Origin of the sequence: Streptomyces sp. NPDC050535 (assembly GCF_044457665.1) — a bacterium.
GTDB lineage: Bacteria > Actinomycetota > Actinomycetes > Streptomycetales > Streptomycetaceae > Streptomyces.
The window spans coordinates 66,141-122,339 of sequence record NZ_JBITHE010000013.1 but is presented as its reverse complement, the minus strand read 5'-3'; the positions used below and the strand labels follow the sequence as shown (position 1 = coordinate 122,339).

General features: G+C 70.2%; 50 protein-coding genes, 3 pseudogenes and 1 riboswitch (1 of these 54 cut by a window edge). Of the genes and pseudogenes, 26 read left to right on the top strand and 27 right to left on the bottom strand.

Annotation, left to right across the window (positions count from 1 at the left end; all coding sequences use genetic code 11):
* Positions 1–491 carry the 3' end of an NACHT domain-containing protein gene (locus ACIBLC_RS27085; protein WP_399213804.1) on the top strand. Its footprint begins 1,540 nt before the window's first position, so 491 of the gene's 2,031 nt are visible here — the last part of the coding sequence; its start codon lies off the left edge, out of view; it ends in the stop codon at positions 489–491.
* Between the two features lie 57 nt (positions 492–548).
* On the opposite strand, the gene ACIBLC_RS27080 is transcribed toward ACIBLC_RS27085, so the two are convergent.
* Positions 549–1,445 (bottom strand): GNAT family N-acetyltransferase, encoded by an 897-nt coding sequence (locus tag ACIBLC_RS27080; protein WP_399213803.1) that lies wholly within the window; start codon positions 1,443–1,445, stop codon positions 549–551.
* Positions 1,446–1,457: 12 nt separating this feature from the next.
* Complete coding sequence (locus ACIBLC_RS27075; RefSeq protein WP_399213919.1) at positions 1,458–2,360, bottom strand: hypothetical protein; 903 nt, start codon at positions 2,358–2,360, stop codon at positions 1,458–1,460.
* Between the two features lie 349 nt (positions 2,361–2,709).
* A riboswitch (ZMP/ZTP riboswitch) is annotated at positions 2,710–2,796 on the top strand.
* 41 nt (positions 2,797–2,837) lie between these two features.
* On the opposite strand from ACIBLC_RS27075, the gene ACIBLC_RS27070 reads away from it, so the two are divergent.
* Positions 2,838–4,286: a glycine hydroxymethyltransferase gene (locus ACIBLC_RS27070; protein ID WP_399213802.1), complete on the top strand. Its 1,449-nt coding sequence runs from the start codon at positions 2,838–2,840 to the stop codon at positions 4,284–4,286.
* Positions 4,287–4,439: 153 nt separating this feature from the next.
* Here ACIBLC_RS27070 and ACIBLC_RS27065 read toward each other — a convergent pair whose 3' ends face one another.
* From ACIBLC_RS27065 to ACIBLC_RS27055, 3 genes and pseudogenes are all read right to left on the bottom strand, one after another.
* Positions 4,440–5,180: a hypothetical protein gene (locus ACIBLC_RS27065; RefSeq protein WP_399213801.1), complete on the bottom strand. Its 741-nt coding sequence runs from the start codon at positions 5,178–5,180 to the stop codon at positions 4,440–4,442.
* 190 nt (positions 5,181–5,370) lie between these two features.
* A complete protein-coding gene (locus tag ACIBLC_RS27060; RefSeq protein WP_399213800.1) occupies positions 5,371–6,279 on the bottom strand; it encodes a hypothetical protein in 909 nt (302 codons plus the stop codon).
* Between the two features lie 196 nt (positions 6,280–6,475).
* Positions 6,476–7,075 (bottom strand): annotated as a pseudogene (locus tag ACIBLC_RS27055) (RNA polymerase sigma factor); the annotation flags it as partial.
* Between the two features lie 77 nt (positions 7,076–7,152).
* Here ACIBLC_RS27055 and trpS point away from each other — a divergent pair.
* Complete coding sequence (gene trpS, locus ACIBLC_RS27050; protein WP_399213799.1) at positions 7,153–8,166, top strand: tryptophan--tRNA ligase; 1,014 nt, start codon at positions 7,153–7,155, stop codon at positions 8,164–8,166.
* A 270-nt stretch (positions 8,167–8,436) separates the two neighbouring features.
* Positions 8,437–9,021: a 2'-5' RNA ligase family protein gene (locus ACIBLC_RS27045; RefSeq protein WP_399213798.1), complete on the top strand. Its 585-nt coding sequence runs from the start codon at positions 8,437–8,439 to the stop codon at positions 9,019–9,021.
* Positions 9,022–9,100: 79 nt separating this feature from the next.
* On the opposite strand, the gene ACIBLC_RS27040 is transcribed toward ACIBLC_RS27045, so the two are convergent.
* Positions 9,101–9,856 carry a decaprenylphospho-beta-D-erythro-pentofuranosid-2-ulose 2-reductase gene (locus ACIBLC_RS27040; RefSeq protein ID WP_399213797.1) on the bottom strand — a complete coding sequence of 252 codons (756 nt, stop codon included), beginning with the start codon at positions 9,854–9,856 and terminating at the stop codon, positions 9,101–9,103.
* A gap of 259 nt (positions 9,857–10,115) precedes the next feature.
* Between ACIBLC_RS27040 and ACIBLC_RS27035 the strand changes: the two genes are divergently transcribed.
* Complete coding sequence (locus ACIBLC_RS27035) at positions 10,116–11,072, top strand: YihY/virulence factor BrkB family protein (RefSeq protein WP_399213796.1); 957 nt, start codon at positions 10,116–10,118, stop codon at positions 11,070–11,072.
* Here ACIBLC_RS27035 and ACIBLC_RS27030 read toward each other — a convergent pair.
* The gene (locus ACIBLC_RS27030; RefSeq protein WP_399213795.1) at positions 11,026–12,411 is read right to left on the bottom strand and encodes a D-alanyl-D-alanine carboxypeptidase family protein; all 1,386 of its coding nucleotides are present in this window, start codon (positions 12,409–12,411) and stop codon (positions 11,026–11,028) included. The two genes, ACIBLC_RS27035 and ACIBLC_RS27030, sit on opposite strands and share 47 nt — an antisense overlap.
* On the opposite strand from ACIBLC_RS27030, the gene ACIBLC_RS27025 reads away from it, so the two are divergent.
* The 3 genes from ACIBLC_RS27025 to ACIBLC_RS27015 all read left to right on the top strand — a co-directional run bounded on the left by ACIBLC_RS27025 (position 12,410) and on the right by ACIBLC_RS27015 (position 15,074).
* Entirely contained in the window at positions 12,410–12,685 is a 276-nt protein-coding gene (locus ACIBLC_RS27025) for an SCO4848 family membrane protein (RefSeq protein WP_399213794.1), read from the top strand. The genes ACIBLC_RS27030 and ACIBLC_RS27025 overlap by 2 nt on opposite strands.
* Before the next feature lie 15 nt (positions 12,686–12,700).
* Positions 12,701–14,083, top strand: coding sequence for a metallophosphoesterase (locus tag ACIBLC_RS27020; protein ID WP_399213793.1), 1,383 nt, complete (start codon positions 12,701–12,703; stop codon positions 14,081–14,083).
* A 232-nt stretch (positions 14,084–14,315) separates the two neighbouring features.
* Entirely contained in the window at positions 14,316–15,074 is a 759-nt protein-coding gene (locus ACIBLC_RS27015; RefSeq protein WP_399213792.1) for a CDP-alcohol phosphatidyltransferase family protein, read from the top strand.
* 115 nt (positions 15,075–15,189) lie between these two features.
* On the opposite strand, the gene ACIBLC_RS27010 is transcribed toward ACIBLC_RS27015, so the two are convergent.
* The 4 genes from ACIBLC_RS27010 to ACIBLC_RS26995 form a co-directional block, all read right to left on the bottom strand.
* Complete coding sequence (locus ACIBLC_RS27010) at positions 15,190–15,966, bottom strand: FkbM family methyltransferase (RefSeq protein WP_399213791.1); 777 nt, start codon at positions 15,964–15,966, stop codon at positions 15,190–15,192.
* Positions 15,967–16,239: 273 nt separating this feature from the next.
* Entirely contained in the window at positions 16,240–18,348 is a 2,109-nt protein-coding gene (locus tag ACIBLC_RS27005) for a hypothetical protein (RefSeq protein WP_399213790.1), read from the bottom strand.
* Between the two features lie 193 nt (positions 18,349–18,541).
* On the bottom strand, positions 18,542–20,023 hold the full coding sequence (locus ACIBLC_RS27000; protein WP_399213789.1) for an ATP-binding protein: 1,482 nt from the start codon (positions 20,021–20,023) through the stop codon (positions 18,542–18,544).
* The gene (locus ACIBLC_RS26995) at positions 20,020–20,709 is read right to left on the bottom strand and encodes a response regulator transcription factor (protein ID WP_399213788.1); all 690 of its coding nucleotides are present in this window, start codon (positions 20,707–20,709) and stop codon (positions 20,020–20,022) included. Before ACIBLC_RS26995 ends, ACIBLC_RS27000 begins: the two co-directional genes overlap by 4 nt.
* Before the next feature lie 158 nt (positions 20,710–20,867).
* On the opposite strand from ACIBLC_RS26995, the gene ACIBLC_RS26990 reads away from it, so the two are divergent.
* Positions 20,868–23,273, top strand: a complete 2,406-nt coding sequence (locus tag ACIBLC_RS26990; protein ID WP_399213918.1) for an MMPL family transporter — start codon at positions 20,868–20,870, stop codon at positions 23,271–23,273.
* 66 nt (positions 23,274–23,339) lie between these two features.
* On the opposite strand, the gene ACIBLC_RS26985 is transcribed toward ACIBLC_RS26990, so the two are convergent.
* From ACIBLC_RS26985 to ACIBLC_RS26970, 4 genes are all read right to left on the bottom strand, one after another.
* Positions 23,340–24,089, bottom strand: coding sequence for a TetR family transcriptional regulator (locus ACIBLC_RS26985; RefSeq protein ID WP_399213787.1), 750 nt, complete (start codon positions 24,087–24,089; stop codon positions 23,340–23,342).
* Positions 24,090–24,098: 9 nt separating this feature from the next.
* Positions 24,099–24,614, bottom strand: a complete 516-nt coding sequence (locus ACIBLC_RS26980) for a thiol-disulfide oxidoreductase DCC family protein (RefSeq protein WP_399213786.1) — start codon at positions 24,612–24,614, stop codon at positions 24,099–24,101.
* Positions 24,611–25,018 carry a hypothetical protein gene (locus ACIBLC_RS26975; protein ID WP_399213785.1) on the bottom strand — a complete coding sequence of 136 codons (408 nt, stop codon included), beginning with the start codon at positions 25,016–25,018 and terminating at the stop codon, positions 24,611–24,613. Before ACIBLC_RS26975 ends, ACIBLC_RS26980 begins: the two co-directional genes overlap by 4 nt.
* Before the next feature lie 116 nt (positions 25,019–25,134).
* On the bottom strand, positions 25,135–25,545 hold the full coding sequence (locus tag ACIBLC_RS26970; protein ID WP_399213783.1) for a VOC family protein: 411 nt from the start codon (positions 25,543–25,545) through the stop codon (positions 25,135–25,137).
* A gap of 134 nt (positions 25,546–25,679) precedes the next feature.
* Between ACIBLC_RS26970 and ACIBLC_RS26965 the strand changes: the two are divergent.
* The 4 genes and pseudogenes from ACIBLC_RS26965 to ACIBLC_RS26950 form a co-directional block, all read left to right on the top strand.
* Positions 25,680–25,883, top strand: a pseudogene (locus ACIBLC_RS26965) (Uma2 family endonuclease); the annotation flags it as partial.
* Positions 25,884–26,443: 560 nt separating this feature from the next.
* Entirely contained in the window at positions 26,444–26,965 is a 522-nt protein-coding gene (locus tag ACIBLC_RS26960) for a TM2 domain-containing protein (RefSeq protein ID WP_399213781.1), read from the top strand.
* On the top strand, positions 26,958–27,377 hold the full coding sequence (locus ACIBLC_RS26955; protein WP_399213779.1) for a DUF2752 domain-containing protein: 420 nt from the start codon (positions 26,958–26,960) through the stop codon (positions 27,375–27,377). Before ACIBLC_RS26960 ends, ACIBLC_RS26955 begins: the two co-directional genes overlap by 8 nt.
* Positions 27,378–27,702: 325 nt before the next feature.
* Positions 27,703–27,966, top strand: a complete 264-nt coding sequence (locus ACIBLC_RS26950; protein ID WP_399213778.1) for a TM2 domain-containing protein — start codon at positions 27,703–27,705, stop codon at positions 27,964–27,966.
* A gap of 424 nt (positions 27,967–28,390) precedes the next feature.
* Here ACIBLC_RS26950 and ACIBLC_RS26945 read toward each other — a convergent pair whose 3' ends face one another.
* The 5 genes from ACIBLC_RS26945 to ACIBLC_RS26925 all read right to left on the bottom strand — a co-directional run bounded on the left by ACIBLC_RS26945 (position 28,391) and on the right by ACIBLC_RS26925 (position 32,637).
* On the bottom strand, positions 28,391–29,170 hold the full coding sequence (locus ACIBLC_RS26945) for a succinate dehydrogenase iron-sulfur subunit (protein ID WP_399213777.1): 780 nt from the start codon (positions 29,168–29,170) through the stop codon (positions 28,391–28,393).
* Positions 29,170–30,924, bottom strand: coding sequence for a succinate dehydrogenase flavoprotein subunit (gene sdhA, locus ACIBLC_RS26940; RefSeq protein ID WP_399213776.1), 1,755 nt, complete (start codon positions 30,922–30,924; stop codon positions 29,170–29,172). The genes ACIBLC_RS26945 and sdhA overlap by 1 nt, the downstream gene beginning before the upstream one ends.
* A gap of 23 nt (positions 30,925–30,947) precedes the next feature.
* Complete coding sequence (locus ACIBLC_RS26935; RefSeq protein WP_399213775.1) at positions 30,948–31,451, bottom strand: succinate dehydrogenase hydrophobic membrane anchor subunit; 504 nt, start codon at positions 31,449–31,451, stop codon at positions 30,948–30,950.
* 8 nt (positions 31,452–31,459) lie between these two features.
* Entirely contained in the window at positions 31,460–31,840 is a 381-nt protein-coding gene (gene sdhC, locus ACIBLC_RS26930) for a succinate dehydrogenase, cytochrome b556 subunit (protein ID WP_384379766.1), read from the bottom strand.
* Between the two features lie 188 nt (positions 31,841–32,028).
* A complete protein-coding gene (locus ACIBLC_RS26925; protein ID WP_399213917.1) occupies positions 32,029–32,637 on the bottom strand; it encodes a 2-oxo-4-hydroxy-4-carboxy-5-ureidoimidazoline decarboxylase in 609 nt (202 codons plus the stop codon).
* 416 nt (positions 32,638–33,053) lie between these two features.
* Here ACIBLC_RS26925 and ACIBLC_RS26920 point away from each other — a divergent pair, with 416 nt between their 5' ends.
* The 7 genes from ACIBLC_RS26920 to ACIBLC_RS26890 all read left to right on the top strand — a co-directional run bounded on the left by ACIBLC_RS26920 (position 33,054) and on the right by ACIBLC_RS26890 (position 39,887).
* Positions 33,054–34,676 (top strand): glycoside hydrolase family 20 protein, encoded by a 1,623-nt coding sequence (locus ACIBLC_RS26920; RefSeq protein WP_399213774.1) that lies wholly within the window; start codon positions 33,054–33,056, stop codon positions 34,674–34,676.
* Positions 34,677–34,952: 276 nt separating this feature from the next.
* A complete protein-coding gene (locus tag ACIBLC_RS26915; protein WP_399213773.1) occupies positions 34,953–35,633 on the top strand; it encodes a DUF4328 domain-containing protein in 681 nt (226 codons plus the stop codon).
* A gap of 91 nt (positions 35,634–35,724) precedes the next feature.
* Positions 35,725–36,228, top strand: a complete 504-nt coding sequence (locus ACIBLC_RS26910; RefSeq protein WP_399213771.1) for a hypothetical protein — start codon at positions 35,725–35,727, stop codon at positions 36,226–36,228.
* A 114-nt stretch (positions 36,229–36,342) separates the two neighbouring features.
* Positions 36,343–37,008: a hypothetical protein gene (locus ACIBLC_RS26905; RefSeq protein WP_399213770.1), complete on the top strand. Its 666-nt coding sequence runs from the start codon at positions 36,343–36,345 to the stop codon at positions 37,006–37,008.
* A gap of 188 nt (positions 37,009–37,196) precedes the next feature.
* Positions 37,197–37,577 carry a hypothetical protein gene (locus ACIBLC_RS26900; protein WP_399213769.1) on the top strand — a complete coding sequence of 127 codons (381 nt, stop codon included), beginning with the start codon at positions 37,197–37,199 and terminating at the stop codon, positions 37,575–37,577.
* Between the two features lie 397 nt (positions 37,578–37,974).
* Positions 37,975–38,637: an RNA polymerase sigma factor gene (locus ACIBLC_RS26895; RefSeq protein WP_399213768.1), complete on the top strand. Its 663-nt coding sequence runs from the start codon at positions 37,975–37,977 to the stop codon at positions 38,635–38,637.
* Positions 38,637–39,887 carry a hypothetical protein gene (locus tag ACIBLC_RS26890; RefSeq protein ID WP_399213767.1) on the top strand — a complete coding sequence of 417 codons (1,251 nt, stop codon included), beginning with the start codon at positions 38,637–38,639 and terminating at the stop codon, positions 39,885–39,887. Before ACIBLC_RS26895 ends, ACIBLC_RS26890 begins: the two co-directional genes overlap by 1 nt.
* Positions 39,888–40,108: 221 nt before the next feature.
* On the opposite strand, the gene ACIBLC_RS26885 is transcribed toward ACIBLC_RS26890, so the two are convergent.
* Complete coding sequence (locus ACIBLC_RS26885; RefSeq protein WP_399213766.1) at positions 40,109–40,969, bottom strand: L,D-transpeptidase family protein; 861 nt, start codon at positions 40,967–40,969, stop codon at positions 40,109–40,111.
* Between the two features lie 129 nt (positions 40,970–41,098).
* Here ACIBLC_RS26885 and ACIBLC_RS26880 point away from each other — a divergent pair.
* Together ACIBLC_RS26880 and leuE are read left to right on the top strand one after the other, a co-directional pair.
* Positions 41,099–41,299, top strand: a pseudogene (locus tag ACIBLC_RS26880) (methylmalonyl-CoA mutase family protein); the annotation flags it as partial.
* 52 nt (positions 41,300–41,351) lie between these two features.
* Positions 41,352–42,002 (top strand): leucine efflux protein LeuE, encoded by a 651-nt coding sequence (gene leuE / locus ACIBLC_RS26875; protein WP_399213765.1) that lies wholly within the window; start codon positions 41,352–41,354, stop codon positions 42,000–42,002.
* A 60-nt stretch (positions 42,003–42,062) separates the two neighbouring features.
* Here leuE and ACIBLC_RS26870 read toward each other — a convergent pair whose 3' ends face one another.
* Positions 42,063–43,478, bottom strand: coding sequence for an FAD-dependent oxidoreductase (locus ACIBLC_RS26870; RefSeq protein ID WP_399213764.1), 1,416 nt, complete (start codon positions 43,476–43,478; stop codon positions 42,063–42,065).
* 68 nt (positions 43,479–43,546) lie between these two features.
* Between ACIBLC_RS26870 and ACIBLC_RS26865 the strand changes: the two genes are divergently transcribed.
* Complete coding sequence (locus tag ACIBLC_RS26865) at positions 43,547–44,197, top strand: TetR/AcrR family transcriptional regulator C-terminal domain-containing protein (RefSeq protein WP_399213762.1); 651 nt, start codon at positions 43,547–43,549, stop codon at positions 44,195–44,197.
* 683 nt (positions 44,198–44,880) lie between these two features.
* On the opposite strand, the gene ACIBLC_RS26860 is transcribed toward ACIBLC_RS26865, so the two are convergent.
* Positions 44,881–45,825, bottom strand: a complete 945-nt coding sequence (locus ACIBLC_RS26860; protein ID WP_399213761.1) for a class I SAM-dependent methyltransferase — start codon at positions 45,823–45,825, stop codon at positions 44,881–44,883.
* Between the two features lie 177 nt (positions 45,826–46,002).
* A complete protein-coding gene (locus tag ACIBLC_RS26855) occupies positions 46,003–47,115 on the bottom strand; it encodes an acyltransferase family protein (RefSeq protein ID WP_399213916.1) in 1,113 nt (370 codons plus the stop codon).
* Between the two features lie 255 nt (positions 47,116–47,370).
* Between ACIBLC_RS26855 and ACIBLC_RS26850 the strand changes: the two genes are divergently transcribed.
* Genes ACIBLC_RS26850 through ACIBLC_RS26840 form a run of 3 tightly spaced genes read left to right on the top strand, consistent with a single transcriptional unit; the run spans position 47,371 to position 52,949 of the window.
* On the top strand, positions 47,371–48,849 hold the full coding sequence (locus tag ACIBLC_RS26850; protein WP_399213760.1) for a glycosyltransferase family 29 protein: 1,479 nt from the start codon (positions 47,371–47,373) through the stop codon (positions 48,847–48,849).
* Positions 48,846–51,176, top strand: coding sequence for a glycosyltransferase (locus ACIBLC_RS26845; RefSeq protein WP_399213758.1), 2,331 nt, complete (start codon positions 48,846–48,848; stop codon positions 51,174–51,176). Before ACIBLC_RS26850 ends, ACIBLC_RS26845 begins: the two co-directional genes overlap by 4 nt.
* A 3-nt stretch (positions 51,177–51,179) precedes the next feature.
* Positions 51,180–52,949 (top strand): hypothetical protein, encoded by a 1,770-nt coding sequence (locus tag ACIBLC_RS26840; protein WP_399213757.1) that lies wholly within the window; start codon positions 51,180–51,182, stop codon positions 52,947–52,949.
* Positions 52,950–53,031: 82 nt separating this feature from the next.
* Here ACIBLC_RS26840 and ACIBLC_RS26835 read toward each other — a convergent pair whose 3' ends face one another.
* Genes ACIBLC_RS26835 through ACIBLC_RS26825 form a run of 3 tightly spaced genes read right to left on the bottom strand, consistent with a single transcriptional unit; the run spans position 53,032 to position 55,911 of the window.
* Positions 53,032–54,300 carry an NAD(P)/FAD-dependent oxidoreductase gene (locus tag ACIBLC_RS26835; RefSeq protein ID WP_399213756.1) on the bottom strand — a complete coding sequence of 423 codons (1,269 nt, stop codon included), beginning with the start codon at positions 54,298–54,300 and terminating at the stop codon, positions 53,032–53,034.
* Positions 54,297–54,773, bottom strand: coding sequence for a GtrA family protein (locus tag ACIBLC_RS26830; protein ID WP_399213755.1), 477 nt, complete (start codon positions 54,771–54,773; stop codon positions 54,297–54,299). Before ACIBLC_RS26830 ends, ACIBLC_RS26835 begins: the two co-directional genes overlap by 4 nt.
* Positions 54,763–55,911, bottom strand: a complete 1,149-nt coding sequence (locus tag ACIBLC_RS26825) for a glycosyltransferase family 2 protein (protein WP_399213754.1) — start codon at positions 55,909–55,911, stop codon at positions 54,763–54,765. Before ACIBLC_RS26825 ends, ACIBLC_RS26830 begins: the two co-directional genes overlap by 11 nt.
* Positions 55,912–56,199 lie beyond the last annotated feature (288 nt).

The window sequence follows — 56,199 nt, the reverse complement described above, 5'->3', positions numbered from 1 at the left end:
GGGACGCCCTCGCCGGCGTCATGGCGGGGCTGACGGCCGGTTGTCTGGCGGCGGTCGTCGTCGCCCTCGCCCATCAGATCGAGGCGAGGGCCGCCGTCGTGACCACCCCGCGGCAGGCACTGCGCGCGGGCGCCGGGGCGGGCCTGTCGTGCGCGGTTCCGTCGCTGTTGCTGGCCGGCACCCCCTTGATCGCGGCCTGGCGCGGGCCCCGGATCGCCGCCTCGCCGGTGGCGGACGCGCTTCCGCTGCTCATCCCGCTCTCCTGCCTGGTCGCGGGGGTCGCGGGTCCCGCGTTCTGGGTCATCTTCGGGGCTTCTCCGCGCCGGTATCTCGCGTTCACCCTGTGCGCGGGGTCCCACCGGCTGCTGCCGCTGCGGCTGCTTCCGTTCCTGGAGTACGCCCATCGGGTGGGCCTGCTCCGCCTGTCGGGCAGCGCCTACCAGTTCCGCCACCGCGAGTTGCAGCTCTGGCTGGCGCGCAGCCCGCGGTGAGAACCGGCGAGTGCGGGCACGGGGCCCGAGGAGACCGCGCACGCCAGGGCAGGCGACTCAGGGACCTCGACGGACGAGCCGCTTCTCGAACCAGTGGGCCGCGTACACGTTCTCGTCGTAGCGCGGGATCTCCTGGTACCCGCACGCCCGGTACATCGCCTGCGCCTCCGTGAGCACCGCGTGCGTGTCGAGTCGTACGACGTCGTAGCCGCGCCCGACGGCCTGCCGTTCGAGGCCGGCGAGGATCCGCCGCGCGAGGCCCAGCCGCCGGGCCGCGGGGCGCACCCACACGTGCCGGATCTCGCCCACCCCGGGTTCGAGCCCGCGCAGCGCCCCGCACCCCACCGGCTGCCCTTCCTCGTACGCGACCAGGAAGGCACCCGACTCCCCCGACACCTCATGAGGCCGTACGAGGGCCCCGGGATCGAAGCCTTCCGGGAACCGTTCGTCGATGTCGGCCGCGTACCCGGCCAGGCAGTCGCGGGCGTCGCGCGAGGCACCGTCGACGACCTCGACAGTGATCCCGGCCAGCCGAAGCAGCCGTTCGGTGACGGCGACGGCGGCGGTGAGGTCGCCGCGTTGCCGTTCGTCGAGACCGCCGAGCAGTCCCTCGGCGAGCTGGTCCGCCCGCCGGTTCTGCTCCCGCACCTCGGTGCGTCCGGCCGGCGTGAGCTCCGCGAGCCGCAGCCTGGTGTCGCCCGCGTGCACACTCACCCGCACGAGCCCCTGCGCCTCCAGGGCCCGCACCAACCGGCTCAAGTACCCGGCGTCCAGACCGAGTCGGCTCCTCAGCTCCCGCAGCGAGGCGCCGTTCCCGATCTCGAACAGCAGCCGCGCCTCACCGAGCGGCCGGTCCTGCCCGAGGTAGTGATCGTCGAGCACTCCGATGCGCCGGGTGAAGTAGCGATTGAAACGCCGCAGCGCGCGCACGTCGTCCGGTGACACTGGCTCCATAGTTCTTTGACTTTAGTCAAAGGAGTCTCGGAGGTCCATGGGGTCACCCTTGGGCCGTCTCCCGGTACCCGCCCCCTCCGGCGCCTCACCGAACCGCGCCAGCGCCAACGCCCCCGCGACAGCCACCGCGAACCCGAGCACCGCCAGCCAGCCCAGCCCCTCCCGCGTACGGTCCCCCAGCCACACCACCCCCACCACCGCGGGCCCGATGGTCTCCCCGAGGACCATCCCGGCGGTGGCCACGGTCACCGACCCCCGCTGCAAGGCGGACGTGAGCAGCAGAAACGCCGCACCTCCACCGATGAGCAGCGCGTACGTCGCCGGGTTGCGCAGCAGATGGCCGACCGCGAGATCGTCGACGAGCCGCACCGCCACCTCAACCACCCCGAACCCGAACCCGGCCCCCAACCCCAGGACCAGCGCCCGCCCCCGCCCGGGCAACCGCCCGCCCACCACCCCCAGCAGCAGCACAGCCACCGAGGTCCCCAACATCGCGAACTCCAGCGCGGTGGACCCCGATCGGTCGCCCTCGGCCCCCGACGCCAGCCCCAGCATCGCGAGGCCCGCGCAGACCACCCCCACCGCGCCCCACTCGACCCGGCTCAGCCGCACCCGCAGCAGCCGCGCCGCGACCACCGCCGTCACCGCGAGGCTCGCGGCGAGCGCCGCCCCCACCGTGTAGATGGGCAGGGACCGCAGCGCCACGATCTGGAGGAGGAACCCGGCCCCGTCGAGCGCGAGCCCCACGAGATACCGCCACTGCCGCAACGCCCGCAGCAGCAGCGCGGCATCCACCCCTGACCCGCTGCCGGCACCCCCGCTGCCCACTGCGGTGCCGGACGCCGCCCGCGCCGCCATCGCCTGCAACACCGTCGCCGTACCGAAGCAGACCGAGGCGCCGAGGGCGCAGATCATTCCGAAGAGCACGAGGTGACTGTAAGTGTCCGCGAAGCACTACTGGGCCCCAGCACCGCGCGGAGCCGGGCGAGCCCTCAGTCCAGGTCCTCCTTGCTGATGGCCAGGGGCGGGGCGCCGACGGGAGCATCGCGATCACCTCGAGCGCCACCGCACAGGCCAGCGGATTCCCCCCGAACGTCGACCCGTGCTCGCAGGCGATGTACGCCCGTGTGGTCTCCGAAGTACTCACGGGGTCCTCCGTTTCCTACCGCACAGGGGAGGCGAATGGGCCGTCTCCTCCCTCTTCCTGTCGTCGCTCGCATGGTGGACCGATGGGCCCCGCGATCAGGCGCGCCCGGTAGGGTGACCGACGAGCCGTGACTGGCGCGCTGGGATGGGACCGACCATCGGGGAGCGGCTCGCACACCGAGTGCCGTGCGCCTGGGCCGAACCGTGAATCGTGAGTTCTGTACGCCACGCCGTCCGGAGGCCGACATGTCACAGCAGCCCCTTTCCCACGAGTCCACCGCCTTCCGCAGCGCCCTCGACGTGATCCGGGCCGTGGAGCCCCGCGTCGCCGACGCCATCGGCCAGGAAGTCGCCGACCAGCGCGACATGCTCAAGCTGATCGCCTCCGAGAACTACGCCTCCCCGGCCACCCTCCTGGCCATGGGCAACTGGTTCAGCGACAAGTACGCCGAAGGCACCGTCGGCCGCCGCTTCTACGCCGGCTGTCGCAACGTCGACACCGTCGAGGCCCTCGCCGCCGAGCACGCCCGCGAACTCTTCGGCGCCGAGCACGCCTACGCCCAGCCGCACTCCGGCATCGACGCCAACCTCGTCGCCTTCTGGGCCGTCCTCGCCCAGCGTGTCGAGGCCCCGGCGCTCGCCAAGGCCGGCGTCCGCAACGTCAACGACCTCACCGAGGCCGACTGGGCCCAGCTCCGCCGCGACCTCGGCAACCAGCGCATGCTCGGCATGTCCCTCGACGCCGGCGGCCACCTCACCCACGGCTTCCGCCCCAACATCTCCGGCAAGATGTTCGACCAGCGCTCCTACGGCACCGACCCCACCACCGGCCTCATCGACTACGAGGCCCTGCGCACCTCCGCCCGTGAGTTCAAGCCCCTGATCATCGTCGCCGGCTACTCCGCCTACCCCCGCCTGGTGAACTTCCGCATCATGCGGGAGATCGCGGACGAGGTCGGCGCCACACTGATGGTCGACATGGCCCACTTCGCCGGCCTCGTCGCCGGCAAGGTCCTCACCGGCGACTTCGACCCCGTCCCGCACGCCCAGATCGTCACCACCACCACGCACAAGTCGCTGCGCGGCCCGCGCGGCGGCATGGTGCTGTGCGACGAGACCCTCGCCGAGCAGGTCGACCGCGGCTGCCCGATGGTCCTCGGCGGCCCCCTTCCGCATGTCATGGCCGCCAAGGCCGTCGCCCTCGCCGAGGCCCGCCGCCCCGAGTTCCGCGACTACGCCCAGGCCGTCGTCGACAACGCCCGCGCTCTCGCCGAGGGCCTGATGCGCCGCGGCGCCACCCTGGTCACCGGCGGCACCGACAACCACCTCAACCTGATCGACGTCGCCTCCTCCTACGGCCTCACCGGCCGTCAGGCCGAGACCGCTCTGCTCGACTCGGGCATCGTCACCAACCGCAACGCCATCCCCGCCGACCCCAACGGCGCTTGGTACACCTCCGGTATCCGGATCGGTACGCCCGCGCTGACCACGCGTGGGCTGGGTGCGGTGGAAATGGACGAGATCGCGGGTCTGATCGACCGCGTCCTCACCTCCGCCGAGCCCGGCACCACCGCCAAGGGCAGCCCCTCCAAGGCCCAGCACGTCCTGGACCCGAAGATCTCCGACGAGATCTCCCGCCGTGCCACCGACCTCCTCACCGGTTTCCCCCTGTACCCCGAGATCGACCTCGGCTGATCTCGGACGGCCTCGGCTGGTCTCGGCCGACTTCGGCCGTCCTCCGTCCTCGACTGGTTTCGGCCGACTTCGCGGCCGGAGCCGGGGCAGGGCCCGTTCTCACAGGTCTCGCGATGTTCACGAGGGTCACGACCTTCGTGAACGCCGCGGGACTCACGAGTCGATCAGCTCCTGTCGCGGGCCCGGCTCCCGCGCCGCCCGCCGTCCGGCCGGTGACAGCCGGCGAAGTGCCCCGGGGACCAGGGGCCGCAGCACCAGTGCCAGCGCGGCTCCGGCCGCGGCTCCCGGTATCGCCCACCACCAGTCGGTGCCGTCGCCCGGCGTCCCGGCGGCGGCCGTCGCAACGGACTGGTCGGTGGGCGTGGGCGTGGGCGCAGGGGCGGGTGCCGCTGCGTCCGCCGTCTGCCAAGGCGCCGGATAGATGGCCCCGGGGCCCGCACCCGACGACTCGCCGAGCACGCCGAGTGTCTTGAACAGCGCCCGCACCTTGTCCGGTTGCTCGGCCTTGTGCCAGTAGCCGTTCGTGGACTCCGGCACGTCGTTGGCCGTGTGTATCCAGACCGCTCCGCCCCCTTCCGTGTCCGGGTACACGCGGTCGACCCGCCACGGCGACACGTCGTGGATCAGCCAGGTGACATTGATCTGACGGCCGCTGCCCACCCCCAGCCCGGGCGGCTCCTCGAGCGAACCGCTGGTCGCCTCGCCGAGCAGGCGTTGCAACTCGCCGTATTCCTTGTCCGAGTAGTACAAGGCCGCGGTCTCCTCGCTCTCCGGCGAGACCACCAGCACACTCGTCGGGCCGCCCGCCGTCGCGGCCGACGCACTCAGCAGCACCACAACGACGGCCAGCGCCAACGCCCCCAGCGCCGCGACCAGTTCACGAATCCTGCGCATCCGAACCCCCCGATCAACCGATCAGCCAGTCGATTCACGTGCGGCGCCCGGACGGGCACCGCGTGTCACTTCTGGTACACCGCTCGACGTGTCGGGGTTCCCATTCCGCCGGGACCGGCTTTTTCGGGGCTGGGTTTCCGACTGCTCGGCGGACGGGGCGGCGGACCGGTCGGCGGACCGGTCGAGGGGTTTAGCCAGCGGGCCGGTCGAGGGACTTGGCGATCTCCACCGCCCGCGACCTGGACGTCACGCCCTCCAGCCGGAGGGTCACCTCGCCTCCGCGCATCACGTCGCCTCCGTGCATCCAGAGCAGGGTCGGCCCCGCGGTCCGCCGGGAGCGGGTGAAGCGGTCGCCGTTCCCGTCCACCAGCCAGAGGTCCAGGAGATGGGGTCCGGGGAACCACAGCGCCTGATCCGTGTAGTCGGTGCTCGCGCCCAACGGCACCCATTCCGGCTGCTCCCGGGCCGTCTTGGTGAACATCGGGTCCAGGCGCGCCGCGAACTCGTCCAGCCGGATCGTGTGCCCCCGCTCCCGCCAGCACAGCGTGACCAGGAACCGCCCCTTCGGCTCCCGCGTCACCATCACCGCTCCCGGCGCACCCAGGGCAGCGGGCACGAGTGGTGCGAAGCCCGCCTGGCGACCGGCCTCGGAGAGTGTCAGCGACGTGCCGGCGCAACCGGGCACCACGGCTCCGGACGAGGGCACCGCCGACGGGTCGTACCGCACCTCGACCCCGCCGAAGCCGAACCAGTCCACCACCGCGGCGCGCACCGGCGGCGTGAGCACGAGGACCGTGAGCAGACCGCACAGCGCCGCGGTCAGGGCACGCCAGCGCACCCGCGCCCAGCGGCGCACCCCTCGGAGCCGCTCGCCGCGCCCCGGAGGCTCCGCGGCCGGGACCGGCAGCCGCTCGGCGAGTATCTGCTCCAGCACCCTCTCGACCATCGACTCGCTTCCGGCCGCCCCCGGCCGGTCCAGCGAACGCCCCAGCGCCCGCAACTCCTCGGGCAGCCGCGAGACACCCTCACGCCCGCGCTCACGCCCGTCCCGGTCACCGGAGGACGATCCGGCGCCCCCAGGCTCGTACGGCTCACTCATGCACATCACCTCCTTCCCGAGACTCCTGGTGATCCCAAGACTCCTGGTGATCCCGAGCCACCTCATGCTTCCGAGACCCCTCGCCTGCCCGAGACCCCTCACCGACCGGGGATCCCTGAGCGGCGCGAGACTCCCCGCCTGCCGGGGACCGCTCACCGTCCCGAGCCTCCCCACCTTCCCGAGCCGCTCCGCCACCCCGAGCCGCCCCGCCGTCCCCAGGATCGAAGTCCGGCAGCAGTCGGCCCAGCTTTCGCAGGGCTCGGTTGAGGCGTGACTTCACCGTGCCGCGGGGCCAGCCCAGGGCCTGGGCCGTCTCCGGCTCGTCCATCTCCAGCAGATAGCGGTAGGTGACGACGAGCCGGTGGTCCTCGGACAACTGGTCCAGGGCGCTCAGCAGTGCCGCGCGGCGCTCTATCTCCAGCGCCACGAACGCCGGGTCCGCCGATTCCGGTATCAGCGGCTCCGCCTCGACGAGCGCGGCCTCGCGGCCGGCCAGCGTCCGCTGGCGCACCGCCGTCCGCACTGTGTTCCTCGTCTCATTGGCGACGATCGACAGCAGCCACGGCTTGAACGCCGCGCCGTCCCGAAAACGCCCCAACGAGCAGTACGCCTTGATGAACGCCTGCTGCACCACGTCCTCCGCGTCCGCACCCGCCCCCAGCGCCTTGGCCGCCCTGATCGCGATGCCCGTATGGGCGCGCACCAGCTCCGCGTACGCCTCCGGCTCACCGGCGCGCACCCGTGCGATCACCACGGCCTCGTCGACGACGATGCGGCCCCCCTCCCGCGTCCTCACATTCTTGTTACACCGCTCGGGCCCAATCGGTTCCCACCTGTTCCCGAGCAATGAGAGACACCTGAGAGAATGGCCTCATGGCCTCTGATCGTCCGCGCGTGCTCTCCGGAATCCAGCCCACCGCAGGCTCGTTCCACCTCGGCAACTACCTCGGCGCGGTCCGCCAGTGGGTGGCTCTCCAGGAGTCCCACGACGCGTTCTACATGGTCGTCGACCTGCACGCGATCACCCTCCCGCAGGACCCCGCGGACCTGCGCGCCAACACCCGGCTCGCCGCCGCGCAGCTCCTCGCCGCGGGACTCGACCCGGACCGCTGCACGCTCTTCGTCCAGAGCCATGTCCCCGAGCACGCCCAGCTCGCCTGGATCATGAACTGCCTGACCGGTTTCGGCGAGGCGAGCCGCATGACCCAGTTCAAGGACAAGTCCGCGAAGCAGGGCGCCGACCGCGCCTCCGTCGGCCTCTTCACGTACCCGATCCTCCAGGTCGCGGACATCCTGCTGTACCAGGCCAACGAGGTCCCGGTCGGTGAGGACCAGCGGCAGCACATCGAGCTCACCCGGGACCTCGCCGAGCGCTTCAACGGCCGCTTCGGGGAGACGTTCATCGTGCCGAAGCCGTACATCCTCAAGGAGACGGCGAAGATCTTCGATCTCCAGGACCCGTCGATCAAGATGAGCAAGTCGGCGTCCACTCCGAAGGGCCTCATCAACCTGCTCGACGACCCGAAGACGACGGCCAAGAAGGTCAAGAGCGCGGTCACCGACACGGACACCGTCATCAGGTACGACACCCAGCAGAAGCCGGGTGTCAGCAACCTGCTGACCATCTACTCGACCCTCACAGGAACCGGTATCGCCGAACTGGAGGAGAAGTACACCGGCAAGGGCTACGGTGCGCTGAAGACGGACCTCGCCGAGGTCATGGTCGACTTCGTGACGCCGTTCCGGGAGCGCACCCAGCAGTATCTGGACGACCCGGAGACGCTCGACTCGATCCTGGCCAAGGGTGCCGAGAAGGCGCGTGCCGTCGCCGCGGAGTCGCTCTCCCAGGCGTACGACAGGGTCGGCTTCCTGCCTGCCAAGCACTGACAACCCGCCACGGCGGCGAGTACCGCGGCCGTGGCGGGTACGGCGGTCAGGACGACAGCGCGTCCGAAAAGGACGACAGTAACGTCCGAGAAGGACGACAGTAACGTCCGAGAAGGACGAAAGCGCGTCCGAAAAGCCAGTACGAGACGAGCACAACACCCGCACGACAGCCGGGATCGGGCGGTACCGCCGTACAGTCGATAGCCGTACCAGCCGAGCGGTCTGCCCTGCCCGCGAGGACCGAGAACCGATACGACGACAGGAGACGACGTGGGGACCGTAACGATCGGTGTGTCGATCGCGGTCCCGGAGCCCCATGGCAGCCTGCTCCAGGAGCGGCGCACGGGCTTCGGTGACCTCGCGGCTTCCGGCATCCCCACGCACGTCACGCTGCTCCCGCCGACGGAGGTCGCCGACTCGGCGCTGCCCGCCATCGAGGCGCACCTGCTCGAGGTCGCCGCCGCCGGGCGACCCTTCCCGATGCGGCTCTCCGGGACCGGCACCTTCCGCCCGCTGTCGCCCGTCGTGTTCGTGCGGGTCGTCGAGGGCGCCGAGTCCTGCACCTGGCTCCAGAAGCAGGTCAGGGACGCCTCCGGGCCGGTGGCGCGCGAACTGCAGTTCCCGTACCACCCGCACGTCACCGTGGCGCACGGTATCGACGACGAGGCGATGGACCGGGCCTTCGAGGAGCTCGCCGGGTACGGGGCCGCGTGGCCGTGCACCGGGTTCGCTCTCTACGAGCAGGGGCCGGACGCGGTCTGGCGGCAGTTGCGGGAGTTCGTCTTCGGCGGTGCGGTGGTGCCTCCGCAGGCCGGGGCGCCCGCCGAGCGTGACACCACGCTGCCGGCGCACTGACGTCCCGTGCACTGACGTCCCGTGCACTGACGTCCCGTGCACTGGCGTCCCGCGCACTGGCGGTGCCCGGTGCGCGGTGTCAGACCGTCAGTCGGCGGAACAGGGGTCGTGGTGCGTGCCGTAGCGCCGACATCGCGTACCGGAGGGCGCCCGGTACCCACACCGTCTCCGAACGCCGTCGCAGGCCCGTCTCCACGGCCGTCGCGACCGCCTCCGGAGTGGTCGCCAGCGCCGTCCGCGGCAGACCGGCCGTCATCCTGGTGACGACGAACCCGGGGCGTACGACCATCACGTGTACGCCGGTGCCGTACAGCGCGTCGCCCAGGCCCTGCGTGAAGACGTCCAGGCCCGCCTTGCTGGACCCGTAGATGAAGTCGGAGCGGCGGGCGCGTTCGCCCGCGACGGCGGAGAGCACCACCAGGGAGCCGTGTCCCTGGGCCTGGAGCGCCCGCGCGCACACCAGTCCGGCCGAGACCGCGCCCGTGTAGTTGGTCTGCGCGACCCGCACCGCCGATACCGGATCCTGCTCGTCCCGCGCCTGGTCGCCGAGTACGCCGAACGCCAGCAGCACCATGTCGATGTCGCCCTCGGCGAAGACCTTGCCGAGCAGGGACTCGTGGGACTCCGGGTCGAGCGCGTCGAAGGCGACGGTACGGGCGTCCGCGCCCAGTCCGCGCAGGTGTTCGGCGGCCTGCTCCAGGGCGGGCGAGGGCCGTCCCGCGAGCCACACTGTGCGGGTGCGCCGGGCGATCAGGCGGCGCGCGGTGGCGAGGGCGATCTCCGACGTACCGCCGAGGATCAGCAGGGACTGGGGGAGCCCGAAAGCGTCCTTCATGACATCTCCTGGAGGTTGAGGCGACGGGGGCGGGGGCGCTGACGTGGGGATGGCCTTGACCGTAGTGGCGAAAAGGCGCCTGACCGCCTTGTCCCGTCGGACCTCGCGGCTCCTCACTGAAACGAGTGATTTTCGGGTGATTAGTGGGATTTCGTCATAGATTGACGTAGTTCTGGGTTCAGAGTCCGCGCGCTCGCCGGCCGCCTGCGATTTCGGGGTACTCACACATTGGTCTCCGAGGCGAGGGCAGAGTCGGATCATGGACTGGCTGAAAAAGCTTCCCGGCGTGGGACCGATGGTCGCCCGCCTGATGGCCACGCACGCGTGGCGGTCGTACGAGCGGCTCGACCGGGTGAAGTGGACGCGGCTCGCCGCGGCGATGACCTTCGTCAGCTTCGTCGCGCTCTTCCCGCTGCTCACCGTGGCCGCCGCGATCGGCGCCGCCACCCTCAGCAGCGAGCAGCAGCAGGACCTTCAGGACAAACTCGCCGAGCAGGTGCCGGGCATCTCCGACCAGCTCGACATCAACTCGCTGGTCGAGAACGCCGGCACGGTCGGTGTCATCGCAGGCGCCCTCCTGCTGTTCACCGGCATCGGCTGGGTCGGTCAGATGCGGGAGTGCCTGCGGGCGGTGTGGGAGCTGCCGGACCCGGAGGTGAACCCCGTCCTCGGCAAGCTCAAGGACGCGGGCGTGCTCGTCGGGCTCGGCGGCGCCGTACTCGTCACCATCGCCGCCTCCACCGTCGCCTCCATGATGGTCGGCTGGACGGCCCGCCAGCTCGGGATCGACGAGAACGGCTGGGGCGGCCTGCTGCTCCAGGTCATCGCGTTCGCCGTCGCCGTACTCGCCGACTTCCTGCTCCTGCTGTACGTCCTGACACTGCTGCCGGGAGTGCAGCCGTCGCGCCGACGGCTCCTGGTCGGCGCGCTGATCGGCGCCCTCGGCTTCGAACTGCTCAAGCTGCTGCTCAGCAGTTATATGAGCGGCGTCGCGTCGAAGAGCATGTACGGCGCCTTCGGCGTGCCCATCGCGCTGCTGCTGTGGATCAACTTCACCTCGAAGCTGCTGTTGTTCTGCGCCGCCTGGACGGCGACGCCGAGCAAGGAGGACGAAGCCCCGGCCGACGAGGCTGAAGCGGATGCCGCCGCGGCCGAGGGACAGGACGGGGTCAGCGACGCCGGCGCATCAGGTCCGGCAGCGGCCAGCGGCGGTTGACCAGGAAGCCACCGGCCGCGATCAGCACGAGGATGCCGCCCGTGACCGCCAGCGCGATCCCCACGCCGCTCGAACCCCCGTCGGTTTCGGCAGCGGCGGCCACCGGCTTCGTGGACGCGTCGCCCGGAGCCGGAGTCGACGCGTTCGCGCCCGGCTGCGCGCTCGACTCGACGCCCCGCGGCGCCACCAGCTCGCCCACCGGCTCGACCTTGCCCGCCGCCTTGAAGCCCCAGTCGAGGAGAGCGGCCGCCTCCTTGTAGACCTCGTTGTGCTCGTCCTTCTCCGGCTTCATCACCGTGACGAGCAGCACCTTGCCGTCGCGCTCGGCGACACCGGTGAAGGTGGCCCCCGCGTTCGTGGTGTTGCCGTTCTTCACACCCGCGATGCCCTGGTACTGCGAGATGTCACTGTCGCCGGTGAGCAGCCGGTTGGTGTTCTGGATCTCGAAGGTCCCGCGGGTCGTCTTGCCCTTCTTGTTCTTCGTCGTCTCGCCCGGGAACTTCGCCGACACCGTCGAGGCGTACTCGCGGAAGTCCTTCTTCTGCAGTCCGGAGCGGGCGAACAGCGTCAGGTCGTACGCCGACGACACCTGGCCCTTCGCGTCGTAGCCGTCCGGACTCACCACATGCGTGTCGAGGGCCTGGAGCTCCTCCGCGTGCGCCTGCATGTCCTTGACCGTCTCGTCGACGCCCTTGTTCATCGCCGACAGGACGTGCACGGCGTCGTTGCCCGAGCGAAGGAAGACGCCGAGCCACAGATCGTGGACCGAGTACGTCTCGTCCTCCTTTATCCCCACCATGCTGGAGCCCGAGCCGATGCCCGCGAGGTCGGAGGGCATGACCTTGTGTTCCGTCGTCTTCGGGAACTTCGGCAGCAGTGTGTCGGCGAACAGCATCTTCAGGGTGCTCGCCGGGGGCAGCCGCCAGTGTGCGTTGTGGGCGGCCAGGACCTCGCCGGACTCGGCGTCGGAGACGATCCAGGAGCGGGCGCTGATGGCCTTCGGCAGCACGGGGGCGCCGGCGCCGAGGTTCACCTGGGTTCCGGCCATGCCCAGTTGTTCGCCGCCCACCGTCGACATGTTCGCCGGGGGAGTGGCCGATTTCGACGGGGTCGGGGACGGGCTCGCGTCCGCGTCCGCGAACGCGGGCGCGGTGAGCGAAAGGGACAGCAGGGAGGCGGATGCGACCAGCATGAACCGCGGGGCGGTCTTGGCGGCGGCGGACGCGGACGAGTTGGTGGCGGGCACGGTCGAGAAAGTACATGGCTCCGGTCGGGAAGTCCCATCGCCCTCCCCACCCCGGCGCCGGCGCCGGGCCGGTGACGGCGATACTGAACCCATGAAGCTCACCCGCCCCGTCTCCTGGTTCCTGCTCGCCTTCGGGGTGTGGAGCTGGGTCATCTGGATCACTTTCATCAAGAATCTGTTCAAGGACGGCAGCGGGCTCGCGTTCGACGACGCGGGCGATCCGACGGCGTACTTCTGGGTGCACCTGACGCTCGCCGTCGTCTCCTTTGTCTTGGGGACGGTTGTCGGGGGCATCGGGTTCCGGGGTGTCCGCGCGCTGCGCGACGCGTCGTCCCAGCAGACGTCGTCGCACCAGACGTCGTCGTAACGGGGGTACAGAGCCGTGGTCGTTGTCTTCGTGCTCATCCTGCTGGCCGTGCTGGCCGCGATCGGGGCACTGCACTGGTACGAGTGGCGCCGTCTGGTGCGCGACACGACCCCGGGGCCGGGGCTCGCCCGACGTCTGGGCACCGGTGTCTTCATCGCCGGGCCGGTGCTGATGGTGGCGGCACTGGGCGCCGAGCGTGGCGGCGCGCCGTTCTGGCTTCAGCGGACGCTGGCGTGGCCCGGGTTCCTGTGGATGGCGGTGTTCCTCTATCTCGGACTGGCGCTGGTGGTGGGGGAGGTCGTACGGCCGCTGCTGCGGCGGGTTCTGGAGCGGCGGGGGGCGGCTGCCCCGCCCGTTGTGGCCGTGCCGCCCGCGGTTGTCGTCGGGTCGGGGCCGCACCGGAGCATCCGTCCTCGGTCTGGCGCGGAATCGGTTTCTCTGGAAGGTGACGGTGTTGACGCGCCAGCCGCTGCGGGCGGACGTTCCGGTACGTCCCCTGCTGCCGGTTCGGCGGCGGGGACCGGGGCCGTGGCTGGGGACGGGGGCGGGGCGGTGGCTGGGGCGGGTGTGGGGCCCTCCCGTCGGCTCTTCGTCTCGCGGGTCGTGGGAGGTGCCGCTGCCGCGGCCGCCGCGGGCACCGTGGGGTACGGGACCTACGGCGTCCTGCGTGGGCCCTCCGTCAAGCGGGTGACCGTGCCGTTGGCCAAACTGCCGCGGTCCGCGCACGGGTTTCGGATCGCCGTGGTCAGCGACATACACCTCGGGCCGGTCCTTGGGCGCGGGTTCGCGCAGCGTGTCGTCGACACCATCAACGCCACTCAGCCCGATCTCATCGCTGTTGTGGGCGATCTGGTCGACGGCACCGTGAAGGACCTCGGGCCCGCGGCGGCTCCGCTCGCCCAGCTCAAGGCCCGGCAGGGGGCCTTCTTCGTCACGGGCAACCATGAGTACTTCTCCGGTGCCGAGCAGTGGGTCGAGGAGGTACGGCGGCTCGGTCTGCGTCCGCTGGAGAACGCGCGCGTGGAGCTGCCCGCGTTCGACCTCGCCGGGGTGAACGACGTGTCGGGCGAGAGTGAGGGCCAGGGCCCGGACTTCGCCAAGGCGCTGGGCGACCGGGACACCTCACGGGCCAGCGTTCTGCTGGCCCACCAGCCGGTCCAGATCCACGACGCCGTCGAACACGGCGTCGACCTCCAGCTCTCCGGCCACACCCACGGAGGCCAGCTCTGGCCGGGCAACTTCGTGGCGGACCTCGCGAACCCGACCCTCGCGGGACTGGAGCGGTACGGGGACACGCAGTTGTACGTGAGTCGGGGTGCGGGTGCTTGGGGGCCGCCCACGCGGGTGGGAGCGCCGTCCGACATCACCGTCGTGGAGCTCGCGTCGCTGCGGGCCTGAGGCGCCGTGGTAGCCATTGTCCGCCCAGCGATCCGACGTTCCTAGCGTCGATGCCACTGAGGCCACGGGGGTGTTCGGGGTCGGTTGAGTCGCTGTCTGCCGGCCGCGGGGCTTCCGATGCATGAGGCGAGCAAATACCTGTGCGCGGGCTGAACTGGCCGACGTCGGCGTGCGTATTGCTCAGGGAGCGGCGCCGACACCGGGCCGTTTCGGCAGGTGGGCTCAAGGAGGAATGGTGACGGATCTCGCACAGCGAGAAGTAGCTCTGCGGATCTACCCCCCAACTCTGGGCGTCGTGGCCCAAGTGACCGTTCTGGTTCTGCTGGGGGAGACAGTGGGGCTCGGTGTGGCCGGTTGGCTCACGGGGCTGGGGTTTACCGCAGTTACGTGGATTCTGCTCTCTCGCGCCCTGCAACAACCTGACGTTCACCGGTGGGGACCTGCTGACAGCGTCACCTTTGGCCGTTTGATCCTGACCGGCGGTGTGGCCGCTCTTGTCGCCAACTCTGTTGGCGGAGACGCTCATCAGCCAGTACTCATCGGGTTGGCCGCGGCCTCCTTGATTCTCGATGCCGGAGACGGTCAGGTCGCTCGCCGCACCGGAACCGCGTCGCGATTCGGCGCACGGTTCGACATGGAAGCGGACTCCGTCCTGGCAATTGTCCTGAGCGTCTTCATCGCGACGTCTCTCGGTTGGTGGGCCGTCTCGATCGGGCTTTTCCGCTACGCCTTCGTACTGGCATCCTGGGCGATGCCTTGGCTGAGCGCTCCGCTGCTCCCCCGAATGTCACGAAAGGTCGTAGCCGCTTCACAAGGAGCTGTATTGGTTGTCGCCAGTGCAGGTTTTCTTCCCCTGCCGATTGCTCAAGCTTGCGTTGCGCTCTCGATTGGCACACTGGTCTGGTCGTTCGCCCTTGATATCGGGTATTTGTGGAGTCAGTCGGCGCTTAAGCGGCTGAGGCTGAGGGAATTGAGCTACAGCAGTGTTTGAATCCGCAGCTTGAATCCGGCGTTTGAATCCGGAGCTTGATCGTTGTAACCCGTCGTACTTGTCGTGGCCCCTTGTGGCCGAAGCGCGCGAGGGGCCCAGCTGCTGGTGACGGCGCCTAACGGGGGCTCAGGCAGTAGATATCGCCTGCGTTTGCCTCATGTGGAAGAGCCATGATGTGAGCGGCCATTTCTTTCGACGAAACCCACTCGTCGAAATTCAGGTTCATGCTCTCGCCCATGGAGACGTTGAAGAGCTCGAACCCCAGTTCCGTCACGCGGTCGAGGCAACGCTGGGCCACCGCACGTTCGATCGTCGTGAACTCGAACGACAGTGCAGGCAACGCCTGGCTGAGGCCGGCCAGTACTGAGGCCTCGAAACCTTCGACGTCGATCTTGGCGAATGCGGGCGTACCGTAAGTTCTGATGAGATGGTCGAGGGTCACGACCGGCACGTCCATCTCCTCGTCCCATACCTGGTCCTGCCAGCCACGTGCCCCGTCGGCGGCCTTGATGAATTCCGCCGATGCTGTGGATACGGTGGGGTTCGCCGAGTTGACGTAGAACTTCGCCGCTCCCTCGTTCGCCCCGCACACGGCTTCGACCGCCACCACTTCTTCGTCGCCGGCGTAGATTTCCCGGATGGCGCGGATGCACAGCGGTTGTGGCTCCACGGCCGTTACGCGTGCCCCGATCCGACGAAAACTGCCGATGCGGTCACCGACGTGGGCCCCGATGTCGAAAACGAGGTCGCCGGGCCGTACGAACTGTGCGTAGAAAGCGTCCATCGCCGCGTCCTGGCCGGCGTTTCCGTAATAGAAATCGAGTGACCGGAGGATAGGAGAAGCGGTCGGATCGGCCTTGAGGGATTCTATTGCATCGCTGTTTACGTTCATATGGGATGGTACCCCGGCGGAGACGTCGTGCAACGTGTGGATGTGAAGTCGATCGGAACGGAACTCGAATGATTGTTTCAGGGTTCGGGCTCTCGCTGCCCTGGGTGGGCGGTTCGAGCTTCCTGTAATTAATTCCTTGTCTGGAATTTCCGAAGGCGTTCCGTGGCGTTCCGTGGCGGTCCGGCGGCCTGGATGCCGCCGCGCCGGCCACGGGGCCATCGGGTCGACCGGGGCACCACAACCGGTTGTCGTCGGTTGGGGTGCAACCGGTCATCAAGGGGACGGCGTTGAACCGTACGCGGTCAGGAACCGGTCGCGGAAGTCGCTCATCTTCCACACCGGGGTCTGCTGATTGGGCTGCAGCCCGTCCGTCCAGCCCCAATCGGCGATCTTGTCGAGGACCTTCGGATCCTTGGCGACGATCGAGACCGGCACGTCACGGCTGGCGTTGTTGCCGCTGACCCGGGCGATGGGCTGATGGTCGCCGAGGAAGATGAGCACGGTGTTGTCGTTGCCGTACCTCACCAGGTAGTCGATGAGGCTGGTCACCGAGTACTGGATGGACTTGCCGTACTCCTCCTTCGACCTGGTGGAGTTGGTGAGGAGTTCCGACGGGTCCGTGCCCTCTTTCTCGATGGCGTCGTAGATCGAGCCGTCGCCGACCTGGTCCTGGGGGACCGTCTTGGGGATGGGCCCCCAGGGCTGGTGGCTGGAGGTCAGGATGATCTCCGACATCAGGGGCTTGTCCTGCTTCTTGCCGTGCTCCAGCCGTTCGAACGCGGTCAGGGCGTACTGGTCGGGCATCGTCGACCAGCTGAACTTCGGTCCCTTGTAACCCAGTTCGTGGGCGTCGTACACGTTGTCGAGGCCGAAGAACTTCGCTTCCGGCCAGGTCTTCTGGACGCCCGGCATGATGCCGACCGTGCGCCAGGCGCCTGTCTTCTGGAAGGCGCTGGTGAGGGTCATGTGGTCGCCCGTGGAGACGGTGCGGTAGCGCTGCTGGTTGTTGATCCACAGGCCCGACAGGAAGGTGGAGTGGCCCAGCCAGCTGCTTCCGCCGTACGTCGCCGAGGTGAGCCAGCCGCTCTCTGCCGCGAACCCCGCCTTGCGCAGCTTCTCGTTCTCGGCTGTGAGCGTCGCGTTCACCCCCGGCGCGATGATCGGGTCCTCGATCGCGCTGCGGCCGTAGCTCTCGATGAAGGTGATCATCATGTCCTTGCCGCGCAGGTCGGTCAGCAGCTGGGCCGGCGGGGTGTTGGCGAAGGCGTCCTTCTTGGCCACCTTGGCGAACTCCGCCTCGTCCCGCAGGGTCGACTGCACCGCCTGTACCCGGATACGGACGAGGTTGGCCGAACGGTCGGCGGCGACCGGCATGTCGGCGGTGAACTGCACGCCGAGCGCGGCGCAGGTGACCCAGACGGTGCCGAACACCAGCGTCGTGCGGGTCGCGATGACGCTGTGCCGGGCCATGATGTTGCCCAGCCGGACGACCGCCAGCGTCATGGCGACGAGCACGACGACGACGAGAGCCAGAATCGCGACGACGGCCGCGAGCGTGCCCGTCTCGCCGATCGTGTCCTTGAGGTACGTATGCGCGTCGCCGAACAGGGTCCAGTCGAGGACCGGGTTGAAGTCCCGCCCGAGGTATTCCTTGAAGCCCATGTCGAGGAAGTTCAGGACCATTTGCACGCCGAGGGCCAGTCCCGCGAGCGCCGCGACCACGACGCGCGGCCTGCGCGGAAGGGCGATCAGAATCGCGGCGCCGAAGATCGCCTCCACCGGGATGCGCACGAAGGCGAGCAGCATCACGCCGGCGGCGTTGTTCGACATGAGCAGGGTGAACAGCACGAGCGCGGTGGCGAGACCGGTGGTGGTCCACGCCGCCACCTTCGCGGCAACGGGGTACCTGTCACGCCAGCCGTGCCAGACGCGCCGGCCACGCCGCCCGCGACCCGAGGCCGTTTCGGGCGTGGCTTCGGGGGCGGGTGCCGCGGTGGGCTCCGCCGTGGCTTCGGCGGCCGGTTCCGCGACGGCTTCCGGCGTGGGTTCGGAAGGGGCCTTGGCAACGGCTTCCGGCTTGGGCTCGGAAGGGGCCTTGGCAACGGCTTCCGGCTTGGGCTCGGGAGGGACCTCGGCGACGGCTTCCGGTTTGGGTTCGGAAGGGGCCTTGGCTGTGGGCTCCGGCGTGGGGTCGGCGGCGGCGGCCTCGGTGGCGGGTTCCGGCTTCGGCTCGGCGGCGGCCTCGGAAGGGACCTCGGCAGTGGGCTCCGGCGTGGGCTCGGCGGCGGCCTCCGGCGTCAGCCCCTCCTCCTGAGGCGCCTGCGTCTCATCCGTCGTCTCGCTCGATATCGGCGGCTGGCGAGAGCTCGTGTTGAACGACAACCCTGCGGTCCTTCCCTGCGAAGCGCTGTGCTGGTGCTGCGGATCAGCCCGGACAAGTCGGGCCGCTACCGCCTGTATCTGTGTACGGCGGCGCAACGGTCCCTGTTCAATCACCCAGGTCCGCTTCCGGTCAAGCGGATCACCGTTTCCCGTCAAGCCGACTCACACAGGCTCGCCAGGGGCCGGGAAAGACTCAGGCCCGTCCCCGCGCGGGCAGCGACACCGTCACCGCCAGGCCCTCGCCCGGCGACGTCCGCACCGACACCTCGCCCCCGTGTGCCGTCACCACGCCCTGCACTATCGCCATGCCGAGCCCGCTGCCCGCACCGCCGCCCGCCCGGAAGAAGCGGTCGAAGATGCGTGCCGCGTCGTCCTCCGGGAGCCCGGGACCCTCGTCCGCGACACACAGTCGTACGACACCGTCCGCGCGCTCCAGACCCAGCCGCACCGGTACCTCCGCGGACGTGTGGGTGCGTACGTTCCCCACGAGGTTGCCCAGTACCTGGCGCAGGCCGGACTCGTCGGCGTGCACGAGGAGAGTGCCCTCGGCGCCCACGGTCACCGGGCGGCCGGGCTGCTGGGCGCGCAGGTCCTCCGCCGCGTCCCGCACCAGACGGCTCAGGTCGACGTTCTTGAAGCGGAGTTCGGGACGCTGGTCGAGCCTGGCGAGGGTGAGCAGTTCGTCCACCAGGCGGCCCATGCGGTCGGCCTCCGCGTGCATCCGGTCCCAGGCCCGTCTGCGCTCGGCCGGATCGGGCAGCATGCCTTTCTCGATGAGCTGGAGATAGCCGCGTATCGCCGACAACGGGGTACGCAGCTCGTGCGAGGCGTCCCCGACGAACCGGCGCAGCTGGGCCGCGCTGTTCTCCCGCGTCCGGTGTGCCGATTCGACCTGGTGGAGCATGGAGTTGAGGGCGATCCGCAGCTGTTCGACCTCCTGGGTCGGATGGCGGTTGGAGGGCACCCTCCGGGTGAGATCCCCCTCGGCGATCGCGGAGGACGTCTCCACCATGTCCTCCAGCGGCCGCATCCGGCGGCGCACGCTGAACATCGTCAGGCAGCCGAGCAGGGCCAACAGCAGGGCGCCCATCGCCACATCGAGCTTGAGTGCCTTCGCGATGCCGTTGTGCAGCCCGTCGGTGGAGTTGGCGAGCAGGATGTAGGTGCCGTCGGCCAGCCGCGTCCCCGTCACCCGGTACTCGGCGTCCTTCACGGTGACGTCGTGCGGTTCGGGGTCGGTGGCGAGTGCGCGCGGGTCGTCCACGGCGGCGGCCAGCGCGAGTTGGGAATCGGTCAGCTTGAGGCCGCCGATGGAGACGGCGCTCCCGGCCCCGTCGACGGCCGTGAAGATCGAGTTCGATGTCGGCGAGGACGCGGTGTCCGACTCCGGTTCGAGCCGGTCGCGTATGAAGGCCAGCGCGCTCAGCGAGTCGATCTGCCGCATGGTGAGCTCCGAACTGCCCAGACCGTCACGCGTCTTGGTCAGGTTCGCGTCGATCTGGTCGAGCAGGTAGTGCCGCATGCCCATCAGGCTCACCGCGGTCGCCACGATGATGCCCAGAGCCAGCAGGGCCACGTTCGCGAGCGTGAGGCCGCCGCGCAGCGAGTGGATCCCGTGGTGGTGGCGGGACCGGGTCTTCTTCACGGACGGGATCACCGCGCGCCAGATACTCATGCGAGCCCGTATCCGACGCCCCGCCGGGTCTGTATTACTGGCGGGCCCAGCGGTTCGAGCTTGCGCCGCAGATAGCTGATGTACGTCTCGACCACGGTCGACTCGGCGGAGTGCTCGTACTGCCATACGTGGCGCAGGAGTTGCTCCTTGGAGACGATCCGGCCGCCGTTGCGGACGAGGAAGCGCAGCAGGGCGTACTCGGTGGGGGTGAGCTCCACCGTGTGGTCGCCGCGGTGCACGCGGTACGTCGTCTCGTCCAGCTCCAGGTCGCCGTACCGCAGGGGCGGGCGCTCCGGCAGGACGTCCGCCGGGCGCGTGCGGCGCAGTACGGCCGTGACCCGGGCGACCACCTCGTCGATGTTGAACGGCTTGGTGATGTAGTCGTCACCGAAGCCGAGCGCGCCCACGATCTCGGCCGGCGCGTCCCGTGCGGTGAGGAACACGACCGCCAGATCCGGCTGGCGTACGCGCAGTTCGCGGCCCAGCGCCCGGCCGTCGCCGTCCGGCAGCATCACGTCGAGCAGTGCCGCGTCGGGGCGGGTGCGCTCGGCCAGCGTGAGCGCCTGGCGCACGGTGCTCGCCGCCATCACCTCGAAGCGGTGGTAGCGCAGGGCGATGGTGAGCACGTCGGCGATGCTCGGCTCGTCCTCTACGACGAGGACCGTGGCTCCCTCGTGAACGGTCATGCCCCCAGTATCGGCGGCGCCACCGACAGCGGGCCCGTTCCGCTCCTTGGAGTTCCTTGAGAGTCATGCCCAAGTGCTGCCGCGCACCAGGGAGTTCTCGACATCCTGAGGGCTCAGGACCCGGGGGACATGACAAAGGAGCGTTGAGCGTGGCGACATTGGCGCGGTGGTGCTATCGGCACCGGCTGGTGGTCCTGTTGCTGTGGGTGGGGGCGCTGTTCGGACTCGGCTTCGCGGGTACGGCCGCGGGCACGAACTACGCGGACACCTTCTCTCTTCCCAACACGGACTCCAAGCGGGCGTACGACCTGATGGAGAAGGCCTTCCCCGAGCGGGCGGGTGACACCGACACGGTGGTGTGGAAGGTCGACAGCGGATCGGTGCGGGACGAGTCGGTACGGTCCCGGATCGAGCCCGCGCTCGTCGAGATCGGGAAGATGAAGGGCGTCGGCGCGGTCACCGACCCGTACGCGGACGGGGGCGCCGCGCAGATCAGCAAGGACGGGCGGATCGCGTACGCCCAGGTCACCTTCGCCGAGCAGGCGAACTCGGTACCCAAGGAGCTCGTCCAGGACGTCGTCGACACCGCGCAGGACGCCGAACGCGACGGCCTCGACGTGGAGTTGGGCGGCCAGGCGATCCAGCGCGTCCAGGAACCGCCGACCGGCCTCGCCGAACTCGTGGGTGTCGGAGCGGCCGCGGTCGTCCTGTACCTGGCCTTCGGCTCGTTCTTCGCGATGCTCCTGCCGCTCGCCATCGCCGTCTTCGGCGTGGGCACCGGCATGTTCTCCACCCAGCTCCTCAGCCATGTCACCAACGTGCCCGAACTCGCCTCGCTGCTGGCCACCCTGATCGGCCTCGGTGTCGGGATCGACTACGCGCTGTTCATCGTCACCCGGCACCGGCGCGGCATCATGCGCGGCGAGAAGCCTGAGGACGCGGCGGTCACCGCTCTCAACACCTCGGGCCGCGCGGTGCTGTTCGCGGGCGGCACGGTGGTGATCGCGCTCGCCGGCATGCTCGTGATGAACCTGCGCTTCCTGGACGGCGTCGTCATCGGCACGGCCGTCACCGTCGTCCTGAGCGTCCTCGCCGCGGTCACCCTGCTGCCCGCGCTGCTCGGCCTGCTCGGCACCCGGGTGCTCAGCCGCCGCCAGCGGCGAAAGCTCGCGGCCGAAGGACCGCAGCCGGACCGTACGAGCGGCCTGGCCGTGCGCTGGTCCGCGACCGTCGAGCGGAACCCGCGGAAGGTCGCCGCGCTGGCCCTCGTCGTCATGGCGGTCCTCGCGCTGCCGTTGCTGTCGCTCCGGCTCGGTACGACCGACCAGGGCAACGACGACGCCACGACGACCACCCGGCAGGCGTACGACCTGCTGGCCGAGGGCTTCGGCCCCGGCTTCAACGGCCCCCTCCAGGTGGTCACGGAGAACCCCGACACCGACGCTCTGGTCACCGGCATCCGCGACACCGAGGGAGTCGCCCAGGTCGCCGCCCTGCCGCCCGGCCAGGGCGTCACGGTGATCCAGGTCGTGCCGACCACCTCACCGCAGTCCGTCGAGACCGACGAGCTCATCGACACCCTGCGCGACCAGGTGATCCCGGACGCGGGCGTCAGTGCCCACGTCGGCGGCGTGACAGCCGTCTCCAAGGACTTCAGTTCCGTGACCGCGGACCGGCTGCCCTACTTCATCCTGGCGATCATCGGCCTGGGCTTCCTGCTCCTCATGGTCGCCTTCCGCTCGATCGTCGTACCGCTCACCGCGGCGGTGATGAACCTGATCGCGGCCGCCGCGTCCTTCGGCGTACTCGTCGCGGTCTTCCAGTACGGCTGGGGCCTGGACCTGCTGGGTCTGGGCAAGGAAGGCCCCATCAACTCCTTCCTCCCCGTCATCATGCTCTCGCTCCTCTTCGGCCTCTCGATGGACTACCAGGTGTTCCTGGTGAGCCGGATGCACGAGGAATGGGTGCACACGAAGGACAACGCGCGAGCGGTCCGCGTCGGCCTGGCGGAGACCAGCCGGGTCATCAACTCCGCCGCCCTGATCATGGTCTGCGTCTTCCTGGCCTTCGTGCTGAGCGGCGACACCGGCGCCGCGATGGCGGGCGTCGGCCTGGCGGCCGCGGTCGCCCTCGACGCCTTCATCCTGCGTACGGCCCTGGTGCCGGCCGCGATGCACCTGCTCGGCAACTCCAACTGGTGGCTGCCCGCCGGACTGGAGAAGCGGCTGCCGCACCTGGCGGTCGAGCCGAAGGAGGACGCCGAGCCCGCATCTGTCACGGCCTCGACCGGCGCCACCGTGGTGCACGGCTTCGTCCGCGACGGCGAGGGCACGCCGCTCGACGGCGCGGTCGTCATCCTGCTCTCCAAGGGCGGGCGTCAACTGGACCGGGTGGATTCCCTGGCCGACGGCTCGTACATCGTCTCGGCCCCGGCCCCGGGCACCTATCTGCTGGCGGCGACGGCCCCCTCGTACGCGTCCCGCGCCCGGCACGTGGTCGTGACCGATGAACCCCTGGTGCACGACGTGGAGTTGGCCGACGAGGAGGTCGACGCGGTCAACTGAGGCGCGTTGCCCGAGATTCGTGGGGGCGTGCTCCGGGAGGGTTGGTGTACTCCGGGAGCATGCCCCTCAGCGCTTCTTCGCGGGGTCCGGCAGCGCCTTCGTCATTCCCGGCAGGAAGTCCGTGAACAGCTCGTGCACCTCGTGGACGAGGGGCCGCAGGATGCGGAAGCGCGCCAGGGAGACGCCGCGCGAGGTGAGGCGGGCGCCGCGTTCGGCCAGCCGGTAGCTGCGTTCACGTCCCTCGGTCCGGTCGAAGACCCAGTACAGGACCAGCCCCATCTGGGAGAGCCACATCAACTCCGGGAGTATGTCGCGGAGTTCCTCCGGCACCTTCGTCTTCGCCCCGGAGAGCACCTCGCGGTGGACGCTGATGGCCTCCGCGCGCGCGTGCGCCGATTCGGGGGAGAAGGGGCTGAGCGGGCTGTCCGGGTCGGCGGCGTTCTTGAAGAACTGCACCGCGAACTCGTGGTACGGCGTGGCGATGTCCAGCCACGCCTTGAGCACCCCGCCGAGCCGGGCCTCCAGATCGGTCTCACGGTCCAGGACCTCACGGGCCGCCGCCTGGTGCTCGGTGGCGATCCGGTCGTAGAAGCCCTGGATCAGGTGTTCCTTGCCGGCGAAGTAGTAGTACGCGTTGCCGACGGAGACCCCGGCCTCCTGTGCGATGGCCCGCATGGTCGTCTTGTCGTAGCCGCGTTCCTGGAACAGCCGCATCGCCGTTTCCAGGATCAGAGCGCGGGTCTGCTCGCTCTTCGCGGGCCCTTTCTCGGGTACTGGCGCTTTGTCGGGGCCGGGGCTGTCTGTCGGTGCTGGCACGGTAGGAGCCTAACGAGTGGAGCAGGTGCCGCTCGCGCAGCCGGGAGCGTTGTAGGTCCAGCCCGACCGGGGGTGGTACACCCATCCGTCGGCGCCGTAGTAGGCGCTCCCGGCACCGGCCTTCTGGTTCGCGCGCCACTTGGCGGCGGCGAGCATCGCACCCCTCGCGAGACGCGCGCCCGACGGGGTGCTCAGCCGGTGGGCGAGAGGCCGGTGTTCGCGCAGCGCCCAGAGACAGACCACCCACGCGGCGGACCCCCGGTAGACCTGCCCGCCGTCCCCCACGACGGTGATCTCCTCAAGGGTGACCGAGTGGTCCAGCTCCGGGAACCGCCCCCTGGCCTCGTCGGACCCGGCCGCGACGAACCGCAGCGGCACGAGTTGTGGCTGCTTGCCCAGCCAGTCGCGCAGGAAGGAACAGAGCGAGCACTGGGCGTCGTACAGGACGGTGAGCCCGAGGACCGGGACGCCGCGTGCGCCCCGGCCCTCCGTGGCCGCCGAGTCCGGCCGGGTCACCGTGCTCACGCCCCGGCCGACGGAGCGATCCAGTCCGTCGGCGTGACGGGCGGCAGCTGCTCCCGCTCCATGAGCCCCCGGCGCCGGATCTTGTTGAGCACGTACACGTTGCCGAGGTGCATGACCCCGAGCACCAGCAGCACCACGCCGAGCTTGGTCGACAGGGCCTCGAAGATCCCGCGGGCGTCCACGATCTCGTCGTCCCCGTTCAGATAGAGCGCGACGAAGCCCAGGTTGACCAGGTAGAAGCCCACCACCAGCAGATGGTTGACGGCTTCGGCGAGCTTCTCGTTCCCGTGCAGTACGTCGGCCAGGAAGATCCGCCCGTTGCGGCTCAGCGTGCGCGCCACCCAGACCGTCAGCGCGATGCTGACCAGCAGATAGATGACGTACGAGACGACCGTGAGGTCCATGTCCCCACCCCTCCATGCTTTCTTGAACGCGTTCAAAACGCTGTCGAGAAAGAATGTAGACCTGCTTTTGAACATGTTCAAGTCGGGGGGTGGGGATTAGGGGTGGGGGCGGGGGGTCAGGCCTGGCGGCTGAGCTCCGGCCGCTTGCTGTAGTCCGTGAGACCGATGACGTTCCCCCAGGGGTCGGCGAACTCGACGGTCCAGCCGGTGGCGCCGCGGAAGGGCGCGTCGAGGGTCATGACACCGGCCGTGGTCAGCTCTTCCGCCGTGCCCCGCGCGTCCCGCACCTCCAGCCACACCCGCGGCGACGCCCACACCGGCGCCCGCCGGCTCAGCTCCTGGTCCAGGCGCAGCAACAGGCCAGGCGTCTCCTTGCCCACCTTCAGCAGGGCGATCCCGGCCTCGTCCAGCCGGAACGACACGGGGAAACCGGCCTGCTCGTAGAAGCTCACCGCCTCGTCGAGGTTCCCGACAGGCAGCAGTACGTTGTCGAACCCGAGCAGCTCGTACGACTCATCATCTGACATGTCGTCAGATTAGGTGGACGCGCTCCGGGAGCCCCGGGGGCTGACCGTGGGGGTCACCCGTTGGGGGGAGGCGGGTGACATTCCCCCTGGTTAGGCTGAATCGACAGGCGAGCCTCCGTCGCATGGGAGCAACCATGAGCGCCGCATCCGGGAACGGGCTCGACGACGAACCGTCGTACCGCTGGCCGATCCCGCCTCCCGAGGGCTGGACCGCGGACGACCTCGACCGGATTCCGGGCCTCCCGCCGCACACGGAGTTGATCGACGGGAGTCTCGTCTTCATGAGTCCGCGGACCCGATTCCATAGCGGCACGCTAGGGCTGCCGCCGTCGGAGATGAGGAGTTCGGCGTCGCCGACCGCGTAGTCGCGGTAACCGTCGCCGTTGAAGTCGTCCGCGTACTTGGCGGGGGTGGCGGCGGTCGCGGTGCCCGTCGTGGCTGTGAGCAGTCCGCCGGTCGGCGAGGCGGCCGCGGCCGTCACGAGGGTCAGGCGACGGGTCTTGCTCGTGGCGGTTCCTGTCAACTGCGTGCGTTTCTGCGGTGCGCGGGGCGCCTTCCGGCTGCCCGCCGTGATCGGGGAGGTCCCCGCCGACCGGTCCAACAGGGCTGGCACGGGAGTACACAGAAGACGTGTGGTCAGACGGGAGGGTTGTGCTGGATCAGGCGCCACTTGGACCGGGTGCACGGGTTCGGGTGTCACCCCGAGGCGCCGCGATCAGCATCCATATAGGGCTGTGAGGCGGCGGCAAGGCCCGGGTGTCCGCCCGCCCCACCCACGTATCCGGGGAGCCGACTTCTCTCCCGGCCCTCCGCTCCTGCAAGATGACCGACAGCCCTGTCGGCCATTTGGCCCGCATGCCCGTCCAGCGGCCCTCGCGTGGAGACCAGGAGAGACCCCTTGACCGACCAGCCCCAGCCGCCCCATCAGCCGCCCCATCAGCCCTCGGACCAGCCGCCCGGCTACGGCTATCCGAGCCCCGGTTCCGTCCCGCCCCCCGGGGGTCCGGGACCTTACGGCGCCGGTCCGGCGGGCGCCTACCCGCCGCCAGGTGACTACCCGCCGCCCGGCGACTACCAGCAGCCGGGCGCGTACCAGCAGCCCGGCCAGTACGGCTACCCGCAACAGGGTTACCCGATGGGCGCCGTGGCGCCCGGCATGTACACCGGCGACCCCAACGCCCCGTACGGCTACGACCCTTACGGCCGCCCGTACTCCGACAAGTCGAAGATCGTCGCGGGGATCCTCCAGCTCACGCTCGGAAGCCTCGGCATCGGGCGCTTCTACATCGGCAGCGTCGGTATCGGCATCGCCCAGCTCTTCACCTGCGGAGGCCTGGGCATCTGGGCGCTGATCGACGGAATCCTGCTGCTGACCGGCAACACCACCACGGACTCCCAGGGGCGGATCCTGCGTGGCTGAGCCCGGCTCCGGGCGAGGTGCCGGGCCGGGGACCGTCCTGCGGCACCCGGCGACGGCGCCCCTCGCGGTGTTCGTCGCCGGGGTCGCGGGCGCCGGCTACCTCTACGGCACCGATCCGCACGAGCCGGGGCATCTGCTGCCCCAGTGCCCCTTCCGCTACGTCACCGGGCTGCTCTGCCCGGCCTGCGGCGGCACCCGCATGGTGTACGACCTGATGCACGGCCAGTTCGCGGCGGCCTGGCACGACAACCGGGTGCTCCTGCTGGCCTCCCCGTTCGCGTTGATCCTGCTGGGGCGCTGGTTCCTGGAGGGGGTGCGGGGGCGTCGCTGGCGACCGACGCTGAGCTCCCGGGGCCAACTGCTGGTACTGGTGGTGGCCGTGGCGTGGACTGTGGCCCGTAACGTCGTATGAGGCCCTGAGAGCCGCCGAGTTGAGGCCGGAGTCCTGCGGCCGGGCTCGCCGCGTCAAGGCAGCAGCCCTGCGGCCGAGTTGACCGTGGGTCACGGAAACGCCGTGAATTTAGTCAGAATTTGATCACGGATCTGGAACAATCCATCTCGATCTGACGTTCTACCCCCACCCTCCCCCGCAGCCTCTCTATGCTTCCGACGTCACAGGGGGGATGACGCGACACGTCGTACGTCATCGCAGGTGGCGTATTTCGCCATGAATTCCCTCCTGGATCCCCGGAGCACTCCGCTTCGGTCTCTCATCGGTCATTCCAGGAGCAACTCTCATGTCTGTCCCCACCCCTGACGCCCCGTACGGCGTCGACCACCAGGGCCGCCCGCTGTCGGACAAGTCCAAGATCACCGCGGGCCTCCTCCAGCTCTTCCTGGGTGGCTTCGGTATCGGCCGTTTCTACGTCGGTTCCACCGGCGTTGCCATCGCCCAGCTCTTCACCTGCGGTGGCCTCGGCGTATGGGCCCTGATCGACGCGATCCTGTTCTTCACGAGCAACGACCGCACGGACAAGCAGGGTCGCGTCCTGCGCGGCTGACGCCGCCACACGACGACGAGGGCCCGCAGCCGGTACAGCGCCAGACGCTGACGGCCGAGCCGGGGCCCCCGGCCGACGCCGGTTCCCGAGGACCACAACCAGGTCCTGGGAACCGGCGTTTCGTCGTTCACCGACAGCCGTTGTCAGTGGTGCGTACCAGCGTCCGGGGAATGGATCCCGTGACGTCGCCGTGGGAAGACGAATCCAGGGAGGAGTACGTCCAAGAGCCGGCCGACAAGGGCGACTTGGACAGGCCGGCACCCGGAGCTGGAGCGGCTCGCCGACCGCGTCACGCACAAGGTGACTTTGAAGCAGATACGGGCGGCGTTGGCCGCGTGAGCGTCCCGCAAGCGCGAAGCCCCGCCCCCGGTACGCGACCGGGAACGGGGCCGTGAGCGACGTACGACCGCGAAGGCGGAAACCGTCAGAACCGACGCGTGATCAGCGCCCGCTTGACCTCCTGGATCGCCTTTGTGACCTCGATGCCGCGCGGGCAGGCGTCCGTGCAGTTGAACGTGGTGCGGCAGCGCCACACGCCGTCCTTGTCGTTGAGGATCTCGAGGCGCTGCTCGCCCGCTTCGTCGCGCGAGTCGAAGATGAAGCGGTGGGCGTTGACGATGGCGGCCGGGCCGAAGTACTGGCCGTCGTTCCAGAACACCGGGCACGAGGACGTGCAGGCGGCGCAGAGGATGCACTTCGTCGTGTCGTCGAAGCGCTCACGGTCCTCGGCGGTCTGGAGGCGCTCGCGGGTCGGCTCGTTGGTGTCCTTCGTGATGAGGAAGGGCATCACGTCGCGGTACGCCTGGAAGAACGGGTCCATGTCGACGATCAGGTCCTTGAGGACCGTCAGCCCCTTGATGGGCTCGACAGTGATCGGCTTCTCGGGGTTGATGTCCTTGATCAGCGTCTTGCAGGCAAGTCGGTTCTTGCCGTTGATCCGCATGGCGTCCGAGCCGCAGATGCCGTGCGCGCAGGAGCGACGGAAGGTGAGGGTTCCGTCCTGGTCCCACTTGATCTTGTGGAGGGCGTCGAGGACACGCTCCTTCGGGTCGATCTCCAGCTGGAAGTCTTCCCAGACCGCCTCGGCCGAGACCTCGGAGTTGAAGCGGCGGATGCGGAACGTGGCGGTGATGTACGGGGTGTCGGCGAAGCCGGCCTCCGGCGCACCGGCGCTGTCCGCCTTGTCCAGGGTGGGGGTAGCCATCAGTACTTACGCTCCATCGGCTGGTAGCGGGTCTGGACGACCGGCTTGTAGTCGAGACGGATCGACTCGGTGCCGTCGTCGCCGACCTCGCGGTACGCCATGGTGTGGCGCATGAAGTTGACGTCGTCGCGGTTCGGGTAGTCCTCGCGGTAGTGACCGCCGCGGGACTCCTTGCGCGCCAGGGCGGAGACCGCCATCACCTCGGCCAGGTCGAGCAGGTTGCCCAGCTCGATGGCCTCCAGGAGGTCCGTGTTGAAGCGGCGGCCCTTGTCCTGGATCGAGACGTTCAGGTAGCGCTCGCGCAGCTCCGCGATCTTCTCGACCGCCGTCTTGATCGTCTGCTCGGTGCGGAACACCATCACGTTGGCGTCCATGCACTCCTGCAGCTCGTTGCGCAGGACCGCGACCCGCTCGGTGCCCGTGGAGGCGCGCAGGTGCTCGACCTGCGAGACGACCTGCGAGGCCGGGTTCTCGGGCAGCTCGACGTAGTCGGCCTTCGCCGAGTACTCCGCCGCGGCGATGCCCGCGCGCTTCCCGAACACGTTGATGTCCAGGAGCGAGTTGGTGCCGAGGCGGTTGGCGCCGTGGACGGACACGCACGCGACCTCGCCGGCCGCGTACAGGCCGGGAACCACGGTCGTGTTGTCGCGCAGCACCTCACCCTGGACGTTCGTCGGGATGCCGCCCATCGCGTAGTGCGCGGTGGGCTGGATCGGGATCGGGTCCGTGTACGGCTCGATGCCCAGGTAGGTGCGCGCGAACTCGGTGATGTCCGGGAGCTTGGCGTCCAGCTGCTCCGGGGGAAGGTGCGTCAGGTCCAGATAGACGTGGTCGCCCTCGGGACCGCAGCCGCGGCCTTCGCGGATCTCCGTGTAGATGGACCGGGACACGACGTCGCGCGACGCCAGGTCCTTCATGACCGGCGCGTACTTCTCCATGAAGCGCTCGCCGTCCTTGTTGCGGAGGATGCCGCCCTCACCGCGGGCGCCCTCCGTCAGCAGGATGCCCATGCGCCAGATGCCGGTCGGATGGAACTGGAAGAACTCCATGTCCTCCAGCGGCAGCCCACGGCGGTAGACCGCGGCCTGGCCGTCACCGGTCAGCGTGTGCGCGTTCGACGTCACCTTGAAGAACTTGCCGGTGCCGCCGGACGCGTAGATCACGGACTTCGCCTGGAAGACGTGGATCTCGCCGGTCGCGAGCTCGTACGCGACGACGCCCGCGGACCGCTTCACACCGTCGACCTCGGTGATCAGCTGGTCGAGGACGTAGAACTCGTTGAAGAACTCCACGCCCTCCTTGACGCAGTTCTGGTACAGCGTCTGGAGGATCATGTGGCCGGTGCGGTCCGCGGCGTAGCAGGACCGGCGGACCGGGGCCTCGCCGTGGTTGCGGGAGTGCCCGCCGAAGCGGCGCTGGTCGATCGTCCCGTCGGGCGTCCGGTTGAAGGGCAGGCCCATCTTCTCCAGGTCGAGGACCGAGTCGATGGCCTCCTTCGCCAGGATCTCGGCGGCGTCCTGGTCGACCAGGTAGTCGCCGCCCTTGACGGTGTCGAAGGTGTGCCACTCCCAGTTGTCCTCCTCCACGTTGGCGAGCGCGGCGGCCATGCCGCCCTGCGCGGCGCCCGTGTGGGAGCGGGTGGGGTAGAGCTTCGTCAGCACGGCGGTGCGGCTGCGCTTCGTCGCCTCGATGGCGGCGCGCATACCGGCGCCGCCGGCGCCGACGATGACGGTGTCGTACTTGTGGATCTTCATGAGTGGTTGCCTCAGCCCCGTGCCTAGCGGATGTTCGGGTCGAAGGTGAAGATCACCAGCGTGCCCAGCAGAATCGTGAACACCGTGGCGGTGTAGAGCAGGCCCTTCAGCCACAGGCGCGTGTTGGCGCGCTCCGCGTAGTCGTTGATGACCGTACGCAGGCCGTTGGAGCCGTGCAGCATCGCGAGCCACAGCATCGCGAGGTCCCAGGTCTGCCACCACGGGGACGCCCAGCGGCCGGCCACGAAGGCGAAGCCGATCTTGGAGACGCCGCCGTCGAGGACGAGCTGGATGAGCAGGTGGCCGAGGACCAGGACGACCAGGACGATGCCGGACAGGCGCATGAAGAGCCAGCCGTACATCTCGAAGTTGCCACGGGTCGACTTCGGGGTCTTCTTGGTCCGCTGGCGCGGGGCCTCGATGAGCGGCGCCGGGTTGTCGACGCTGTACGCCGAGAACTCGTCCGCGCCTTCGACGGGGCCGATGCCGGATGCGCCGGTTTCGGCGGAGACTGTGTTGTTCGCCATGGGCTGTGTCAGCTCCCGAAGACTTCGCGGAATGCGTGACCGAGGACGGGGTAAAGGGCCCCCGCCATCAGCACGACCCAGATACCGACGACGGACCAGAGCATCTGCTTCTGGTAGCGCGGGCCCTTCGACCAGAAGTCGACGGCGATGACCCGCAGGCCGTTGAGCGCGTGGAAGAGGATGGCGGCGACGAGGCCGTACTCCAGCAGCGCGACGAGCGGCGTCTTGTACGTGGCTACGACCTTGTCGTAGTCCTCGGGGGATACACGGACGAGAGCGGTGTCCAGCACGTGTACGAACAGGAAGAAGAAGATGAGGACGCCGGTGACTCGATGAGCCACCCAGGACCACATTCCTTCCCGGCCGCGGTACAGCGTTCCAGCCGGCACGGAAAAACCCTCCGAAAGCGGGGATTGGGGCCGCGCCGCCATCTTCTACTAAGTAAGTACAGCGGTGTCGGACGGGCCCGGCCGGGTACGGTCCACCGGCCCCGGCCATCGTAGCGACGACTTGTCGGAACGCTTACAGCGGCCCCGCTGGTGTGATCAAACAGGCAATCAAACAAGCACCGTACGGGCTATCGGGACGCCCGGAATCCTGGCATTTCGACGATTCTGGGTTCTTCGTCCGCGGCCTTCCCGCTGCCTTCTCCGCCGCTCTCCCCGTCCGTTTCGAACGTGTATGCAAGGCGGGCCAGCCGGCCCCGGGCGAGCCGTCGGAGCTCCTCGGCCACGAGGACGCGCTCCTCCTCGGGGTCGTTGGCGAGGCGGGAGCGGATTCCGGTGAGGACCTGGTCGAGGCACTCCTCCGGGGCGAAGTCGTCGAGGCAGATGACGAACACATGCCCGAACCGGCTCTCGTACGCGGCGTGCGCGGCGCTCAGCGCGGTGTGGGCGGCGGAGTAAGCGCTGTCCGGGAGCGGTGTGAGCGACTCGCCGGCCAGCGCCTCGGCGAGGTCGGCGGGGGTGAGGTCGTACGCCGCCTCGTCGGCCGCGGCGAGTAGCGCGTCCAGGTCGGGGTAGGGGCGGTGCTCTGTGACGCGGCGGGTCCAGCGCAGGCTGCGGCAGCAGAAGAGGAGGGCGCGCTCGGCGATGTCGGCGGGCGCGGAGTTGAACCCCTCGAGGCGGGCCGGGGACGGCGCCGCGCTCTTCTGCTCGGGAAGGCGTGGGGGACGGTGCGGCGGCAGCGTGGGTCCTCGGCGGTGGTTTTCGCGTGACGCCCGATGGAGGTCACGTGTGATTCGGCAGGGGAACAAGTGGGAGTTGTGACGCTCACGCTATCGAGGAGTGTCAGGGGCTGTCCGTCGGATGCCCGAATTTCACCCGGACGGGAGTGTTTCGGAACGTGTGATGGACGGTTGGGGTGGGGATGGGGGCCTAGGTTCACTGAAGGGATGTACTACCCGGCTCCGTATGACTGTACGAGCCGGCTCGGTACGGACCGGCCATGCGACCTCGGTGACGAAGTGAGCGGCGTGATGCGGATCGTGATGCGGGACCTGGCAGGGACGGGGAAGGACTCGGGCTCCGGCCGGGGGTCCGGGGCGCGGGCACAGGGCGTGGTCCGGTGAGCGGCGGCAGGCGGCGCGCGCCCTCCCGCGGGATGCCCTCCCCCCGGACGCGGTCGGCGGTGGTCGCGGGCGGCGTCGTCGTGGCCGGGGCCGCCGCGCTCACCGTCGCGTTCTGGCCCTCCGGGGACAACGGCGAACCGACGGGAGCACAGGTGCCGTCCGGCGGTACGTCGGTGTCCGCGTCCGGCGCCTCTCCCACGGCGACCACAGCCTCTCCCTCGCCGGCCCGGACGTACCCCCTGTCCAAGACCCCGCGCACCATCCCCGCCGTACGCGAACACACTCCCGCCAGGGGACCCGGCTGGCGCCCGGCCACCGGCGGCCGTGTGGTCGTTTCCGACAGTGACCTCGCCGACGAGGGGCGGCTGCTCGCCGGCGAGCTGAAGCTGTCGTACGCGGGGGAGACGGAACCCCGCTCGGGCGACGTCGAGTTGGGTCTCGACGACGGAACCGCGGGCGCGGAGTCGTACACCCTGACGGTCAAGGGCGGCCGGGTCACCATCACCGCTCCCGCCGACGCGGGCGTCTTCTACGGCACGCGCACGCTCAAGCAGGAGGTGCACGGCGGCGGCACGGCGCCCGAGGGTGTCGTACGCGACCGGCCCGCGAAGCCGCAGCGCGGGCTGATGCTGGACATCGCGCGCAAGCACTTCACCGCGGACTGGATCAAGGACCGGGTCCGGGAACTGGGCGATCTGAAGTTCAACCAGCTCGGCCTGCACTTCTCCGACGACCAGGGCTTCCGCATCCAGTCCGACACGCATCCGGAGATCGTGTCGAAACAGCACCTCAGCAAGGCGCAGGTCCGCGAGATCCTCGAGCTGGCCGAGAGCCGGCACATCACCGTCGTGCCCGAGATCGACTCGCCCGGCCACCTGGGCGCCGTGCTCGCCGCGCACCCCGGCCTCCAGTTGCGCAACGCGCAGGGCGTCGTCTCGCAGGGCTCGATCGACATCTCCCAGCAGGCGTCCGCGGACCTGGTCGACGAGCTCCTGAACGAGTACGCCGCGCTCTTCCCCGGCGCCTACTGGCACATCGGCGGCGACGAGTACCGGGCGCTGACGGTCGCCAACCCCGCGGCCTCCTATCCGCAGCTGGTCGACGCCGCCGTGAAGGCCTACGGCTCGGGCGCGGGCATCGCCGACCTCGCGACCGGCTGGCTCAACGACCGTGCCGAGGTGACGCGCGGGCACGACCGGACACCGCGGGCCTGGAACGACGGGTTCTTCCCCGGGGGCCAGGTGCAGGCGGACGACGACCTGACGGTGGCGTACTGGACGGGCAAGGAGATCGGCGCGCGCAAGCCGGTCGAGTACCTCAGCGCCGGGCGCGAGCTGGTCAACTACAACGACGAGTACCTCTATTACGTCCTGGGCCAGCCGCAGACCTTCGTCTATCCGACCGGGCAGCGCATCTACGAGCAGTGGACCCCGCTGGTGGTGCGCGGGACGACGCCGGTTCCCGCGAAGTACGACGGGCAGATCCTCGGCGGGAGCTTCGCGGTGTGGTGCGATCTCTCCGACTCGCAGACCCAGGCCCAGGTGGCGGCGGGGATCCGGATGCCGTTGCGGGCCACGGTCCAGAAACTCTGGGATCCCGGCAAACCGGCGCTGTCCTGGGCGGACTTCAGGAAACTGGCGGACCGGCTGGGCTGAGACGCGCTGGACGCGTGAGCGGGGCGGACCGTATCTTCCGCATGCGTGTTCGTATGCCGGGCGTGCCTCCGGAGAGGGGCGGCGCCCGGCTTCTCATGTCCGGCGCCCGGCGACCGAGTCCGTCCTGTGGCGTCCGGCGTAGGTGCGCATCGTCCCTGCCCGCGTCCCTGATCGAAGGCCTCCATGACCTGTCAGCGCTGTCAGCGGTCCGCCGCGGCCACACCCGAGGGGCTGTGCTCCGCCTGCGCCGCCGCGCCCCACGGGCCTCCGGCTCCGGTGACGTCACCTCACGGTCCCGCGTGGCTGCGTTCGCCGGTCGGCCTCGGCACGGCCGTCGCCCTGCTGATCGGCCTGGTCATCGCCACCGACCTGTTCGCCGTCTGGGCGGACCTCAGGATGCGCGACGTGACGGCCTCCATCGCGGACGGCGACTACGGCGACGCCGTGCGGCGGGAGGCGGAAGACGTGGACGCGGTCTACCTCGCGGCGGGATACGCGCAGACGGTCTCCTTCCTCGCGGCCATCGTCGTCTACCTCGTCTGGTTCCACCGGACGAGGGTCAACGCGGAGGTGTTCAACCCCTTCGGGCACAGCATGGGACGCGGCTGGACGCTGTGGAGCTGGTTCGTGCCGGTCGTGAACCTGTGGTTCCCGCGCCGGATCATGCTGGACATATGGGACGCGAGCCGGCCGCTGGGCTCCCGCGGTTCGCACGGGCTCGTCAACGCCTGGTGGGCCCTGTGGATCCTCGCGTTGGTCGCCGACCGCTCCGCGTCCACCATGTACCGCGGCGCCGAGACGCCCGAGGTCATCCTGGCCGCCACGAACCAGGTCCTGCTCGCGGACGTCACCGACATCGCGGCCGGCGTGCTCGCGATCCTCGTCGTGCTGCGGCTGACCCGGATGCAGAACGAGAAGGCGCACCAGGGCCGGGCCCCTCTACCGGTCGCCGCCTGAGCGCGGGGTCAATTGCCCGATTAGGTAGCGAACTCCCTTAACCCTGTGGTGTATTCGGCGCGAGCCGAACCGAGACACCGGGGGGACCGGAATGGGCTACTGGGGGTACTACGTCGTGGGCCGGAGCGAGCGGCCCCTCGCGGAACTGGACGCGCTGAGCGGGGCGTCGGGCCTGGTTCCGCTGACCACGGGGCCCGACGGCTGGCAGGTGTGGGAGTACCCGAGCGGCGACGGGGACATCGGGAGTATGAACACGCTCTCCCAGGAGACCGGGGCGCCCGCGCTCTTCGGGTACGTCATGGACAGCGACTGCGTGGTCGTCGAGGCGGCCGCGCCGGAGAGCGGCGCGTGGACGACGTGCCTGGCGCGGACCGCGATGGTGCGGTACCTGGGGGACGGTGAGGAAGGGCTCAGCGTCGACGACTACTTCCTGGAACCGGCCGACGCCGCCACGCGGGCCGTCGCCTGGGCCGCGGAGGCCGGTCACACCGTCGTCGCCGAACCGCTGCTCCACGTACTGACCGCCGACCCCGACCCGTTGGCCGAAAACTTATTGTTCCGCTTCCTGGACCGGCTCGGTGTCGTACCCCTCTGACCTCCTGTGACACTCCTGACCTGTCGCACGCAGTAGGGGAAAGTGCGGCCTCCGTGAGAAACGGGCGCTCTAATGTGGTGTTCGCGGAGTTCGAGGAGTTCGAGGGAGGCACGGATGAGCCTGGTGGAACTGATCGCTCAGGCCGATGAGCGTGGTCTGGCGGCGAGCGGGCTGGCTTGTTTGGATCGGTGCGTTCCCTTGCTGGGCGGTGACGACGAAGTCCTGCGGCCCCTGTGGACGAGCCTGGTGGACGGCGAGGCATGGGGGGAGCGGGTCGCCAAGGCCCGGGCGGATCTGGGGGAGTTGGGGAATCCGGGGGAGCCGGCGGGCTCGGAGGAACTCGACCTCGGCTCCGGGTTCGGCCCCGGGGCGGACTTCGGGTTCGACTCCGGCACCTGGACCGACGCGGGCTCCGGCTCCGGTCCCTCGCCCGACGGCCGGGCAGCCCTCCTCGCCCGCCGGATGCTCGCCACGATTCCGGTCGAGCCCTCCGTCGACGCCCTGCGGGTGTGGGCCGACACGTGTTCCGTGGCGGCCCTGCGGATCCACCAGCTCCTCGACATCGGCGCCGACGGCACGTCCTCGGTGGCGTCCCGGCGCGAGGGCCGTACGGACGGCATGTCACCCCTCGTCGCCGCCGAACTGCGGCGCCAGATCGCCATCCTGGAGCTGCTCGCGGAGCGCGGCGAGGGCGGGCTGCGGCTGGTCCTCGGACAGTCCACGGAGGGGCGAAGGGTGCTGCGTGCCGTGGTGTCGCGACGGGCGCGGGGGAGGGCCTAGACCCGGAGGGTGCCCAGATCCCGCAGATCGGGTCGATTCGCCTCGGTCCGGCGGCGGACGGGCGGTAAACCCCTCGCCTGCGAGAGTCCTGTGCCTGTCCTGCGGGCTCGGTGCGGCGATCTCGCGCCGGTGTGGGGAAGTGCGCGGACCGGGGTGACGAATTCCGTTCGGAGGACGCTCTTCCGAGTGTGAACGCAATTCGAGCAACCCGGCCCCAAGCCGCGGCGAAGCCCATCCGCTGGGCGGCGGACGCGGTCGCGACGATGCGTGAGGGCGCCCGGCTGCGCCTGGACTACTCCGCACAGAGCCTGTGGCGTGTCGACCGGCTGATCGAGGAGATACGGCGGGAGGGGGCGCCCTACCCCGCCGTCGAGACGGTGTTGCGCGGCTTCGGGGCGTACGCCGGTGAGGTCGTCGCCCGGCGCACGGGCGCGGAGTGGTGGGTGACGGGCGGCGATCACTGGATCCGCACGCCCGACGGGCGGTTGTGGGACCCGATCGACGAGGCCCGCCGCTGCTACGTGGGCGACGGTTCACTGCGGCTGCTGTGTCGGGAGGCCACGGGATGAACTGCTGACCCGAAGAGCACGAAGACGCGAAGAGCACGAAGGCGCGAGAGGCGCGGAGACGCGAGAGGCGCGGAGACGCGAAAGGCGCGGAGACGCGAAAGGCCCGATGGTACGAAAGTGGCCGACGGGCCGCCGATGGCAACGGCCGGAGCCGCCACCCCCCACAGGAGAGGCCCCGGCCGTCGCGCGGCACGGGCCGCGCGGCGGCCCGTACTCTCTACAGCGCCGCGACAGCGTTTTCTGTCACACCTCACCGGGTCCCGACGTGGTTGCGGATTGTACGAACATGGACGGGGAACGGTTTCACGCCGTAACGTTCCTTTCGCGCCGGGCCGCGGGGGGCGAGGGACTACCGCAACCATCAGCGGTCCAGGGATCGCGACCATCAGGGAGTGCGGTGCTGGGGGACGACGCGGAGCTGACCGCCGCGGTGCTTGGGGCACAGGACGGGGACGAGACCGCGTTCCGGACTGTGTACCGCGCTGTGCACCCACGGTTGCTCGGATACGTACGGACGCTGGTCGGCGATCCGGACGCCGAAGACGTCACGTCCGAGGCCTGGTTGCAGATCGCCCGTGACCTGGAGCGGTTCAGCGGGGACGCCGACCGTTTCCGCGGCTGGGCCGCCCGCATCGCCCGCAACCGCGCCCTCGACCACATACGGATGCGCGGGCGCCGCCCCGCGATCGGCGGCGACGAGACGGAACTGACCGGCAGGCCCGGCGAGTCCGACACCGCGGGCGAGGCCATCGAGGCCCTGGCCACCGACCGGACCCTCCTGCTCATCGCCCAGCTCCCGCAGGACCAGGCGGAGGCCGTCGTGCTGCGCGTCGTCGTCGGCCTCGACGCCAAGACCGCGGCGGAGACCCTAGGCAAGCGTCCTGGTGCTGTGCGCACCGCGGCGCACCGCGGTCTGAAACGGCTCGCGGAGCTGCTCGGCGACGATCCGGAAGCCGCCGGCGCACTCGGCGTCGTACCCCCACAAAGAGAACCGCGCACGCGCGCGGTGACGTCCGCCGGTGTGACGCATACGCGTTCGCGGACGCAGAAGGACATGTGATGGCCGACGAGCGCTGTGTCTTCCCGGGGGACAATCCACGGCCCCCCGGCCGGTGGCTGGACCGCGAAGCCGCGGAGCGCCTGCTGAGCGGCGAACCCCTGGAAGCCGTCGACGAGGCCAACCGGAACCAGGTGGAGCGGCTCACCGGAGCACTCGCCGGGCTGGCCGTCGAACCCGTGCTCGGCAGTGGCGAACTCCCGGGCGAGGCAGCCGCGTTGGCCGCGTTCCGCAAGGTGCGCGCGGGCGCGGACGGCGATCTGTCGTCGCTGGGCCCGCGTGCCCGTCCACGCTCCGTCGCCCGCACCACCACGGCTTATTCCTCCGACGCCGGTCTCGTACGGCTGGGAAGCCCCGGTCCCGGCGGTCGCCGGGACCGCTGGAGCCGCCCCACGCGCCTCGGGCTCGCCGCGGCGCTGGCCGTCGGGATGCTCGGCGGGGTCGCCGTCGTCGCCGGAACCGGAGTGCTGCCGACTCCGTTCGGTGACGACAAGCCGGGGCCCGCCGCCTCGGTCACGGCCGCGGCGACCCCGGAACGGCCGCTCGGCTCCCCGTCGCCGGACACCGCGGGCGGTGCCGCTCCCGGGGCCGAGACACCCGAAGGCCCCACGAGCGGCTCGACCACCGGCGGCTCCTCGAAGGACGAGGCGGCCGGCAGTGCCGCGGACGGGCGGCAGGGCTCGGACGCCGCGGGCCGTACCCGTCAGTGGTGGAGCCAGACACGCTCGTCCTGCCGCGACGTCATCGCCGGCAAGCAGTTGGACGCCGGCCGCAGACGCGTTCTGGAGGCCGCCGCGGGAGGCCCCGGCCAGGGCCGGCTGAAGACGTACTGCGACGGAGTCCTGGACCGGAGGGGCGCCGACGACGGCTTCAACGACGCCAAGGACGGTGACAGCAGGGGCCTGGGCACCGACTCGCGCGGGGAGACCCGCACGGGGCGGGGCTCCGAACAGGACCAGGACTCGGAACCGGGAGCCGGAGGTGGTGACGACGACGGCGACCACATACTCCCGCTGCTCCCGGGCGGCAACGGCAACGGTGACGGTCGCGGCGACGACGGGCGAGGCCGTGACGGTCGCGGCGACGGCGACGGCCGTGGCGACGGTCGCGGTGACGGCGCCCGCGACAACGATGCCCTCGGCGGCGACGGCGGAGTCCTCACCGCGTCGCCGTCCTCGTCGGCCACCCTGGACCCGCGCCTGCCGGCCGCCGGTACGACGACCCCGGCCCCGAACCACACCAAAACCCTCTGAGCTGCGGTTTCGTACTGTTCCGGGTCTTCTCTGAGTTTCTCCCCGGCCCCGGGTGTGACATTTTCAGCCGTGGTGGCGCAGTAGTGAATGAGCCGACTGGTCATCGGCCCTCGCACCGAGCCGGGGTTCCCCCCGTACCCATGGCTCGGTGCACCTCGGCGCGGGCGGGACAGGTTCCCCCGGTCCCGCCCGCGCCGCCTCACCTCTCCGCACGGCACGAGTCACCAGTAGACGACGACCTTGTCGCCGTTGCGGACCTCCGCGAACAGCGCCGCGATCTTTCCCTCGTCCCGGACGTTGACGCAGCCGTGCGAGGCGCCGAAGTAGCCGCGGCCCGCGAAGTCCGAGGAGAAGTGCACCGCCTGGCCGCCGCTGAAGAACATGGCGTACGGCATCGGCGAGTCGTAGAGCGTCGACACGTGGTGGCGCGACTTGAAGTAGACGCTGAACACTCCTTCGCGGGTCGGCGTGTACTCCGAGCCGAACCGCACCTCCGTCGTCGTCACGGTCCGGCCGTCGATCATCCAGCGCAGCGTGCGGCTCGTCTTGCTGATGCACAGCACACGGCCCGTCATACAGCGCGAGTCGGGCTCCGCGGCCGGCTGCCCGCCGAACGCGTACAGCTCCCACTTGCCCGGCTCCTTCGTCATCTTCCGCAGCCGCTGCCAGGTGACCGTGTCGACCTTGCCGGTGGGCGGCAGGCCCCGCTTGCCCTGGAAGCCCTTCACGGCGCCGGCGGTGAGATCGTCGTACGACCCCGTCGGTCCGTCGAAGAGCCACGCGACCTGCCGCAGCCGGGCCTGCACCTCGCGCACCTCGATGCCCTCGTCGCCCTTGGACCAGAGGACCCGGGCCGCCGCGGCCGGGGCCTGCGAAGGGGTGCCGCTCGGTTTGGGGTCGTCCGGGTCGGCCGTGGGCCGGGCCTTGGGGGTGGAGCCCATCGTGCCGTCGATCCGCACGAGGGGCTGGCGTTTGCCGTCCGCGTCCACGGCCTGGGCCGTGCAGCCGCCGACCGCGGCCAGCGCCACCAGCGCGGCCAGCGACCGCCTCACGTGTCTCGTCCTTGGTGCTGTCGTCCGCATCGGACCCCCGTCCTGCCGTCGTGTGTCACCTGGGATGCTCCCCGCGTGTGCCCGGTGGCGAACTGGACCGCGTGGTGGGAGCGAAGCCCATCAAACAGGTAATGGCCGGCTTCGGCGGGAGACACAGCAATGGCGCGCGAATCAGAGTCCGGTCTGCCCATCGAACCGGTCTACGGGCCGGAGACTCCGGAGTGCTGGGATCCCGCCGAGAAGCTTGGTACACCGGGCGAGTACCCCTTCACGCGGGGGGTGTATCCATCGATGCACACGGGACGTCCGTGGACGATGCGTCAGTACGCCGGTTGCGGCACGGTCGTCGAGTCCAACGCGGCCCCCGAAAACCGAAGGCCCGGTGTCGTACCTTCGTGCGACACTCCACCCCATGCTTGGTGTCACAGACCTCCCCACCTACCTCGCGGGCCTGATCCTGATCGTCCTGCTCCCCGGGCCGAACTCCCTGTACGTCCTCTCCGTCGCCGCGCGCCGGGGCATACGCACCGGCTACACGGCCGCGGCGGGCGTCTGGTGCGGTGACACCGTGCTGATGACCCTCTCCGCGGCGGGAGTCGCCTCCCTGTTGCAGGCGAACGCGCTGCTGTTCGGGATCGTGAAGTACGCCGGTGCCGGGTATCTGACCTGGCTGGCGATCGGGATGCTGCGGGCCGCGTGGAGCATGTGGCGGACCCGGCGGGAGCGGACGGTGGCGGAGGCGCCCGGCGAACAGACCGCCGAGGAGCGCCCGTTCCGGCGGGCCCTGGTCATCAGCCTGTTCAACCCGAAGGCGATCCTGTTCTTCGTCGCCTTCTTCGTGCAGTTCGTGGACCCGGGGTACGCCTACCCCGCCCTGTCCTTCGTCGTCCTGGGCGCCTTCGCCCAACTGGCGAGCTTCCTCTACCTCTCCGCGCTGATCTTCAGCGGTACGAGGCTGGCGGCGGCCTTCCGCAGCCGCAAGCGTCTCTCCGCGGGGGCCACCACCGCGGCCGGCGCCCTCTTCCTCGGCTTCGCCGTGAAGCTGTCGCTGGCCGGCGTGTAGGGAGGTCGGGCTGTCGGTGGTGACGGCGAGCCGTGGGTGGTGACTTCGGCCTGCGTGTAGTCAGGCCACGCCCACCAGGCTCGCGTACTCCGCCAGCCCCTTCGTCGTCTCGCCCGCCCAGCCCACGTAACCGTCGGGCCGTACGAGGAAGATCCCCGTCCCGTACGCCTCGTACGCCGGAATCCGGACCGTGGGGGCGCCGGCGAGGTCGGGCAGGTCCTCGTCCGTGCCGACCGCGAGCAGGGTCCAGTGCGGTCCCCGGAACGCGTCGAAGAGGCGCACGCCGCCATGGACGCCGTCCGGTGCGCGGTCGCCGGCGCGCAGTGCCTCCTCGGGCAGGCCCTGGCGGGTCTCCACCGCGAGCGAGCAGCCCCGGTAGCCGAGGCCGAGCTGCCGGGTGGCCGCGCCGCGCCGGACCTCACCGCGGTGCACCTGGGTGGTCAGTCCGAGCATGTGCGCGGCGTTGGGCAGTCGCTCCTCCTCGTAGGAGTCGAGGAGGGACGGGTGCGCCGCGCCGCTCAGTACCGCGCCGAGCTTCCACCCGAGGTTGTGGGCGTCCTGGACGCTGGTGTTGAGGCCCTGTCCGCCCGCGGGCGAGTGGACGTGCGCGGCGTCGCCCGCGAGGAGGACGCGGCCCTCGCGGAACCGGTCGGCCATCGCCGCCCGCGGCCGGAAGTCCGAGGCCCAGCGCACCTCGGTCACGTCCTCGGGGGAGAGGTGCGAGCGGGTGGCGACGACCTTGCGGATGCCGTCGAGGGAGAGGTCGATGTCCGTGCCCTCCGCGAACTGGGCCGCCACCTGGAAGTCCGCCGTTCCCGCCAGCGGGCAGATCGCCATGAAGCCCTCCGTGTCGGTCGGCGGGAAGACATGCCAGTTGTCGCGGTCCAGGCCCGTGACGCGGACGTCGGCCACCAGCATCGGGTTCGGGTCCACCGTCTCGCCGGTCATGCCGATGCCGAGTGCGCGCCTGACGGTGCTGCGGCCTCCGTCGGCGGCGACGGCGTAGCGGGCGCGGAGCGGGGCGCCCGCGGCGAAGGCGGCCGTCACGCCGTCCGCGTCCTGGGTGATGCCGGCCAGTTCCCGGCCGAACGCCACCTCGCCGCCGAGCTCCGTCAGGCGGTCGAAGAGGATCCGCTGCGTCCGCCACTGCGGCAGCATCCACGGCTCGTGGTACGGCTCGGCCTCCGTCGCCTCCGCCGTGTCGAACATGCTGTGTTCGCCCTTGCGCCGCCCGTCCTGCCAGATCATCCCGACCGGGTAGGGGCCGCCCGCCGCGCGGACCGCGTCGAGCACGCCGAGGTCGTCGAAGACCTCCTGGGTGCGGGGCTGGAGGCCCTTGCCGCGCGAACCCGGGAAGAGCCCGTCGGCGCGCTCCATGACGAGGGAGCGCGTGCCGCGCCGGGCGAGGTCGAGGGCGAGCGCGAGTCCGGTGGGGCCTGCGCCGACGACGAGTACGTCGGTGTCGTACGTGTTCACGGTGAGCTCCTTAACGCTGTTAAGTTCCTTGCCCGGAGCGTGCCCTTAACGGCGTTAAACTGTCAAGCGTGGCTAGTCAGAGATCCCCCAAGCTGGACAAGAAGCAGGTCGTCGATACCGCCCTGCGGCTCCTCAACGAGGTCGGCCTCGACGGGCTCACGCTCCGGACGATCGCCAGGGAGCTGGACGTCCAGGCGCCCGCCCTCTACTGGCACTTCAAGAACAAGCAGGCGCTGCTGGACGAGATGGCGACGGAGATGTACCGCCGGATGGTCGCGGACGTGCCGTTCCCCGCGGGCATCAGCTGGCAGGAGCGGATTCTCGCGAGCCAGCGCGGGCTGCGCGCGGCGCTGCTCGGCTACCGCGACGGCGCCAAGGTGTTCAGCGGTTCCCGCTTCACCGGCGTCGAGCACGCCGTCGAGATGGAGGCGAACCTCCGTGCCCTGGTCGCGGCGGGCTTCAGCGTTCCCCAGGCCGTCCGCGCCACGACCACGGCCTTCCACTTCACCCTCGGCTTCGTCACCGAGGAACAGGGCGTCTCGCCGCTGCCGGGGGAGCGCCGCGAGGGCTACGACGTCGACGAGCGCGCCGCCCGCATGGCCGCCTTCCCCCTCGCGGCCGCCGCGGGCACCGAGCTCTTCCAGAACTACGCCGAGGGCTTCGAGGCGGGGCTGGACCTACTGATCGGCGGGATCGAGGCGCGGTACGGGATCGGGTGAGCGCGCCGCCTGGGCGGGGGCGGCGCGGGGAGCGGCCGGCTGTTTCGCGGACCGGAGACGGGCTTCGCCCCGCTCCGGCCGCTCAGCGGGGTGGAGCCGCTCGGTGCCCCGTCTGGTCCGCCGGCCGGGCTTGGGAGCCGCCCGGTCCTCCGGCGGGGCTGGAACGGGTCTGCGCTCCGCGTCGGCCGCCGGGCGGGGCGAGAACCGCCAGGGCGTTCCGCCCGGTTCTTGGGCGGGGCTGACAGCGGGTCTGTGCTCCGTTCCGACGGTTCGGCGGGGGCGGAGAAGCGCTGGAGCGTCCCGCCCGAACTCGCGGCAGGGTCCCGGAAACCGCTCAGTGCCCCGCCGGTCCTCCGGCGGGGCTGAAGCCGTTCGGCGTCGTCGGGCGTCTGGTGGCGCGCAGCCGCTCGGTGTCCGCGCGGTGCCTCTCCGATGTCCGGCGCGGCGCCTGCTTGGTGTCCCACGCGGCCTTCTGGGTGGCGCGGGAGCTGCTTGGCGTCCCGCCCGGCCGTCCGGTGGCGGGGAGGCCGCTCGGTGTCCCGCCGGCCCGCTGGGCGGCGCGGGCGGGGCTCAGTGGCCCGGTGCCGACTGGCGGCGCGGGAGTCGCTCGGCGGCCCGGTGACCGTCTCGCGGCGCGGGAGTCGCTCAGTGGGTCGGTGATCGTCTGGCGGCGTGGGTGGGGCTCAACGGCCCGGTGATCGTCTGGCGGCGCGGGCTCGGCGGATCGCGCGGGTGACGATCGGGGGGAGCAGGTCCAGGGCGAGGGTGCGGGCGCCGCTGCGGGTCGGGGCGGGTGTGCGTTGGGCGGCGGCGGGGGTGGTCGCGGGTGGCGGGTCCGCCGGGGGGACCGCGGCTTCGGGGCTCTCCGTGTAGTGCCGGGAGGGCGGGAAGGCCGGGGCGCGCATGCTCTTGGACTTGAGGCGGATGAGGCGGTGTCCGGCCGCCTGCTGAAGGCTGAGGTGGCAGTCCGTCCGCTCCCGGGCCATCGCCAGCAGCTCCTCCTGGACCGGCTCGGGATCGTCCCAGGTGCCGTAGAGCTTCTGGGAGCTCAGGCAGACCGGGTGCAGGCCCCTGCTGAGCATGGCCTCCCAGGTGGCCACCGCGACGCCGGGCGTGTGCTCCGAGCGGAAGTCGTCCAGGACGACGATCCCGCCGGGCAGCAGCGCGTCGCGGGCCGCCTCGATGTCCCCGTACACATGCTCGTACAGGTGCGAGGCGTCGATGTGGACGAACCGGCAGGAGCCGGGTTCGACCTCGCCCGGCACCAGCGAGCTGGGGCCCTGGAGGACGCGGGGCAGCTCGTCGTGGAAGGAGAGGTAGTTCCCCTCGAAGGCCTGCCGGGTGAGCGCGGCGTACGACTTCGTCGACTCCACCCGGTTGGCGTTGTCCGGGGCGTCGCCCTCGAAGAGATCGCAGACCGTGTACCGCTCGCCTTCCTGGAGGTGACGCCCCAGGAAGATCGCGCTCTTGCCCATGTAGACCCCGACCTCGAGCAGGTCGCCGCGCATGCCCGCGGACTCCTGCCGGTCCAGGCACCAGTCGAAGAGCACCTGGTCCAGGACGGGGAACCAGCCGGGTACGTCGTCGAGCCGATGGGGCGGGCGGATCGTGCCTTGGGTGGCAGTCATGAGGAAGGAAGCACTCCCTTGTGCGGCAGTCCCGGGAACCTGTCAGAAGCCTATGGGGGCAGACACGAACTCTGTTCGCGCCTGCCCGTAGGGAGGAACCCGAACTCGCGACAAGGTAAACGTCGGACCAAAGGGCCCTTTGTCGGGCTTTGGCGGATCTGTCGCCCGATCGTGCGATCAGGTCCGCGACTTGGCCAGCGCGGACCGCAGGCGGGGCGTCAACGGCTTCTCCACGAAACGGTTCATCAGCCAGGCCAGCAGCAGCATGGTCGCGACGGTGAGCAGGAAGGCGCCGTACGACGGGATGTGCAGGGTCTGGTGGTAGGCCTTTATGGCCACCCAGCCCAGGTGCTCGTGGACCAGGTAGAACGGGTACGTCAGGGCGCCCGCGACCGTCAGCCAGCGCCAGTTCGCCCAGTTCAGCCAGCCGAGCGCGATCGCCGCGACCGCCACGAAGCCGAGGGCGACGACGAGGACGATGCCGAACGTGGTGCGGTGGGCGAAGGCGTTCGGATCCGTCGCGTTCCACAGCTCGCGCACCGCGTAGTGCTGCCCGATCAGGAAGCTGACGATCACGATGCCCCAGGCGTAGACGTCGTGCCGGTCGCGGTGGACGAGGTAGAGGCCCACGCCGCCGATGAAGAACGGGGCGTACTCGGGCATCAGCACGATGTCCAGCAGCGGCATCTGCGCGCCCTGCGCGATCACGAAGGCCAGCGTCCAGCCCGCGCAGAACAGGATCACCCGCTGCCTGTTGGCCCCCGGCAGTACGACGAACAGGGCGAAAAGTGCGTAGAACCTGATTTCCGCCCAAAGGGTCCAGCAGACTCCCAGTACCCGGTTCACGCCCAGGGGTTGCTGGAGCATCGTCATGTTGACGAGTGCGTCACTCGGCGACACCGCGTGGTAGGCGACCACCGGCAGCGCGAACACCACGGTGACCAGGATGACCGCCGCCCAGTAGGCGGGCAGCAGTCGCGAGGCCCGGGACGCGAAGAACGACTTGAGCGGCCGGCCCCAGCCGCTCATGCAGATCACGAACCCGCTGATCACGAAGAAGACCTGGACGCCCAGGCAGCCGTAGGCGAAGTACTCGTGCAGGGTGGGGAACTGCCGCTCCGCGGAGCTGCCCCAGGCCCTGGTGACGTCACCCCCCCGACCGCCGTAGTGGTACGCCGCTACCATGAGGGCCGCGACCAGTCGCAGTCCGTCCAGGGCACGCAACCGGCTCTCCCGGGGCTTCGCCCGTTCCGGCGGCCTGGGTACGTCGGTCACCGGCCGGACGGTCATGCTGGTCACGAAAATCCCCTCGCGGGTGGTCCTGTGGGTGGGTTGTCACAGCACGTTAGTCCGAATCACAGACAAGGCATGGTTGACAGGCTAACCATTTTCCTGGGAGTTCCGATGAGTTCACCTGGAAGTCGTTTTAGCTTCCTAGTTTTTCTCATCATCACCCCACGCGCGCGCAAACGTGTGCAAGATCGTGCCATCGGCCGGTAAGCAGCAGTGAACACAGCATTTGCTTGGCAAATAATCAGGAGTGCCATGACGAGGGTCCAGAACAGACGGGCACGTGCGCGCGGGGGGGAGCTGGACGACTGCCTGCGCGCCTGCGCGGCGCACAGCGGGAAACTCGTCGGCAGCATCGACCGCCGCCGTATCGAGCTTGCCGAGCAGCTGAGGAAGCTGCTGGTGGCGTGGGGAATGTCCGCCACCAGCGCCCCGGCGCCGGCTCCGACGGGCGGCGGCGCCACCGCGCTGCTCAAGCGTGCCGTCAAGGGCGCGGCGACCCCCTCGACGGGGATCGACAACGCCCTGCTCGACGCCCTGCTCGCGGTCGCCAACAAGGCGATGGAGTGCGGCTACGACGACGAGCTGAACCTCGCCCTGGTGATCAGCGACACGGTCCTCGCCGAGCGCAAGAACTCGCGCGCCGGCTGGCGGCTGCGCGCCCGGCTGCTCGAGGCGCTCGGTGAGGAGACCGAGGCGCTGGAGGCCTACGAGCGCTACCTCGCGCTCACCACCGACGACGGGTTCGGCGTCGCCGCCCGGATCGGCGGCATGCGCGCTGCCGGGGACCGCGAGCGGGAACTCCTCGAGCTCCTCAAGCGCCAGGTCCCGCGCGCCCAGGACTTCACCGGTGACTCCGTCACCGAGGTGTGGGCCGAGGGCCTCGCCCGGCACGCCGCGGGCGACTGGGCCGGCGCCGAGCCGCGGCTGGTCGGCGCGCTCCTCACGCTCGCCGCCGACGACGCCCCGGTCGGCGACCGGCAGGACCTGCTCAGCCAGTACCTGGACCTGCGCACCGGCGTCTCCCACGGAGACCGGGCCGCACTCCCCGCCCTCACCGAGGTGCTCGCGCTCTACGCCGAGCAGCGCCGCATCCGGGCCCGCGGCCCGGTCGCCGACCCCACCATCGGGGGCGTGCAGTGGCTCACGCTCGGTGAGTTCCGGAACCAGATCGCCGGCAAGTCCATCTGTCTGATCGCCAACTCCGGCCGGGTCGGCGCGAGTTCGATGGGCGCCGAGATCGACGCGTACGACCTGGTGGTGCGCTTCAACTCGTACAAGATCGACGCGAAGAACACCGGCAGCCGTACCGACATCCACACCACGATCCACAAGCACGGCTTCAACTGGGACAAGCCGGTCACCACCCGGCTCGTCTTCGGCGGCATCTCCGGCGACTGGAAGTACTCGCTGCGCAACCGCCTGGTGCCCGGCGCGCAGGAGTACCTCGGCGACGAGACGCTGCGCTGGCCGCTGCGGAACATCGGGCAGATCGGCGCCGACCGCTGGTCGGGCATCCCGACCACCGGCTTCAACATGCTGTGGCTGCTGGACTTCCTGGACGTCAGCCCGACCCTCGACCTGATCGGCTTCGACTTCTACGAGAGCGGCGCCTACCGCGTCCCGGAAGCCATGAAGCTGGCCATCACGTCCGTGCACGAATACACCAGCGAGAAGGAATGGGTCATGCAGCGGGCTCAGAGCGTGACCGACATGAGGATATCCCTGCGATGACCACGACCTCCCTGACCGGGGCCGCCGCCACCGCGGTCCCGACCGCCGCGCACGACATCACAGGCAAGCGGCGCATCGCGTTCGCGAGCTTCGTCGACGAGAACTACCTGCCGGGCTTCCTCGTCCTGCTGCGCAGCCTCGCCCTGTCGAACCCGAGCGTCTGCGAGGACTTCGTCGTCCTGTACGACGACCTGCGCCCCGGCTCGATCGCCAAGATCCGCGACCTGCACCCGCGCATCGTGCTGCGCCGTGTCAACGCCGAGCACTACGAGTCGTACGCGAAGGGCGACCAGGACAACTACCTGGTCCGCAAGGCGTACTTCATCCTCGACATCTTCCGGCTGCGCGAGTACGACACGATCATCACGCTCGACACCGACATGGTCGTCCTCGGTGACCTGGGCGAACTCCTGAAGCTGCGCGAGGGCCTGGCGGCCGTGCCGCAGTTCTTCTACGGGCAGCACAAGCTCAACTCCGGGCTGCTGGTCATCCAGCGCGAGTACCTGAGCGACGAGTTCTGCGCGAAGATCGACGCCACCGGCCGCAGCGGCGACTACGAGCTCGACAAGCACGACCAGGGCATCCTCAACGCCGTCCTCGACGGCGAGTTCGTCCACCTCGACGCCCGCTACAACTTCGTCAAGCGGCGGCTCTCCGGCGACCTGCCGGTGCCCGAGGACGTCTCGATCCTGCACTTCACCGGGCGCCACAAGCCCTGGCAGGGCGGCGAGTCCGGGTACAGCCAGGCGGAGGAGCGCTGGCGCGAGTTCGAGCTCACCGACTCCGAGTTCCACAGCGCCTACCTGGAACGGCCGGGCGGCCTCCACCACGACCTGCTGGTCCACTTCGGCACCCCGCACGTCGCCCGCACCGGCGACCCGGAGCTCGCCCGCAAGGTCGCCGCGGCCCACATCGCCGCGGGTGACTACCAGAACGCCGTCGACGTCCTCGAAAGCGTGCGGGTCCCGCTCGACCAGGCCTGGGCGCACGAGACCCTCGGCCACGCCCTGATGAGCGTCTCCCGCTACGACGAGGCCAAGGCGGAGCTGCTGCTGGCCACCGCCGCCCCCAACCGGGCCGCCACCGCCTACTCCCGCCTCGCCCAGATGTCCTGGGTGCACGGCGACAACGCCGAGGCGCTGAAGTACGCCACGGCCGGCATCAGCGTCGACCCCACCCACCGCGCCAGCCGCATGTGGGTCACCCGCGCGACCAGCGTGCCCACCCAGGACCTCGGCCCCGCCGAGGACCAACTGGCGCACGTCGCCTTCTACATGGACCGCCAGGGCAACGCCGGCGACAAGCTGCTGCCGGAGAGCGTCCGGCTCGCCTTCGGGCCCGACACCACCTCCCGCCGCTGGCACTCGGTGCACGCGCACCGGCTGTTCGACGAGGCCGCCCTCAAGCGCGTCAACGCCCGCCGCGGCCTGGTCATCGGCGGTGGCGGTCTGTTCATCCCGGACACCATGCCCAACGGCAACAGCGCCTGGCAGTGGAACGTCCCGGACGACCTCCTCAACCGCATCGACGTACCGATCGCGGTCTTCGCCGTGGGCTTCAACGCCTTCGACGGACAGTCCTACCGCGCCGGACGGTTCCGCTCCTCGCTGCGCCAGCTCGTGGAGCGCTCCTCGTTCTTCGGCCTGCGCAACCACGGTTCCATCGCGAAGGTGCGGGCCATGCTGCCCGAGCACCTGCACGACAAGGTGCGCTTCCAGCCCTGTCCCACCACGGTCACCCGCCAGCTCGTCGACGGCTGGCAGGACCCGGCCAAGCGCGAGGACACCATCCTGATCAACGCGGCCTACGACCGCGCCGGTCTGCGCTTCGGGCACGACTACGCCTACTTCCTGGCGCAGATGGCGGAGGCGGTGCGCGGCCTCGGCAAGCTCGCCGAGGTGCAGTGCGCCGCGCACTCGCTGGACGACGAGAAGATCGCCTTCGACCTGCGCCGCGAGCACGGCATCTCGATGCCCGTCATTCCGATGTACAACTTCGACAACGACGAGATCCGCGACCTGTACGCCCGCACCAAGCTGGTCATCGGCATGCGCGGGCACGCCGGCATGATCCCGTTCGGCTGCGGTACGCCCATCATCAGCCTGATCTCGCACCCGAAGATGGCGTACTTCCTGAGCGACATCGAGCGGCCCGAGTGGGGCGTGTCCGTGCACGACCGGCACCTCGCCGCCAAGCTCGTGGAGCGCTCGCAGGGCCTGCTCGCCGACCACGCCGCGACCGTCGCGGACGTGCACGGCCGCCAGCAGGAGCTGTGGAAGGTGACCGAGGCGAACGCCGCGGATCTGCGCGTCATCCTGGGCGGCTGACCAGTGGCGACCGCCTTGGCCGACAACCTCGACGGCGCCACCCCAGCAGCACAGCCGAAGCGACCCGTCCGCCGGTCACCCCTGTGGTGGCCGGCGGTCGCGCTGCCCGCCGCGGTCGCCGTGGCGTACGTCGTGGTGCGCCGCCGGCTCACCGGCGACCTGGAGTACGTGCTCGGCGCGCTGCGGACGGGCCGGCAGGCCGGCTACTCGCCCTCGGAGGTCTTCACCCACCGGCCGTACTTCTACCGGTGGTTCATCGCGATCCTCGACAGACTCACCTTCGGCGGCACGACGGTGCACGAGGCGCTGATCGAGGCCGCCGGCGTACTGCTGGCGGCCGCTGCCGCCTTCGCCCTGTACGTGGCGCTGCTGCGCCAACTCACCGGCCGCGAGGCGGCCCTCAGCGCGGGCGCCGTCGGCCTCGCCCTGACACTGGCCCCCCGCAACGACTTCCTCCAGCCGGAGTGGGCGGCGGTCGTGCTGACGGTGCTGGCCCTCGCCGCCGCCCTCGGCCCCGAGAAGCCGTGGCGCGGGGCGCTGCTGGCCGCGCTGCCCCTGGCACTCGCGGTGATGATGAAGTACTCCACCGCCGCCTCCGCCGCGATCGGCGTGCTCCTCGTGTACGCCGTCGACCGGGGCCGGGCCGTGCGGCTCGCCCTGATCGCGGTGCCCGGCGCGGTGGCCCTGTTCGCGCTGAGTGTCCTCGCCGGGTCCCACGAGTGGCAGTGGACCAAGGACATGCCGCAGCTCAACGCGTCGGCGATCGGCCGCACCGGCATCCACCCGGGATTCATCCTCGACCGGTCCGTGGAGTTCCTCGCCGACCGGTCCGTGGAGAGCCCGGTGCTCCTCCTGCTGCCCGGCGCGCTGCTGCTGGTGCTGTGCCGGGTACGCGGGCGCCGCCGCAGGACCGAACTGACCCTGGTCGCCCTGACCATCGGCGGCGCCGCCCAGGCGGTCGTGGCCGTGCAGGGCAACTGGTTCATGTACCACGGCGCCCAGATGCCCGTACTCGCCGCCGCGCTGTGGGGCCTCGCCGTGGGCGGCGCCCGCCGCTCCCCGCCATGGTTCTTCGGTGCCGTGTCACTGCTCTACGGCGGGCTGCCGGTGCTCTACGCCAAGCTGCCGGAAGACCTCCAACGGCCGTACGTCGTCGGGCTCGCGGGCCTGGCAGCACTGCTCGCCGCTGTCCTGGACGCCTGGCTGGAGGCCCGGGTGCGGGCCCGTGCTCAGTCGCCGGGCGGGCGCGCGACGGCTCCGAGGATCTCGCGCGGGGTCCTGCCGGCCGTGCTGGCCGCCCTGGCCGGCGTGGTGTGCCTGGCCGCGAGCAGCTGGCCCGGCTCACCGCACCTGGTGCAGTTCGGCGAGGTCCTGGCGACGAACTCCGGGTACCTGAGGTCCCTGGAGGACTCGGAGAAGGACGCGGACCGGATCCGTGCCGAGCTTCCCGCCGACGCCCCGGTGCTCTACCTCGCCTTCGGCGACGCCGCGTACTTCGTCGGCCACCCGGCCCAGTGCCGCTACCCGATCGCCACGTTCCTCCAGCGCACCCGCTTCCTCGCGGACGTCACGGAGCTGAAGTCGTTCCAGGAGAACGCCGACTGCGTCGATCACGACCCGGCCCCCTACGCGGTCCTGGACCGGGGCTGGTTCCGGCCCGGCAAGGTCGATCCGGCACTGGCGCGGCGCATCTCCGCCGTGTACGACTGCCCGACCCTGAAGGAGAGCGGCGACGTCCAGTTCGTCCTGTGCGACCGCAGGAACGGCACGTGACAGGACGCCCGGCCCATCAGACGGGGCCCCGGCCGGAACACCGGCCGGGGCCCCATCGGTTCGAGGCGGTCGCCCCGTCGGCTCAGCGCAGTCCGAGCGAGGCCGTGACCTTGCGGGTCAGCTCCACCGAGTAGCTCTGCCCCCGGTCCTGCGGGTAGATCTGCGCCATCGTCACCAGCTTGACCCGGCTCATCGGTGTCTCGTGGGGCGGGATCAGCGAGCGGTACTCGGGGGTCACCACCGGCTGGGCGAACCCGGCCTTCGAGAAGTGCCAGTCCTTGATCCAGGACTCGTCGAAGTCCGGGTTGATCCGCCGCAGGTAGGGCACGAACGCCTTCAGCAACTCGGCCGGCTCCGTGGTGAACCGCCAGTCCTCGCGCTCCACGTAGTTGCCCACGTAGAGGATGTGCCGGCCGCCGTAGACCGACGGGTCGATCATCCGGGTGTGCTCGACCACCGCGAGGAACGGGAAGTCCGGCTCGTTGATGTTGAGCCAGTAGTACGGGATCACACTGCGGTCCAGTTCGAGGACGAAGCAGGTCGCGCCGAGGTACTGGTTCTTCCACACGGCGTCGTCGGCGGGCAGCCCGGCCGCCTTGGCGAAGGCGGGCTGCGGAGTGGTCACGATCAGCTGCTCGAACTCGTAGCTGGAACCGTCCGCGCAGGTCACCGCCACGGGCGCCTCGGCCCCTTCCTGCCGGATCGTCTCGACCGCCTTGCCGAACTCGACCTTCCCGCCGCGCTCCTCGACGCCGTCCCGCAGCGCCGCGTACACGCGCTCGAACCCACCGTCCACGTAACCGAGTTCGAAGGTGCGGCAGTGGATACGGGCCCACAGCCAGGCCATTGACACCTGCTCGGCGCGGTCGCCGAACTTGCCGCGCAGCAGCGGCTCCCAGATCGACGCGGTCGCCCGGCGGCCCGCCCAGCGGCGCAGCCAGGACAGCGCGGTCAGGTCGTTGAACCGCTCACCCCCGCGTACCGCCTTGAGCAGTGCCGACGAGGCGGCGAACCGCACCGCGTCGACCGGGGAGAACTCCGGGAAGCGCAGCATGTCGACCGGGCTGGTGAAGTTGATCAACTTCCCGCCGCGGAAGATGGCCGTGGTCGGCCTGTGGAAGCGCAGCGCCGCACCGAGGCCCAGCTCCTCGATCAGGGCGATCATGGCCTTGTCGCTGCGGAATATGTGGTGGTAGTAGCGCTCCAGCGGGACGCCGCCCACCTCCAGCGACGCGGCGAGACCGCCGATCTCGCCGGCCGACTCCAGGACGGTGACCTGGTGGCCGGCGCGTACGGCGTCCCAGGCGGCCGTGAGACCGCTGGCACCCGCGCCGATGATGCCGAGGTTCATGCGAAGCTCCACTTTTTGTTGAGCGCGAACTGAAGCGCCAGGACCAGCGGGAGGGAGCCGACCTTGACGAGGTTGGCGTCGATCCCCAGTGCGTCGGTGAAGACGAGGAAGAGCAGGTTCGTCAGGGCGATCCCGGTCAGCCCGACGGCGTAGAAGCGCAGGAAGCGCACGACGATCCGGTCGCGCCGCTCGAAGGTGAACAGCGCGTTGAGGACGAAGTTGTTGGCGATGCCGAGGGTGGTGCTGATCGCGTTGGCGAACTGCTCGTCCATCCCCGCGAGGTTGTGCAGCAGCAGGAAGACCACGAGGTCGAGCGCGAGGCCGCTGCCGCCGATGAGGCTGTAGCGCAGCAGTTGGCGCAGGGTCGCCGCGCGGCCGTCCGGGGCGGTGCTGTCGGTCACCGTGGGCGTGGGCGTGGGCGAGGTCGTCGGTGTCGGCGTGGACGAGGTCGTGGAGGTGGTGTCAGAGGCCACGGCGACCGTCCCGCTCGTCGGCGTGCCCGCCCGCGCCGGGACCGTTCCGTCCGTCGGCACGACCACCGGCACCGGGATCGCCGGTTTCGTCGGCGCGCCCGCCGATCACCTCGCGCACCAGGTACAGCGGTCGGCCCTGGGCCTCGCTGTAGATTCGCCCTATGTAGCTGCCCAGCACGCCGAGCGACAGCATCTGGGTGCCGCCCAGGAACAGCACGACGACCATCAGCATCGTCCAGCCGGAGACGGTGATCTCGGGCCGGAGGAACTTCATGGCCAGCGTGTAGACGATGCCGATCAGCGACAGGACGAGCACCACGAAGCCGAGGCGGGTGATCATCTTCAGCGGCGTCGTGGAGAAGCTGGTCATCCCGTCGGTCGCGAGGCGGACCATCTTGCGCAGCGGGTACTTCGTCTCGCCCGCGAACCGCTCGTCGCGGTCGAAGGCGACCGTGGTCTGCCGGTAGCCCATCGAGGCGACGATGCCGCGCACGAAGCGGCTGCGCTCGCGGTAGCGGCGCAGCTCGCCGGCGACCCGCCCGTCGAGCAGCCGGAAGTCCCCGGTGTCCAGCGGGATGTCCACCTCGGTGCTGGAGCGCAGGACCCGGTAGTAGAGGTGCGCGGTGGCCCGCTTGAAGGCGGTGTCCTGCCGGCTGCGTCGGCGCGCGTGCACGATCTCGGCGCCCTCGCGCCAGGCGTCGACCAGTTCGAGGCTGACCCGCGGCGGGTCCTGGAGGTCGGTGTCCATGACGATCACCGCGTCGCCCCGGGCGAGGTCGAGCCCCGCGGTGATGGCCACCTGGTGCCCGAAGTTGCGGGCGAAGTCGACCACTTGGACCCGTTCGTCGTTCCTCGACAGGACCTTGAGGATGGCGAGCGAGCGGTCCGCGGAACCGTCGTTGACGTACAGCAGCTCGAAGTCGAGCTCCGGGCGGCTCTCGATCGCGGCGATCAGCTCGGTGTGGAAGGCCGCGATGCCGTCCTCTTCGTTGTAGACCGGCAGGACGTACGAGATCAGCGGCCTCTTCGCCGGTTCGGGATCCGGCTCCACGGGCGGGAGTTCGAGATCCGGCTGCACGGCAGGCAGCGCGACGGAACCAGGAGCGGGGGCGGATGGACGTATGTCCTGCTGGGTCATGTCCGCGCGCCCACGAAGCCGAACGAGCCGGTGAAAGAAGCTGTTTGACGCATTTGAGGAAGCTATGGAGGCATTGTTAACCAAGAGTGAACGGACTGGGTCCGTGGGTTGTCTTCCGAGTCTCCCTTCGTAAATGCCGGCCGGGCGGCTGATCGTGGACGGGCGGCGGCACGCCAGGGGCGGGGGGGTGCCCGGGGGGGGGCCCCCCCCCGGGCCCCCCCCCCCCCCCCCCCCCGGGGCGCGCCCCCCCCCCCCCCGCCGTCCCCCCCAGACCGCGGGCCCGGCGGG

Coding starts and splice junctions, on each gene's coding strand:
- ACIBLC_RS26850 (WP_399213760.1), top strand. CDS start 47,371: ATGACGAGGGTCCAGAACAGACGGGCACGTGCGCGCGGGGGGGAGCTG.
- ACIBLC_RS26950 (WP_399213778.1), top strand. CDS start 27,703: ATGTCTGTCCCCACCCCTGACGCCCCGTACGGCGTCGACCACCAGGGC.
- ACIBLC_RS27060 (WP_399213800.1), bottom strand. CDS start 6,279: ATGAGTGAGCCGTACGAGCCTGGGGGCGCCGGATCGTCCTCCGGTGAC.
- ACIBLC_RS27015 (WP_399213792.1), top strand. CDS start 14,316: ATGGTGACGGATCTCGCACAGCGAGAAGTAGCTCTGCGGATCTACCCC.
- sdhA (WP_399213776.1), bottom strand. CDS start 30,924: ATGAAGATCCACAAGTACGACACCGTCATCGTCGGCGCCGGCGGCGCC.
- ACIBLC_RS27075 (WP_399213919.1), bottom strand. CDS start 2,360: ATGATCTGCGCCCTCGGCGCCTCGGTCTGCTTCGGTACGGCGACGGTG.
- ACIBLC_RS27035 (WP_399213796.1), top strand. CDS start 10,116: ATGGACTGGCTGAAAAAGCTTCCCGGCGTGGGACCGATGGTCGCCCGC.
- ACIBLC_RS26890 (WP_399213767.1), top strand. CDS start 38,637: ATGGCCGACGAGCGCTGTGTCTTCCCGGGGGACAATCCACGGCCCCCC.
- ACIBLC_RS26970 (WP_399213783.1), bottom strand. CDS start 25,545: ATGTCAGATGATGAGTCGTACGAGCTGCTCGGGTTCGACAACGTACTG.
- ACIBLC_RS27030 (WP_399213795.1), bottom strand. CDS start 12,411: ATGGGTTCAGTATCGCCGTCACCGGCCCGGCGCCGGCGCCGGGGTGGG.
- ACIBLC_RS26835 (WP_399213756.1), bottom strand. CDS start 54,300: ATGAACCTCGGCATCATCGGCGCGGGTGCCAGCGGTCTCACGGCCGCC.
- ACIBLC_RS26995 (WP_399213788.1), bottom strand. CDS start 20,709: ATGACCGTTCACGAGGGAGCCACGGTCCTCGTCGTAGAGGACGAGCCG.
- ACIBLC_RS26825 (WP_399213754.1), bottom strand. CDS start 55,911: ATGACCCAGCAGGACATACGTCCATCCGCCCCCGCTCCTGGTTCCGTC.
- ACIBLC_RS26910 (WP_399213771.1), top strand. CDS start 35,725: ATGGGCTACTGGGGGTACTACGTCGTGGGCCGGAGCGAGCGGCCCCTC.
- trpS (WP_399213799.1), top strand. CDS start 7,153: ATGGCCTCTGATCGTCCGCGCGTGCTCTCCGGAATCCAGCCCACCGCA.
- ACIBLC_RS26920 (WP_399213774.1), top strand. CDS start 33,054: ATGCCCTCCCCCCGGACGCGGTCGGCGGTGGTCGCGGGCGGCGTCGTC.
- ACIBLC_RS26975 (WP_399213785.1), bottom strand. CDS start 25,018: ATGGACCTCACGGTCGTCTCGTACGTCATCTATCTGCTGGTCAGCATC.
- ACIBLC_RS26860 (WP_399213761.1), bottom strand. CDS start 45,825: ATGACTGCCACCCAAGGCACGATCCGCCCGCCCCATCGGCTCGACGAC.
- ACIBLC_RS26935 (WP_399213775.1), bottom strand. CDS start 31,451: ATGGCGAACAACACAGTCTCCGCCGAAACCGGCGCATCCGGCATCGGC.
- ACIBLC_RS27065 (WP_399213801.1), bottom strand. CDS start 5,180: ATGCGCAGGATTCGTGAACTGGTCGCGGCGCTGGGGGCGTTGGCGCTG.
- ACIBLC_RS26855 (WP_399213916.1), bottom strand. CDS start 47,115: ATGACCGTCCGGCCGGTGACCGACGTACCCAGGCCGCCGGAACGGGCG.
- ACIBLC_RS27080 (WP_399213803.1), bottom strand. CDS start 1,445: ATGGAGCCAGTGTCACCGGACGACGTGCGCGCGCTGCGGCGTTTCAAT.
- ACIBLC_RS27025 (WP_399213794.1), top strand. CDS start 12,410: ATGAAGCTCACCCGCCCCGTCTCCTGGTTCCTGCTCGCCTTCGGGGTG.
- ACIBLC_RS27010 (WP_399213791.1), bottom strand. CDS start 15,966: ATGAACGTAAACAGCGATGCAATAGAATCCCTCAAGGCCGATCCGACC.
- ACIBLC_RS27070 (WP_399213802.1), top strand. CDS start 2,838: ATGTCACAGCAGCCCCTTTCCCACGAGTCCACCGCCTTCCGCAGCGCC.
- ACIBLC_RS27040 (WP_399213797.1), bottom strand. CDS start 9,856: ATGAAGGACGCTTTCGGGCTCCCCCAGTCCCTGCTGATCCTCGGCGGT.
- leuE (WP_399213765.1), top strand. CDS start 41,352: ATGCTTGGTGTCACAGACCTCCCCACCTACCTCGCGGGCCTGATCCTG.
- ACIBLC_RS26945 (WP_399213777.1), bottom strand. CDS start 29,170: ATGGCTACCCCCACCCTGGACAAGGCGGACAGCGCCGGTGCGCCGGAG.
- ACIBLC_RS26905 (WP_399213770.1), top strand. CDS start 36,343: ATGAGCCTGGTGGAACTGATCGCTCAGGCCGATGAGCGTGGTCTGGCG.
- ACIBLC_RS26885 (WP_399213766.1), bottom strand. CDS start 40,969: ATGCGGACGACAGCACCAAGGACGAGACACGTGAGGCGGTCGCTGGCC.
- ACIBLC_RS27000 (WP_399213789.1), bottom strand. CDS start 20,023: ATGAGTATCTGGCGCGCGGTGATCCCGTCCGTGAAGAAGACCCGGTCC.
- ACIBLC_RS26845 (WP_399213758.1), top strand. CDS start 48,846: ATGACCACGACCTCCCTGACCGGGGCCGCCGCCACCGCGGTCCCGACC.